The sequence below is a fragment of the Martinezella multihospitum genome, from assembly GCF_900094585.1.
Lineage (GTDB): Bacteria > Pseudomonadota > Alphaproteobacteria > Rhizobiales > Rhizobiaceae > Rhizobium > Rhizobium multihospitium.
In genome coordinates, this window is the sequence record NZ_FMAG01000002.1 from 421,746 (window position 1) to 476,232 (window position 54,487).

Below are 54,487 nucleotides of genomic sequence, written 5' to 3' on the forward strand. Positions count from 1 at the left end.
GCCCTCATAGTGAGGAGGCGCTCCTGAGCTTGTCGAAGGGGCCGTCTCGAACCACGAGGGCGTGTGGCTACGGCGGCATGCATGTATCAAGGGAATAATTCGTGGCTGTTTATACCGATATTACCGAAGACGATTTGAAGTGGTTCCTGACCGAATATGATGTCGGCGAACTGCTTTCCTACAAGGGCATTGCGGAGGGCGTCGAGAACTCGAACTTCCTGCTGCATACGAGCCGCGAACCGCTGATCCTGACGCTTTACGAGAAGCGCGTCGACAAGGGCGATCTGCCGTTCTTCCTGGGGTTGATGCAGCACTTGGCAAGCCGCGGCCTGTCCTGCCCGCTGCCGCTGCCGCGCCGCGACGGCGCCTTGCTCGGTCATCTCTCCGGCCGTCCCGCCGCCCTGATCTCCTTCCTGGAGGGCATGTGGCTGCGCAAGCCCGAGGCGCATCATTGCCGCGAAGTCGGCAAGGCGCTGGCCGCCATGCATATTGCCGGTGAGGGCTTTGCCATCCGCCGCCCGAATGCACTGTCGCTCGAGGGCTGGCAGACGCTTTGGGAGAAGTCCGAGGCGCGTGCCGATGAAGTCGAAGCCGGTCTGCAGGATGAGATCCGCGGCGAGCTCGAGTTCCTCGGAAAGCATTGGCCGAAGGATCTGCCCGAGGGCGTCATCCATGCCGATCTTTTCCCGGACAATGTCTTCTTTCTCGGCGACACGCTGTCCGGCTTGATCGATTTCTATTTCGCCTGCAACGACCAGCTCGCCTATGACGTCTCGATCTGCCTCAACGCCTGGTGTTTCGAGAAGGATCATGCCTACAACATCACCAAGGGCATGGCGCTGCTGGAAGGCTATCAGAGCGTGCGGCCGCTGAGTGCTACCGAAATTGCCGCCTTGCCGACGCTGGCCCGCGGTTCGGCGCTCCGCTTCTTTCTGACCCGGCTTTACGACTGGCTGACGACGCCGGCCGGCGCCATGGTCACCAAGAAAGATCCGATCGAATATCTGCGCAAGCTGCGCTTCCATCGCCAGATCGCTTCCGCTGCCGAATACGGGCTGAAGGCATGAAGCACGTCGATATTTTTACCGACGGTGCCTGCTCCGGCAATCCCGGTCCCGGCGGCTGGGGCGCCGTGCTTCGCTACGGCGAGGTGGAGAAGGAACTCTGCGGCGGCGAGGCGGAAACGACCAACAACCGCATGGAACTGATGGCGGCGATCTCGGCGTTATCAGCGCTCAAGAGCACTTGCGAGGTCGATCTTTACACCGACAGCGTCTACGTCAAGGACGGCATCACCAAGTGGATTTTCGGCTGGAAGAAGAACGGCTGGAAGACCGCGGACAAGAAGCCGGTGAAGAATGCCGAGCTCTGGCAGGCGCTGGACGAGGCTTATAACAGGCACAAGGTGACGCTGCACTGGGTCAAGGGCCATGCCGGGCATCCGGAGAACGAGCGGGCCGACGAGCTGGCGCGGAAGGGCATGGAGCCGTTTAAGCGGAAGTAGGAACGATGATCATTCGTTCCCGGCTCAGGCTTTTCACCAGGGGCTATTCCGGTTTCGGACTCTTCTCGAGGCTTGGCATCGCGCGATCATAGTGGATAGTTCGAGTAGATCATTTTGAGATTTGGATCGTTAGCAATGCTGACCGGAGTAACGAGGCTCTGGTTGAGGATGTATCGATAGCACTGATCGAAATCGTAACCGCTTTCCATGCATTCGCTGTCGCGCTTCCATCGTGACTGGACCAGCTTTCTGACAAGCATATTGTCGATGTTCAGCTCCGATATTTTCTGCACCTTGCCGATCTCCATACCCACTGTCTTGTAAGCGAGATAGGGCAATTCGCTGCAGTAGATCGCGTCGTTGTTGAAGGAGAAGAAAAGGTCATAGGGTTTGCCGTAAAGCGTGCGGGAATAGGATATGAGCCGCTGCGCCATCTCAGGCGTGAGGCGCTGATCGCGATAGATCGCAATCCGCTTTAGCAAGCCGCGACTGACCCATGCCTTTAGCGGCGTTTCCTTGACCTTCTCTGCGGCCTCTATGACGGTGATGGTGCCGTGGTCATTCTTGATGATGCCCATATGCGAAAAGGTCGAGCCGGTCGCGAATATGATGGCGCTTGATTGATTGCTGGTCGATGTCTGAAAAATCAGATCACCATCCTTAAGCGGCGGATAATCGCCACCGGCAGTGGCATAGAGTGTTCCCGCAACAAGACAGGCGCACAGGATCGCGGCGGCTATCAGCTTCTTCATGCCATCCCCGGAACCAATTGAAAGCTTTTGATCAATTTGTCTTCTTGAAAGGACATCTCCCGCTGAAAGATGGCATCTGGAAGGCCGGCAACGAAACAGATGACGATTTGGCCGCAATCCCAGCGGGAGTCATCGAGCGGATACTTCCTGGAGGCAGGGATATAAGGCGGGGCTTGCCGCGCAGTACAGGACTCGGTCACGTCAGGATATGATCCAGCGCATTTCTCACTCGCGGCTTTTCGGCTTCAGAGAGCGGCAGGATCGGGCGCGGCGGATCGGTCCTGCAAAGATCGAGCGCTTCCGCAATCGCATACATCACACGGAAGCTGCCGAATTCTTTGAACAGGCTCCATAGCGGTTGGAACTTTTGATCGAGTCGTTCGGCTTCGGCGGTGTCGCCGGCTTGGGCCGCCCTTGTGAGCGCCAGCGCTTCGACGGGCAGAAGGCCGGCGACGACGCTGTACCAGCAGTCGCAACCCGCCAGCAACCCGGCCGCTGCTCCCCAATCACCGCTATAACCGATAGAAAAATCCTTTGGCGTTTCCTGGCGCAGAAGTGCCATCTCTCCCTTGAAATCGCTCGCCGACGGCAATGGCATCTTCACTGCCGTGATATTCGCCACTTTCGCTAGCCGCGTAATCAGCGCATGACTGAATGTGAATTTCGTCGTGCCGGGATTGTTGTAGATGCAGAGCGGCAGGTCACCGGCCTCCGCGACGGCAACGAAGTGCTGGTAGACTTCTTCCTCCATCAGCGGCGTATAGGATATGGGCGCAAGCAGCAGCCCGTCGGCGCCGGCGGCCTTGGCGTCACGTGCCAATGCCTGTGCCTCGTCGGTTCGCAGCGCTCCAACTCCGACGATGACGGGAATCTTGCCACCGACACTTGTCATCGCCGCCTGGACGGCACGCCGACGCTCGTCGCGCGAAAGAAAAGCATAACCGCCGGTACTGCCGAGCAAGCCGATGGAATCAGCACCGGCAAGGCGGATGCGTTCAAGCAGGCGCGTGAGCGCTATAACGTCCACGTGTCCGGAAGCATCGGTCGGCGTAATCGGAAAGGCCGAAAGACCGGTAAAGAGTGTCATGATTGTCTTCCTCTTTCATCAGCTTCCCGACGACGGCGAGCGACAACCAGCCGTGCCGAAAGCAGCGTCCAAATTCGTCCACGTCTATCACCGTGCGCCGTCGCCGACAGCCGCAAATGTTTCATACGGCTCCCGGTCCAGGATCGAGCATCATCACGACGATGCATGCGAATGCCTGCCCGGGAATCCATCAGAAATCTCATACACCGCTCAGCAGCTTGGTGGCGATCATCCACATGGTAAAGGCGATGAGCGTTTCCAGAATGCGCCAGGAGGCGGGTTTTACGAAGATCGGCCTCAACCACCTCGCGCCAAAACCGAGCGAAAAGAAGAACAGGAAGGAGCCTGTCATGGCACCCGTCGCAAACGAAATCTCATTTCCTGGAAACCGGGTCGAGATCGTGCCGAGCAGCGCGACGGTATCGAGATAGACATGCGGGTTGAGCCAGGTGAGCGCTAGGCACATGGCAAGCGTCTGCCGGAAGCTCGATGATTTCGTCTCTCCGGCAGCCAGCACCGCGGACGAACGAAAGGCGGAGTAGAGGCTCCTGGCTCCATACCAGATGAGGAAGGCTGCCCCGGCATAGCGCATGACAGGATCGAGCCAGGGCAGCAGTGCGGAGATCTGGCGGAAACTCGTCACCCCGAGCACGATGAGCGCTGCATCGGAGAGCGCACATGCAAGGCAGACTGCGAACACATGCTCGTTGCGAAGGCCCTGACGCAGGACGAAGGCATTTTGCGCGCCGATCGCGACAATCAGGCTGAGCCCCATCATCAGGCCCGTCATATAGATCGAAAAATTCATGCCTGCCGAAATGCTCCAGAACCAATGAGCATTTCCGGTATCGGCATAAGAAGATTTAGGCTAGTTAATGCTGCTAATCCCGATTAAGAAAAACTAAGCCATGCTCGATTATTCCGCTCTCCGTGCCGTCTCCATGGTCGTCCAGACAGGCAGCTTCGAAAAGGCGGCGGCCATTCTCAACGTCACGCCTTCGGCCGTCTCGCAGCGGGTGAAGCAGCTCGAAGAGCGCCTCGGCATCGTCCTGATTGTCAGGGGTAATCCCTGCACCGCAACGGAGAAGGGCGAATGGCTTTGCCGCCATATGGAGAATGTCGGCATGCTCGAAGACGAGCTGTTCGGGCGTCTGCCGGCCCTCATCGATCCGGGGGAGCCCAAGCAAAGGGTCACGCTTCACATTGCAACGAATGCCGATAGTCTCGGGACATGGTTCGTGGAAGCCATATCCGGTTTTGCCAAACGCTCTCCCTATCTGCTGAATATCGCCATCGACGACCAGGATCATACCGCCGAATGGCTGCAGCGCGGGCGGGTCATTGCAGCCGTCACCGGCCTGGAAAAACCGATCCAGGGATGCCGGCGCATGTCCCTCGGCGCGCTTCGCTACCATGCAACGGCAAGCCCGGATTTCATTGCCCGGCATTTTGAACAGGGCGTTACCCCGGAAGCGATCATGAACGCGCCGGCCTTGACCTTCAACCAGAAGGACAGGCTTCAAAGCCGGTGGATACGCCAGACATTCGGAGAGGATTTTGCCTATCCGAGCCACTGGCTGCCTTCGACTCAAGGCTTCGTTGATGCCAGCCTTGCAGGTATGGGGTGGGGGATGAATCCCATTCAGCTCGTGCGGGAGCATTTGGAGGCCGGGCGCCTGGTCGAGCTGACCCCCGGCACGCCGCTGGACATTCCATTATATTGGCAAGTGAATCGTCTCGCGGCCGACCGGCTTGTCGAACTGACGCGCGAGATCACTGCGGCTGCCAAAGCTCATCTGTCAGCGTGAGCTGTGCTTCGAGCTAAACACGTTGCCATTTGCCTCGCGACTGGAACGCAATGTTCGCGAATTGGTGCCTTGCCCGGCTGCCCTTTCCCTCTATGCTCCCCCCGACTTCCAGGGAGATTGCCTTATGATCCTGCATTGCGTTTTTCTTAGACTCAAATCCGCCCTGACACAGGACGAGAAGAGGGCGCTCTTCGACTCTGTCGTCGCCTTGCAGAAGGTCATTCCCGGCATTGTCGATGTGAAACACGGGCCGAACGTCTCGCCGGAGGGGCTGCATGGCGGTTTCGCGGATGGATTTGTCGTCACCTTCGAGAGCGCCGAGGCGCGTGACGCCTATCTGGTGCATCCAGATCACGTCGCCGTTGGCGAGCGGATCGTTTCGTCCACGGACGGCGGTCTGGCTGGCCTGATGGTCTTCGATTTCAACATTTAAGCGGGGTGGTCGCAGGCAGCTATGTCTGCGACCGTGCTCGTTGAGTGATCAGCTCGACTTTGCCATCGCCGCGGCAAGCTGATCAACGTTATAACGGAACATTTTTTCGTAAGTCGAAGCCGGTCCGTTGGACTTGGAGAGGGCCTCGACATAGAGCTCGCCGCCGGGCTCGGCGCCAGTCGCCTTGGCGACCTGCTTGACGAGGCGCGGATCGTTCGAGTTTTCGAAGAAATAGGTCTTCACATGCTCGGTCTTGATCTGCTCGATCAGCTTGGCGACGTCGGCAGCCGATGCTTCCGTTTCCGTGGAGACGCCGAGCGGCGAGAGGAAGCTGACCTTGTATTCGCGGCCGAAATAGCCAAAGGCGTCATGGCTGGTCAGCACCTTGCGGCGATCGTCCGGAATCTTGTCGAACTTGCTGTGCGCATAGGTGTCGAGTTCGGTGAGAACCTTGGTATAGCGCTCGGCATTGGCCTTGAAGTCGGCGGCATCGGCCGGATCGGCAGCGGAAAGAGCCTTTTCGATATTGGCGACCCAGACCTTCACATTGACGGGGCTGTTCCAAACATGCGGATCGGTGACCGTCTTGCCGTCGTCGACCATGGTGCGGGTGTTGACGCCCTCGGAGGTGACAACAGGCGTTCCCTTGTAGCCGGATGCGGTAATCAGCCGGTCCATCCAGCCTTCCAGGCCTTCACCGCTGACGAAGACGACCTTGGCGGCGTTCAGCGTCTTGGCATCGGCCGGAGACGGCTCGAATTCATGGGGATCGCCGTTCGGGCCGACGAGGCTCGACACCTTCACATGGTCACCGCCGACATGCTTGACGACGTCGGCAAGCACGGTGAAGGACGCGACCACATTGAGGGTTTCGGCGGAAGCCGGTGCGGCAACGCCGAAGGCGACGAAGGCCGTTGCTGCCGCCGAGAGAAGCAGTCTTTGTTTGTTCATGCGAGTCTCCTTGTTCGAATTAGCCCCGGAGATGGGGACGGGGGAAGAACCGCCGGGCAAGGCCCGAGGGTGCGAAGAGAATGGAGAAGCCGTAGATCAGGCTGGCGGTGATGATGATGGTCGGGCCGGAGGCGAATTCGAGGTGATAGGAGGCAATCAGCCCGATATAGCCGGAGGCCGTCGCTGTGCCCGTCGCGATTATCATCATCGCAGGCAGGCTGCGCGACCAGAGCTGGGCGACGGCGGCCGGTAGCATCATCAGCCCGACGGCCATCAGCGTGCCGAGCGCCTGGAAGCTTGCGACGAGGTTGAGGACGACCAGCAGCAGGAACAGGAAGTGATAAAGCGGGCCGCGCCCGCCGACGGCGCGCAGGAAACCAGGATCGAAGCATTCCATCACCAACGGCCGATAGATGACGGCGAGTGCGAGAAGCGTCGCCGTCGTGATCGCGCCGATCTGGTAGAGAGCCGGCGCATCGATTGCGAGGATGGTGCCGAAGAGCACATGCAGCAGGTCGATGTTGGAGCCGCGCAACGACACGATGAGGACACCGAGCGCCAGCGAGGTCAGATAGAAGCTCGCAAAGCTCGCATCCTCCTGCAGCACGGTCGCGCGGCTGACGAGGCCGGATAGCAGCGCCACCGAAAGGCCGGCCACGAGCCCGCCAAGCCCCATTGCGGTCAGCGACAGCGAGCCGGCGATGAGATAGCCGATGGCAGCCCCAGGCAGAACGGCATGGCTCATGGCATCGCCCATCAGGCTCATGCGCCGGAGCATCAGGAAGACGCCGATTGGCCCGGAGCCGAGGCCGAGGCAGATACATGCGATCAGCGCGCGCCGCATGAAACCATAATCCGCGAAGGGCGCGAGAAAGATATCGTAGACGGTCATTCGGCGGGCTCCCGCTTCACGAGGCCGCCGTCGTCATGCTCTTCTTCGGGCAGGCATGTCGCGGCCTCCTCATCCCAACGCTCGGCCATGGCGCGCGCCTTGATGAGATTGGCGGGGCTCATAATATCCTGCGTCTTGCCCCAGCCCACGAGTTCGCGGGCAATCAGCAGCGTTTCGGGGAAATAGCTTCGCACCTGCTCGAAATCGTGCAGGACGGCGATGACAGTGCGTCCCTCCCGGTTCCACCGCAGCACGAGGTCGAGAAGATCGCGCGTCGTGCGCTGATCGATCGCGGTGAAGGGTTCATCCAGGAGAATGACGCGGGCATCCTGCAGCAGCAGCCGCGCAAACAGTACGCGCTGAAACTGCCCGGCCGAAAGCGAGCCGATATGCCTGTTTTCGAAGCCCGAGAGCCCGACGATGCCAAGCGCCTCGCGCGCCCGCTTGGCATCCTCTAGGGAAAACTGGCCGAAGGCACCTGCGTTCTTCCAGGCGCCAAGCATGACGGTATTGGCGACCGAGATCGGAAAGCGTCTGACGATATCAGCCGCCTGCGGCAGATAGCCAAAATCGTTGCGCGTCAGCGTGCCGCGATCGATCGATCCTTCCGCCGGCCGCAATTCTCCGACGATCGCTTTCAGCAGCGTCGACTTGCCGGCGCCGTTCGGCCCGGCAATCGCCGTGAGGCTGCCGGCAGCAAAGCCGCCCGAGATATGGTGTACGGCTGGATGACGCTCATAGGTAACGGTGAGATTGTTGAGGCGGATCAGATCGTTCATGCCAGAGCCACCGCCCAGCCGATAGCCGCCCACAACACTGCAATGCCAACCGCCACATAGGCAAGGCGCATCAACGCCGAGCGCCCCATGAGGGACGACGCGAAGGGATCACGATCAAAAGGCATTTCGGGGCTCTCAATTATGTAATAACATTACATGTTGTAGCCGATGAATTGCGGCGAAAAAGAGGCGGAGAGTAAATTGAGGGTTTTGGGCACCGGTAATTGGTGCTCTCCACCGTTGATGCTATATATAGTACATTATCTGTTATTCGGCGGTTCATCGAGCCAGCAGGAGGTGACACATATGAATGTTTCTATCGGTGAACGCTGGGAAAAATTCGTTGAGAAGACCGTGGAAGAGGGCCGTTACAGCTCCGCCAGCGAGGTTGTGCGCGAAGGTCTCCGGCTCGTAGAGGAGCGTGAGGCGAAAATAGCGGCGCTACGGCGTACTTTGGAGGCATCGATCGATCGCGGAGGCGATATATCTGACGAGCAGCTTGGCGCTGTTTTGGAAGCCAAGGCTGCCGAGCTGGCAAAAGAAAGCCATTGAGTGCCTCGGCTTCGTTATACAGCCGCAGCGCAGGATAACATCCTCGATATTCTTGTGTTTATAGCGCGCCAAAGCGGCAGCCCAAAGGTCGCTTTGAAATTTACTGAAGAGCTACGCCGCAAATGCGCAAGTCTTGCGGCCTTGCCCGGTCAAATGGGTCGCCTGCGACCGGAGTTGAAAGACGACATGCGCAGCTTTGCATTTCGTGGTTACGTGATCTTTTTCCGCTATGTCGACGATGTCTTCGAGGTTTTGAATGTGCTTGAAGGACATCGGGATTTCGACACTCATTTCAACGAGGAAGAATAAAGCAAGGCGCCTTTGAGGCGCCCTGTTTCTTCCATCTGAATAATCTTAAAGCTGCTCGATCATCGCAGCCGCACCCGAAACCGTCGCCTGGCCTGGGCTTTCCTCGATATTGAGCGTTTTCACCACGCCGTTTTCCACCAGCATGGAATAACGCTTGGAGCGAATGCCGAGGCCGCCTGCCGAGAGATCGACGTCGAGGCCGAGCGCCTTGGTGAAGACGCCGTCCCAATCGGCGAGGAAGTGGATTTTGCCGAGGCCGCCGGATGATTGCGCCCAGGCGCCCATGACGTGCCAGTCGTTGATGGAGACGACCGCGATGTCATCGACGCCCTTGGCGAGAATGGCGTCGCGGTTTTCGAGAAAGCCCGGCAGGTGATTGAGCGAGCAGGTGGGCGTAAACGCGCCGGGCACGGCGAAGAGCACGACGCGCTTGCCGGCAAAGAGCTGCTCGGTGCTGATCTCAACCGGGCCGTCGGCGGTCTTTTCCTTGAAGGTGGCGGCAGGCAGCGTGTCGCCGATGGCGATAGTCATGTCTCTCTCCTTGGGTCGTTGTCTCGGGGCGCTCGAACGGCCGCCGATGGCATGAAGACGGTTCTGAGGACTATAGATCCGGCCTATTCGAGCGCAAGGGTGGTTTCCATCGCCCGATCGCCATCGACGACCAGAATGCCCCAGCTTTTGCCCTTCGGATCATAGTCCTTCGGTAGTTTGCCGATCACTATATCGGCCGAGAAGGCAGTTCCCTCCCGCTTCGCATTCGCTTGCTGAAAGAACACGTAGCCCGACGGCCCGGTGACATAGATCTCTGGCATCTTTCCGCTCGCTTCCGGCAGTGTCAGATGCAGGGAAAGGCTCTTGCCGTCGGTGGAGATCTTATGGTTCTCGACGGCGAAATCCGGAGAGGGAGGCTGTGGTAGCACGGCCTTCGCCGCATCGAGCAAAGCCAGCTCATGCGAAGTCGGCTGCACATCTGCCGGCAAGGGCAGGGAATACTCGGCTTGGAAAGGAATGCAGATATCCTTGCAGAGGCCGATGAAAGCCGTCAGCTCAAGTTTTGCAGGCGCCTTGCCGGTGACGCGCAGAGCAAGCGGAAACGTGACCGGCGCGTCGTAGCCGATTTCCTGGATAGAGCCGAGTCGGATCGATTTTGGTATCGGGTAGTCTGCTCTTTCGAGTGTTACGCCGCTGCCGGCTGCCGGTGTTATTTGTGGCGGAATTCCGCCCTGGCCCGGCTCACGCCAATAGGTGATCCAGCCCGGCTCCGGTTCGATCTGCAAGGCGGCGCGGATATGCCCTTCTGCGTCCGGCGCCAGTGCGATCAGACGCATTCTGCCGCCCTGATTGTCTATCCACTCGCTCGTTGCGGCATGGGCCACCACGGTGCTGAAAAACAAAGTGGCGAGAAGTGCCGACAGGCGGGCAACGGTACTTATTTCGATCATGGAACAAGGATTTAGCGGATTGGGTCGCCGGGAGCCAGCACGACCGAAGAGGTAAATGATCATTTTCAGTTGATTGATTTATGACATTGCCCCATCTTGGTATGAGGCGGCGCAGTTGCGAACTGCGGTCAGGAGGCACGATGTCCCTATCGACGCTGAAGAATAGACGCGAAAGAGGTTTTCTCGACGGTCAGTTCCTGATCGCCATGCCTGGCATGGAGGATCGGAATTTCCATCGCACGGTTGTTTATATCTGCGCCCATTCTGATGCCGGTGCCATGGGCTTCGTCATCAACCGGGCTCAGAAGCTGACATTCACCGATGTCCTCTTGCATCTCGAAATGATCAAGGACGACGATGCCATCGTGCTTCCGCAGATGGCGCGCGATTTCCCGATCCAGACCGGCGGTCCCGTCGAAAGCGGTCGAGGTTTCGTTCTGCATTCCGACGATTACATCAGCGACAGCAGCATTCCGGTCAGCGACGATATCAGCCTGACGGCGACGCTCGATATCGTCAGGGCCATTTCGAAAGGAAGCGGCCCGAAGCGCGCGACGATGCTGCTTGGCTATGCCGGCTGGGGCGCTGGCCAGCTGGAAGCGGAAATCGGCAATAATGGCTGGCTGAATTGCCCTGCCAACGAAGAGTTGATCTTCGACCGCAGCCTCGACAACAAGTATGACCGGGCGCTTGCTCTTATGGGTATCAAGCCCGCGATGCTGTCGCCGCATGCCGGCCATAGCTGAGCCGATTGCGTTAATTTGGAACGAAACGAGGTCCCATGACGTTTTCCTGGCAGAGCAACGGCAATACCGCCGTGCCAGCCAAGGAGGCGTCAGATATGAGCAGCACGACCGACAAGGTATCCGGCAAAGTGAATGAAGTGGCCGGCAAGGCCAAGCAGATGGCCGGCAAGGCCACCAACGACAAGAATATGCGCGCCAAAGGTGCGGCCCAGGAAGCCAAGGGCAAGGTGCAAACAGCCGTTGGCAAGGCCAAGGATAAGGTCAAGGGCGCAGTCGACCGGATGTAACCGGTTGCTTGTATCCACGAATCCATGGTCGCTGCTCCGTTGAATTGACGTTGAAGCAGCGATGTTGGGAGGAAGAGCCTGTTACGGAAACGTGGCAGGCTCTTTAATGTTGAGTATCAGGCAATCATCCTTTGCGAGGGGGCATGCGGCTTTTCACCTGCGACCATTGCGGCCAGCCAGTGCATTTCGACAACAGGCAATGCGTTCGTTGCGGCCATCAGCTCGGCTTCGTCCCGGATCTTATGGCGATCCATGCGCTGGAGCCTGATGAGAGCCCGAATTGGCATCTGGTTTCCGAGCCCGCCAGGCACCTTCGCTTCTGCGCCAATGCCGATCTCGATATCTGCAACTGGCTCATCGATGCCGAGGATCAGCAGCCCTATTGCGTCGCCTGCCGGCACAATCGTCTCGTGCCGAACACCGACACGGAGCAGGGCATAGATCGCTGGCGGCGCATCGGCCAGGCGCAGCGGCATCTGTTCTATTCGCTCTTGCGCTGGAATCTGCCGCATCCCGATCGGGCGGAGGACCCGCAAGGTGGTTTGGTATTCGACTTCCTCGAGGATGAGGTGCAAGGCGGCACCGTGGTCCCGGCGATGACAGGCCATGAGGAGGGGCTGATCGCCATCCGAGCAGCCGAAGCCGACGACGTGACACGCGAGCAGGCGCGGACCTCCATGAACGAGCCCTATCGCACCTTGCTCGGCCACTTCCGCCACGAAACCGGCCATTTCATTTGGGACAAGCTTGTCCGCGACCGCGGGCAATTCGATGCCTTTCGCGCAGTCTTCGGCGACGAGCGCGCCGATTATGGCGCCGCACTTCAAGCTCACTACGACAACGGTCCGCCGGCGAATTGGCAGGAAAGTTTCATCAGCGCTTATGCCAGCTCCCATCCATGGGAAGATTTCGCCGAATGCTTCGCGCATTATCTGCACATCGTCGATACGCTGGAAACGGCGCGCTCCTTCGGCCTGGCGATCGATCCCCATCGCTATCACGATATGGCGGCCGAGGTGGATTTCAATCCTTACAAGGCAGAAAGCGCCGAGCAGATCGTCAGCGCCTGGATCCCTTTGAGCGTGGCGATCAATTCCATCCAGCGCAGCATGGGACAGCCGGATTCCTATCCCTTTATTCTCTCGCCGCCGGTGGTCACGAAGCTCGACTATATAAGAGAATTGATCGACGGCGCCTGATGGCGCGCGCCACACATTGTCGATGACGGTTCGCGAAAAGCCTTAGGCGCGCTTCGTCAGCGGAAAGCGTTCCTTCAACAGGCGTATCACCGAATCCGATCCCATCGGCGGACCGAAGATGAAACTCTGGCCGTAGCTGCAGCCGATCTTGGCGAGCTCCAGCGCATCCTCTTCCGACTCGATGCCCTCGGCGACGACACGCATATTGAGTTCGCGTGCCATGGAAATGACCGAGCGCAGCAGGACAGCCTTCTTGTCGCTATCGTCGCGGACCATCGCCTTGTCGAGCTTGATCGTATCGAAGGGGAAGCGGGTGAGGTAGGCGAGCGAGGAGTAGCCGGTGCCGAAATCGTCGAGCGCAAGGCCGATGCCGGCTTCGCGCAGCTTGTCGAGCACGAGCCGCGCCTGTTCCGGATTCTCCATCACCTGCGATTCCGTCAGCTCCAGCTTGATGCGGCTCGGGTCACAATGGGTCTTGGCGAGCAGGGCGCGGATATCGTCGTAAAGCTCGTTGTTGAGGAGCTGCACGCTGGAAAGGTTGATGGAGACGAACAGCGGCAGGTCGCCGGTCTGTCGTTGCCATGCTTTCAGGTCGTTGGTCGCTTGCTCCAGCGCGAACATGCCGAGCGGACCGATGATGTCGGAGGCTTCGGCGATCGGGATGAATTCCGAGGGCGGAATATTGCCGCGCTTCGGATGCTCCCAGCGCATCAGCGCCTCAAAGCCTGCAATCTCTGCATCCTCAAGCCGAACGATGGGCTGGTAGACGAGCGAGAGCTCCTTGCGCTCGACGGCGCGGCGCAGATCGGTTTCGAGCTGCAGCCGGTCGGTGCCGAAGCTGCGGAACGCCGGCTGGAAGGGCTCGACGCGATTGCCGCCGGCGCGCTTCGCGCGATACATGGCGAGTTCCGCATCGCTCAGCATACCCGCCGCATTTTCCTGCTGATCGACCCACGATGTCAGGCCGACCGAAGCCGTCAGAATGATCTCGCGATTGGCGAAATTGATCGGCACCATGATCGCCTTGCTGATCGCATCGGCAAAGTCCGCGACTTTGGCGGGATCGCGTTCGGAAACGAGGATGAGGCCGAATTGGTCGCCCGAAAGACGCGCCAGCGTATCCTGCGGCTTCATCAGGCGGCGAAGGCGTCGCGTCAGTGCGATGAGGATATTGTCGCCAGCGGCAAAGCCAAGCGTATCGTTGACGAGCTTGTAGCGGTCGATGTCGATGACCATCACGGTTGGCCGGAGCTGATTTCCATCGGACGCCAGCGTCAGAACGGCCTGCAGTCGATCGAGGAAGACCTGGCGGTTCGGCAATCCTGTTAGATTATCGTGCACGGCATCGTGCAGCAGCCGTTCGACAGAATTCTTCTGCTCGGTAATGTCGACGATCGTGCCGACGCAGCGGATGATCTCGCCATTGGAGCCGAGCACCGGCCGGGCGCGGATCGACAACCAGTGGAAATGTCCATCCTCGGCGCGAATGCGGAATTCGTGGTTCAGCCGGCCGCGCCGGTGTTCCAGCAGAACGTCGAGCGTCGCTCGGAAGCGGTCGCGATCGTCTGGATGCAGCCGCGGCAGCCAGTTGCGCGCCGCGCCATGCATGGTGCCGGGTGAAAGGCCGAGCTTCATCGAGATATCGGGCGTCGTCACCACGCGATCGCGCGCGACGTCCCAATCCCAGACGGTATCGCCGGAACCGGTGAGCGCCAGGGATTGCCGCTCCAGATCCGAGAACAGGCCCTGCTGGAAGGCGCCGCCGGCAAAGGCGTGCTGCATGACGGTGAAGCCGATCAAGAGCACGATCAGCACGAGGCCGCCGCCGAGTGCCGGCTGGATGATGTCGTTGTCGAGCTTGCCCATGACCGTCATCCAGGCCCCGAACAGCCAGACGAGGATCAATGCCCAGGCGGGCACGAGCAGGATGGCACGGTCATACCGGCTAAAGCCGAGATAGATGATGAGCAGCAGGCCGGCGGTCGCGGTCAGCGCCAGAGACAGCCGCGCAATACCGGCCGCGATCGACGGATCATAGATCGCCACGCCGAAGAGCAGCGCAAGGCCGAGTACCCAGGCGAGCGTCACATAGCCGAGATGGGCATGCCAGCGATTAAGATTGAGATAGGTGAACAGGAAGATCACCAGGCTCGACGCGAGCGCCACCTCCGCACAGGCGCGCCATATTCGCTGGTCGCTCGACGTGATGCTGATGAGCTTGCCGAGGAAGCCGAAATCGACGCAGATATAGCCAAGCACCGCCCAGGCGAGTGCTGCCGTCGCCGGCAGCATCGAGGTTCCCTTGACCACGAAAAGGATGGTCAGAAACACCGCCAGAAGGCCGGCAATGCCGAGCACGATGCCGCGATAGAGCGTGAAGGCGTTGACCGTGTCCTTGTAGGCGTTCGGTTCCCAAAGATAGAGCTGCGGCAGGTTTGGTGACGAAAGCTCGGCAACGAAGGTGACGACGGCGCCGGGGTTCAGCGTGATGCGGAAAACGTCAGCCTCGTCGCTCGGCTGACGGTCGAGCGCGAAACCTTCGCTCGGCGTGATCGCGACGATGCGCTGCGAGCCGAGATCGGGCCAGAAGACCTTCGAGTTCACCAGACGGAAATGCGGTGCCACGATGACGCGCTCCAGCTGCTCTTCCGAGACATTGGCGAGCGCGAAAACCGCCCAATCGCCCTGGTGGTTTGGGGAGGAGGATCGTACCTCAATTCGGCGTCGAATACCGTCGGCGCCAGCGGCAGTTGAAACCTGAAAGGCCTCGCCCTGATTGGTGTAGATTTCCGTCGTTGCCGTCAGATCGAGGGCGGTATCATCGCGGGAAATCTTCACGGGTTCGGCGGCTTCAGCCACGCTGGCGATCAGCAGCAGCATGGCGGCTGCAAGCGTCGCGATCACGGCGCATAGCCGGCGGGCCATTGGCCACGTCTGCATGGGTCCGGCGATCATCGCTGGTCGAAGCTTCGGTTCGGGTTGGTATCGGATGCCAACCTTGAAAACATCACATGGTCGCGCCACTGACCGTTGATTTTAAGATAACCGCGCAAATGACCTTCCCGCTGGAAACCGGCTTTTTCTAAAAGCCGCATGCTACGCTCGTTATCCGGAATACAGGCTGCTTCAATTCGGTGCAACTCAAGTCCGGAAAAGATATAGGGTATAACCAACTGAAGTGCGGCGAACATGTGGCCCTGACCGGAATAGCGTTCGCCCATCCAATATCCGATCATGCAGCTCTGCGCAGCACCGCGGCGAATATAGCCGATCGTGATGCCGCCAACCAGCGTTCTGTTTTCCCTGAGGAAAATGAAGAGCGGTATGGCCTGGCCGGAGCTGTATTCCTGCTTGCCGCGGATGATGCGTGCCCGATACGCGCCTTCCGTCAGCTCATCATGCCGCCAGGTCGGTTCCCATGGTTCGAGAAAACGGCGGCTTTCGGCTCGCAGCTTATGCCATTGATTGAAATCGGAATAGCGCGGCAGGCGCAGCAAATAATTGTCGTTTTCGAGTTCAACCGCGTCCGGATGACGTGAGAGAAACCGAAAGACAGATTTTTGCATGCCGCCAAGCACTCCCCCGAGAATTGAACCCATAGGCCCGCGGCGTGCCCTTAGCCGCTTGCGCTTCTGGAAGCAGGGGCCGGCGACGACAGCGAGGTAACGATGTCTTCCATCGGCGCAAGCTGCTCGAGCGGCCCGATTGCCGAAAGCGTCGGTACTGTATCGAAGAACAGCCGCCCGGCAAGATCCGTCAGGCGGTCGATCGTGATGCCTTCCAGCCGCTCCAGCATCTCCTGGTTCGGGATGGGGCGACCATAAAGCATCATCTGACGTGCGACTTGGCCGGCGCGGGCGGCCGGGCTTTCCTGGCCCATGAGCAGCTGTGCGCGGATCTGGGCGCGGGCGCGCTCGATTTCCTGCTGCTGGATGTCGTGTGACGACTTGCGCAGCTCGTCGACGATGACGGGCAGAAGTTCCGGCAGGTTCTCGCCGCCGGTTGCTGCGTGAATGCCGAAAATGCCGGTGTCGGAGAAGCCCCAATGGAAGGCGTAGACCGAATAACAGAGACCGCGGAATTCGCGCACTTCCTGGAACAGCCGTGAGGACATGCCGCCGCCGAGGATATTGGCGAGGATCTGCGAGCAGTAGAAATCGCGGGTATGATAGGCCCGGCCTTCGAAGCCGAGCAGGATTTGCGCATCCATCAGGTCGCGCGTTTCCCGGATGTTGCCGCCGATATAACGGGCCGGCTCGATAACGGGCGGAGCGGACGGTTTGGCCGGCAGGCTGGAGAAGCGCTCCTCGACCTGACGCACGAAGCTTTCATGATCGACCGCGCCGGCCGCGACGACGAACATCCGGTCGGTTGTATAGTTGCGGCCGAGGTAATGGCGGATCTGTTCCGGCGAGAAGGAGACGACGGTCTCCGGCGTGCCGAGAATGGCGCGCCCGAGCGTCTGGCCGCGATAGGCGACTTCGGAAAACTTGTCGAAGACGACATCGTCGGGCGTGTCGTTCGCGGCATTGATTTCCTGCAGGATGACCTGCTTTTCGCGCGCCAGCTCTTCCTCGTCGAAGGCGGATTCCGTCAGGATATCCGCAAGGATATCGACGGCGAGCGGCACATGGTCCTTCAGCACGCGGGCATAATAGGAGGTGGTTTCGGTCGAGGTGGCTGCGTTGACTTCGCCGCCGACATTCTCGATTTCCTCGGCGATCTGCCGGGCCGAACGCCGCGCCGTGCCCTTGAACGCCATATGCTCGAGCAGATGCGCGATACCGTGTTCTGCCTCGGTTTCGTTACGCGAACCCGACTTGATCCAAACGCCGAGTGCCACGCTTTCGAGGTGTGGCATCGATTGGGTCGCTACTGTCAGCCCGGACGCTAGCCGGGTGCACTCCACTGTCATCGCCTGTCTTTCCGCGTCTGTTATTCGCCGGTCCGGGTATGCTTGCCGATAAAGCTTTCAACGGCTTTAAGTTCCGGATCGAGAATGTCGAAACGCTCCTCCCTGGTCATCAGACCAGCAAGCCACGTCGGAAGCGCCGGGTCAATACCGGATGCGGATTTTACTGCGGCGGGGAATTTTGCCGGGTGCGCGGTGGCAAGCGTCACCATCGGGCTCGTCGGACGCTCGTTCTTTCCCGCAATGAAGACGCCGATCGCCGTATGCGGATCGAGCAGATAGCCCGTATCGGCAAGGGTTTTGCGGATCGTGTCGGCCACCTGCTTCTCGCTGGCGCGGCCGGCGCGGAAGTCCTTCTTGATGAGCTTCAGGGCCTCTTCGCTGATCGAAAATCCGTTCGACTGCTTCAGGCTTTCCATGGCGGCGCGCACCTTGGAGGCGTCTCGACCATTGGCCTCGAACAGCAGGCGCTCGAAATTGGAGGAGATCTGAATATCCATCGACGGCGACGTGGTGGCTTTGACCGAGCGCATTTCATAGCGGCCGGTCTTCAGCATGCGCGCGAGGATATCGTTCTCGTTGGTGGCGATGACCAGCCGTTCGATCGGCAGGCCCATCCGCTTGGCGACATAGCCGGCGAAAATATCGCCGAAATTGCCCGTTGGCACAGTGAAGGAAATCTTTCGGTCCGGGCCGCCAAGGGCGACAGCAGTGGTGAAGTAGTAGACCACCTGCGCCATGATTCGCGCCCAGTTGATGGAATTGACGCCGGAAAGCTTGACCCTGTCGCGGAAAGCGGCGTCGTTGAACATGGCTTTGACGAGGTTCTGGCAATCGTCGAAATTGCCCTTGATCGCCAGCGCATGGACGTTTGCCGCCGTCGAGGTGGTCATCTGCCGCTGCTGCACCGGCGAGACCTTCTCATGCGGGAACAGAATGAAGATATCGGTGCGCTCGCGGCCGGCAAAGGCGTCGATCGCCGCGCCGCCGGTATCGCCCGAGGTCGCGCCGACGATGGTCGCCCGTTGACCGCGCTTTTCCAGCGCATAATCCATCAGCCGCGCAAGCAGCTGCATGGCGACATCCTTGAAGGCGAGCGTCGTGCCGTGGAAGAGCTCCATGACGAAGCTGTTCGGTCCGGTCTGGACGAGCGGCGCCACCGCCGGATGCCGGAACGTGGCGTAGGCATCGTCGATCATGCCGCGGAAGACATCCGCCGGGATTTCGCCATTGGTGAAGGGCGAAAGCACGGCGAAGGCGACATCCTGATAGCTCTTGCCGCGAAAGCCGCGGATTTCCTTCTTCGTCAGGACAGGCCATTCACGGGGAACATAGAGCCCGCCATCACGAGCAAGGCCGGCCAGAAGAGCGTCACAGAAGCCAAGGGCAGGGGCTTCTCCCCGCGTTGAAATGTAGTCCACGGTCTAGAATTCCTTTGGTCGCAAAATTGCCTGAGTGATCGATTGAGAGGGTAGAGGAACGAAGCGGCGGCGGCCTGTCTTTTTGCGCCGGATCAGCCGCGTGGTTTTCGTGTTTGCGCAAGGCGCGTGGGATCAGCGCCCGGCGTTGTCTGTTTGTACCAATCTGTCGATCTCGAAAAGTGAGCCAAAACGGTGTCTACCCAATCGATTTTTCGCTGCGTCGCTGGTATAGACCATCGCCAAGTGTCATAAAAGGCCCGTTTGACAGGCTGCAGGCCGATTACATGAAATATATGGAGAGGGTGGAATTATAGTGTTTGGCAAGGTTTCGCGTCGTCTTTTCTCCGCTTCGCTTCTGGCATTGCTGACGGGTTGCAGCACCCTCGGTATTGGCGGCAACAGTGAAAAACAGCCGGCAACGGATGTAACCGTTGCGCCGCAAACCGGAACCACGACTGCCGCGCCCACGGGCGGTCAGACCTATGTCGCCGGTAAATGCCCACAGGCTGTCATCCGCGACGAGGATTCGGTCTATCGCACCTACGCCAAGGGCGCCAAGGATGATGCGAACCAGCTGATCTATCAGGCTTCGCTGGCTCAGGCGACGCGTCAGTGCACGTCCGACGGCACCAGCCTCGGCATCCATGTCGTGGCACAAGGGCGCCTTGTTGCAGGGCCGATGGGCAGCGCCGGCAAGGTGACCCTGCCGATCCATGTTGCCGTGATGGACAATGACAACGCGCTCTATAGCAAGACCATCATGTATACTGCGGAGATTCCGCCGGGCGAAACCACGGCGCAGTTCCTCTTCACCGACGACGATATTCAGGTTGCTGGCGGTTCGGGCGGCTTTACCATCGTCCAGATCGGCTTCGATCAAGGCCCGCAGAAGCCTGTGAAGGGTGCGAAGCCGGTACGCAAGAAGCGTCACTAAGCTTTTGATTGCGGTCTATGCCCAAGCGGCGCAGGCGTCTGCGATGAGCTGAAAAGAAAAGGCCCCGCCGATTGGCGGGGCCTTTTCTTTTGGTCTGTGTTTCAATCCGTCCTAGAAGACGCCATCCCATTCGGCGAGTGCCATGACGACGCCGGGCAGGTCGGCCATGCGGCTGATGACGGTCTCTGCACCCGCATCCGTCAGCCGGTCGGCGTGCGAAGGATAGCTGTGCGATGCGCCGGTGAAGCCGATGACGCGAATGCCGGCCGCCCGCGCCGCCTGAACGCCATGAACCGAATCTTCGACGACGATCGTATTGGCCGGGCTGACATTCATCTGCTTGGCGCCGTGCAGGAAGATATCCGGCTTGGGCTTTACCCGGTCGGCGCCGAGATCCTTGGCGGAAAAGATATTCGGAGCGAACAGCTTGAAGTAGCCGACCTTCGTCAGCATCATCTCGAGGCGAGCAGAGCTGGAGTTCGAACAGATGCAGCGTGGCATCGGCAGTCGCGACAGCGCCAGCGGAACACCAGGAATGGCCTGGACATCATTGGCAAGCTTCAGATCGAGCAGCTTCTCCGATTTGTCGAGCAGCGATGCGGAGAGCGGGATGCTCGCCTCGCGCTCGACTTCGAACAGGATGTTGTGCCAGGTCATGCCGGAAAAGCGCTCGCCCATTTCTTCGACGCTGATCGGATAACCCGCATCGGTCAGCAGCTTCGATTCCACCCGCGCCGCGATGATTTCCGAATCGACCAGAACGCCGTCGCAGTCGAAGATGATGAGGTCGAAGCCATTGCTCATGAAATGTCTGCCTTTGATGTGGCTGGGTGCGGCATGCTCCAGGAAACTTTCGGTGTTTCGGGACATGCTCTGAAAAATGACCGCCGGGCTTTACACGATATGTCGACAAAGCTCAACCAATTGGCGGGCATGGCTGCGCTGCAGTTGGCGAAAAGGTCGAAATGCGTAAAAGAGGTGATGACTGTTGCTTGTCGCTCGACATCGGGCCTCGACATCAGATAGGCCCGCCTTTAAGGATCGGCCATGGCCAAGGAGCGCGACGACACCATTGCCAGCCGCATCAGCCGGGTGCTTGCCGACCGCATCATCCGCGGCGAGATCGCACCCGATGCCCGCCTGCGGCAGGATCACATCGCCGAGGAGTTCGGCACCAGCCATGTGCCCGTACGCGAAGCGTTCCGGCGGCTGGAAGCGCAGGGACTGGCGATCAGCCTGCCGCGCCGTGGCGTCCGTGTCGCCTCCTTCGATCTCAAGGAAGTCCGCGAGGTCGCGGAAATGCGCGCAGCCCTCGAAGGCCTTGCACTCAAGCATGCGGCCCCGCATCTGACTTCAGCCATTCTGGACGAGGCCGAACAAGCGACGCGCGACGGCGATGCAGCCGGTGATGTCCACGCCTGGGAGGAGGCCAATCGCCGCTTCCACCGCCTGATCCTGGCGCCTTGCGGCATGGCGCGTCTTCTTGCCGCGATCGATGACCTGCATGCGGCGAGCGCCCGCTTCCTCTTCTCCGCCTGGCAATCCGGCTGGGAAAAGCGCACGGACCACGATCACCGCGCCATTCTGGCCGCGCTCCGCCAAGGGCGGCCCGACGAGGCGGCTGTAATCCTGCAAAAGCATGTGCAGTGGATCGGCCGCGCGCCGGTACGCACGCCTTCGGGATCGACACGCGACGCCTTCGCAATCGTCGGCTAAAAATTATAGATAATTTTGAGATGCATGGCGGAGCACTTCCCACAGATTGTGCTCCGCGAGGAGCTTCTTCGCTTTGTCGCCGCCGCATCTCAATCGGCGACGAGCCGCAGTTCGTCGCACTTTCTTGGATTTATTACCCTTATTTTTCAATATGATTTGGCGCTTGGTCGAAATATTGAGCGCTTGCCACTTGCCTGATTTCGCGATCTCTCTCATAAAATAGATGAGACTCAAAAATTATCTATAATTTGAAAGGAGAGCCTATGTCCCTGTTGCAGCATCATGATGAAGTCGCTTTCGATCCGCTTCGCCTCGGGCAGCGTTCGCTTGTTACCAAGGCTGTGTTCGTTCTCGCCGGAACGCTGATCCTGGCTTTGGCATCGCAAATCGCGGTACCGATGGTGCCGGTGCCGATCACCATGCAGACATTCGCGATCACCATGATCGGTGCGCTCTATGGCTGGCGTCTCGGTGCGGTCACTGTTCTCGCCTGGCTCGGCGAAGCTGCGATCGGGTTTCCGGTGCTCGCCGGCGGGGCAGGCGGCGTTGCGCCCTTCATGGGTCCGACGGCGGGTTATCTCGCATCCTTCCCGATTATCGCCGCCCTCGTCGGCTGGCTTGCCGAGCGGGGTTGGAGCGGCAACCGTGTCGTGCGTAGCTTCCTTGCGCATCTCTCGGCCAACATTCTTTGCCTTGCAATCGGCGGTGCATGGCTCGCGGCGCTGATCGGTGCGGAAAAAGGCTGGCTGCTTGGCGTGGCGCCTTTCATCCTCGGCGCTGTGCTCAAGTCGGCACTTGCAGCTGCGGTGCTGAAGACCATCCAGGTCTATAGCGGCAAGGCGCGTCTGAATTGACCGTCAGGCTTCGCGCCCACCATCTGCTCTGCATGCTGACCTTCGTCGGTGAAGGCTATACCTCAGCCTTCACTGACAATTATCGCCGCATCGCTGAGCGGCTGTCGGAAGGGGAGGAGATCAAACTGGTCTCCGGTCCCGACGACATCTGCGCGCCACTCCTCAGCGGGGAGGAGCCGCATTGCTTCAAGGCTTCGGTCATCGAGCGGGATGCGGCTGCCGTTGCCGATATCGCGGCCTTGCTGGGCGAGGAGATCGGCCCTGGAAGCACATTAGTGCCGGATGCCAGGCTGCTTTCCAAGCTCCGCCGGAATTTCGCTAGCGGTGAAATCCGTCACGCCTGCATCGGCTGCGAATGGGGTAAGCTCTGCAGCCGCATTGCTGCAAGCAATTTCAGCGATGTCCTGATCAAGGCAGCCTAAGGTTGATCATCTAGCTCTGGCTGCGACGCGCCATCGCTTAACTCAAGTGGAAAGAGCGTCAGAAAGCGGCGCTCGCCTTCGGGCGTGAAGAAGATCGAACGGCTGCTTTCGGTTCGCCGCGCCCAACCCTTGTCAAGGAAATTCGAAAGCAGCGCCTTGCCGAGGCTGCCGGCGAGATGCGCGCGCCGCTCGCTCCAGTCCAGGCAGGATCGGCAAAGCGGGCGGCGGCTCGAACGCAGCCCGGAAACATCGATACCGATCGATCCCAGATGCTTCTCGCCCTCGGTCGTCAGGCTCAGACCTTCGCCCACGGCGGAGATCGACCCGGCCTCGATCAGGCTGTCGAGCATGCGCACACCATAGTCGCCGGCCAGATGATCGTAGCAGATGCGCGCCTTGCGCAACGCCGGTTCCTTCGGGCCTGGGCGGTGACGCAGATGGCCGCGACTTGCGGCAAAACCCATGATGCCCTCAAGCAGCTTGCCGACGCGATCGTCTGCCAGCGTGAAATAGCGATGGCGGCCCTGCTTGCGCTGTGCCAGCAAGCCGCCTGCCTCGAGCTTGGAAAGATGGGCGCTTGCGGTCTGCAGCGTCACGCCGGCCGTAGCCGCCAGCTCGGTTGCCGTCAAGGCACGGCCGCCCATCAGCGCCGTCAATATGTTGGCTCGCGCCGGATCGCCGATCAGCGAGCCGATCTGTGCTATGTCTGGACCTTCTTTCATACTTCGATCGTAACCGAACCATCTCCGACCTGCAACGTGCGAAAACTGCGCCATCAGCAAAGGAGAAAGCCCATGATTACCTGTTTCATCCGCTATCAGATCGACCCGTTCAAGCAGGAAGCCTTCGCCGAATATGGCAAAGCCTGGGGCCAGGTCATCCCGCGCAACGGCGCCGATTTGATCGGCTATTTCGCCCCGCATGAGGGCTCCCTGACGACGGCCTACGGTATCTACAACATCGAGAACCTCGCCGCCTACGAAGACTATCGCAGAAGCCTCGCCTCCGATCCGGTGGCAAAGGCCAATCTCGATTTTGCTCGCCGCGAGCGCTTCATCTTGCAGGAAGACCGCATTTTCCTGAAAAATGTCTCCCTGCCGCATACTCCGAGGGTATCGCCGTGATCGCAGTTATTTTCGAAGTCATTCCCCATCCCGATGAACGCCAGCGCTATCTCGACATCGCCGCAAGGCTGCGCTCCGAGCTGGAGACGATCGACGGTTTCGTCTCCATTGAACGCTTCGAAAGCCTCAGCCAACCGGGCAAGATCCTGTCGCTGTCCTTCTGGCGCGACGAGGCGGCCGTTCGCGAATGGCGAAACCGCGAAGCCCACCGCGCCGCCCAGAAAGCGGGGCGCAAGACGGTCTTTGCCGACTATCGTTTGCGCGTCGCGCAAGTGCTTCGCGATTACGGCATGACGGAACGCGCAGAAGCGCCGGACGACAGCCACACAGTACACGACATCTAGGGCTTTCAATGCGATAGCGCCTATCGACGAGGCCTGCATTCCCGGCGGTTTCGTCGGGAATGCAGAAAATATGACGCCGCTTTAGCCTTTGGTAACCAAGTTAGGTAACCATAACACTCAGTTAAGAGCACCGAGTAAGTGTAACAGCGAGTATCAAATGGCGTCAGTTTTCCCGCTTGCCGACCTCAGGACTTCAGCCGTTCCGGGGTCCTGGATCGACACGATCATCAAGGGCGATTGCGTGGCCGCTCTTGAGGCACTGCCCAATCAATCCGTCGATGTCATCTTCGCCGACCCGCCGTACAATCTCCAGCTTGGCGGCACGCTGCATCGCCCGGATCAGTCGCTGGTCGACGCCGTCGATGACGAGTGGGACCAATTTGCCTCCTTCGAAGCCTATGATGCCTTCACCCGCGCCTGGCTGCTTGCCTGCCGCCGCGTGCTGAAGCCGACGGGTACGATCTGGGTCATCGGCTCCTATCACAACATCTTCCGCGTCGGTGCTACCTTGCAGGATCTGAACTTCTGGATCTTGAACGACATCGTCTGGCGCAAGACCAACCCGATGCCGAACTTCAAGGGCCGCCGCTTCCAGAACGCGCATGAGACGATGATCTGGGCGAGCCCGAACGCCAAGGCGAAGGGCTATACCTTCAACTACGACGCCATGAAGGCTGCCAATGACGACGTGCAGATGCGTTCCGACTGGCTGTTCCCGATCTGCAGCGGCAATGAGCGCCTGAAGGGCGACGACGGCAAGAAGGTGCATCCGACACAGAAGCCGGAAGCGCTGCTTGCCCGCGTCATCATGGCCTCGTCCAAGCCCGGCGACATCATTCTCGATCCCTTCTTCGGTTCGGGCACGACGGGCGCCGTTGCCAAGCGCCTCGGCCGCCACTTCGTCGGCATCGAGCGCGAGCAGGATTATATCGATGCGGCCAGCGCCCGCATCGCCGCCGTCGAACCTCTCGGTAAGGCTGAGCTGACCGTCATGACCGGCAAGAAGGCGGAAGTGCGCGTTGCGTTCAACGTTCTGATCGAGAGCGGCCTCATCAAGCCCGGCCAGGTGCTGACGGATGCGAAGCGCCGCTATAGCGCCATCGTGCGCGCCGACGGCACGGTCGCTTCCGGTGGCGAAGCGGGTTCCATTCATCGTCTTGGAGCGAAGGTCCAGGGCCTTGATGCGTGCAACGGATGGATGTTTTGGCATGTCGACGATGGGCGTTCCCTGCGTCCGATCGACGAACTCCGGGCCATCATCCGCAGCGATCTGGCGAAGGTTGAGTAGTCTCAACTGCTAAACGGGTCAGGTTTCAAAGCCGCCCCACGGCTGCCGGCCGCTTGTCAGATCGACATATCCGTCTTCTTCCGTCGTGTACCTCCAGTTGGGAAGAAGACGAGACACCCTGGGCCTTACCGGAATTATCTACGGTAAGGCCCAGGGTGTTTTCAGCTTCGGCTATCAGAAGTCCTGATAGTCCGTAACGTCGACCCGCACGACGCGGCCGTCTTCGTTAAATGTAATCGTCTCTTCACCCTCACGGATCAGCGGCTTGCCCGTCTTGCTGTTGGTGGCGCGCACCGACCAGACGGCGCGGCCAGACAGCGGCGTCAGCGTTTCCACCAGGGAATTCGACGCGGTCTGGTCCGGATAGGTGTCGAAATAGCCGCGGAAGGCTTCCATGATCGCCGCACGGCCGGCGAGGCTGCCGACGCCGTTGGAAACGTAGGTGGCATTCTCTGCGAAGAAGTTCTCGATCGCCTCGTAATCAAGGCGGTTGATCGCGTCGTGGAACAGATCGATGCGTTCTGCAGGGTCGAAGATCATCGGCTCAAACCTTTATGTCATAGGCGGCGAGATCGCTGCGCAGCTTCGCGGCGCCGGTGAAGTGAACTGCATGCCAGCCGGCAGCCCGCGCACCTTCGACGTTCGGATAGGAATCGTCGATGAAGATCGTCGAGGCTGGATCGAGACCAAAGCTCTTGGCGTGTGTGTCGTAGATTGCGACATCCGGCTTGATCAGCCCGATATCGCCGGAAACCGTCACACCGCGCGGCTTCTTGAGGAAGGGGTAGCGCTCCTGCGCTTCGCGAAACGTGTCGGAAGCGAAGTTGGTCAGCATGGTGACGTCGCGGCCTTCCGCGATCAGCTGTTCCAGAATGGCGACGCTGTCGTCATAGGCGTGCGGAACCATCTCATGCCAATATTGGCGGAAGGCGCGGATCTGCTCTTCACGCTCCGGATGTTCGGCGATCAACAGGGCCTCGGCATCGCCCCAGGTGCGGCCGCGATCCTGCTCGATGTTCCAGTCGCTGGTGCAGACGTTGGTGAAGAACCATTCGCGCTCGGCATCGTCGGGAATGATGCGGCTGTAAGGAAGGCTCGGATCGTAGTGAAGCAGAACCTTGCCGATATCGAAAACGATGTGCCGTATTTCCGTCGTCATGAATGAATTCCTGATTTTTGCTTTAAAGGCATTTTTGCGAACGCATTGGGAATAGCCTGAGCGATCGCTTTTTTCATGACTGTTGGCAGTGCCTGCTCTTCAAGATTTGTAACCGGCGCCCACCATCCGTCATGGTTGTTCTTCTCGAGAACCGACTTTGCGCGCCAGATCGACAGCCGCAGCTCGAAATGCGTAAAGACATGCGTCACCATGCCCGCCGGCTGCCAGTCGGCAGGGAAGGGGGCTGCCTCGATGCCGGTCTCGCCATCGATACGAGCCGTCCAGCCGGTCGTCGGTACTTCCGTCATCCCCCCAAGCAGGCCGCTTTCGATGCGACGGCGCAGAAAGATTTCGCCTTCGTCATTGACGGCGACGAAGGCCGCCCCTTGGCGCACCGGTTTCTCCTTCTTGGCGGCCTTGACCGGAAAACGCTCGGGGTCATGTCCGGCTAGCGCCTGACAGGCGCCGTTGAAGGGACAGAGCGAGCAGACCGGACGCTTCGGCGTACAGATCGTCGCGCCGAGATCCATCATCGCCTGGGCAAAATCGCCTGGCCGGTCGGCGGGCGTCAGCGCGGCCACCTTCTGTTTCATCTGCGGCTTGGCGCCGGGCAAAGGCGTCGAAATCGCATAGAGGCGGGAAATGACACGCTCCACATTGCCGTCCATCACGGCCGCCTGGCGATTGAAGGCGATGGCGGCAACGGTAGCGGATGTGTAATCGCCGATGCCGGGGAGTGCCCGCAGACCATCTTCGGTATCGGGAAAGCGGCCGCCATGATCTGCCGCAACCGCCTCGGCGCATTTCTTCAGGTTGCGGGCGCGGGCGTAGTAGCCGAGCCCCGCCCAGGCCGTCATGACGTCTTCACTCGTGGCTGCGGCGAGATCGTCGACCGTCGGCCAGCGCTCCAGGAATTTCGCGAAATAGGATTTGACCGCCGGCACGGTCGTCTGCTGCAGCATCACTTCCGACAGCCAGATGCGATAGGGGTCCGGCTTGACGCCGCGCGCGGCCATCGGTGGCGAGACGCGCCAGGGCAGGTCGCGATGGTGGCGGTCGTACCAGTCAAGCAGCGATGCGGCCGTGGGGGATTGTAAAGTCGTCGTCATGATTTGCCGCGCCGAGGGGAAGTGCTCTATACTTGGCCAAGCTGCGTCGGGCGATCAAGGTCCAGAACGTACAAAGCGTGTGCCGGAACCTTATTGCGATGAGTTATCCCCGAAAAGGCGAGAAGCAGATATCCGAGCTGACCAACGGTATCGTTGATCCGGTGCTGGCAAAGCGTGCCGGCATCAATACGACGCTGCTCGGCTGCTGGGACGAAATCGCCGGTGAGGACTTTGCCGATTGCACGCGGCCGGAAAAGATCGCCTGGGCCAAGCGGAGCGGCCCGGGCTTGGACGACCGCTATCAGCCGGGTGTCTTGACGATCGCCTGCGAGGGCGCCCGCGCACTCTTTCTCACTCATGCGCAGGGCGAACTCATCCAGCGCATCAACAGTTTCTTCGGCTTCTATGCCGTCAATCAGATCCGCATCGTGCAGAAGCCGGTTTCGATTGCATCCAAACGCTCCCGCACGCCGCCACCGCTGAAGGGTGAGGCGGCGCGCAAGCTGGCCGATATGATTGAAGGCATCGAGGATGAGAAGATCAGGGCCGCCGTTCAGCGTTTGGGAACGGCCATGGCCTGGAAGCGGCGCTAGGAGATAGCGGAGCTGAATTTCGAAATCCGATTGGATATCGTTCCCGAGTTGCTATATTTGTATAGCAAACGGAGTTGAATGTGATGTTGGCCCTGAGGCTTCCGCCGGAAATTGAAGCAAGGCTCGATGAGCTCGCCAAGCGTACGGGGCGCAGCAAGAGTTTCTATGCGCGCGAAGCAATTCTCGAGCATCTTGATGATCTTGAGGATATCTATTTGGCGGAAAAGCGTCTCGAAGAGCTTCGCCGTGGTGAGAGTGACACCGTTTCGCTGGCCGAACTGATGGCGCGTTATGGCGTGGCGGATTGAGTTTCAGCAAGCCGCCGAGCGCGAACTGGATAAACTCGGACATGAGGTTTCCCGCCGAATCTTGAAGTTTCTTTACGACCGCGTCGCCAAGTTGGATGATCCACGTGCCATCGGAGAGGCGCTGAAGGGCTCGGAGCTCGGTGATTTCTGGAAATATAGAGTAGGGGATTATCGCATTATCGCGCACATAGAAGATAGCGCCGTGCGGATACTGATCGTTCGAATTGGGAACAGGCGCGAAGTCTATCGAAAATAATCCCGACCATGCCGTATTCGATACAGTTGATTGTCTTGTTGCGGTTACGGCGACAATTTTGGCTCTTTGTCTTTGCCAGGTCACAATTCTTTGAAGAAAGTTGGTCAACCGTGCCTTGTTAGCGGCAAGCAGCCGTTATATCGCATGAAACATTCGAAGACCTTTTTTAACGACGGGTGACTCTATGCCGATGTCCGACATGCTCTTGACCAAACGCCATCTGCTGGGCGGCTCTGCCGTTGCGGCCCTTTCCGTGGCGTTCTCTACCTTTGCCGACACCGCATCCGCCGCGTCCGCCGAGGACGAAGTGCCGCCATCCGACGGCAATGTCGATATGAACGAGGTGCTGAAGCCCGGCCCACTGCCGGAAATCGCACTCGGCAAGCAGGACGCGCCGGTCAAGATTGTCGAATACATGTCGCTGACCTGCCCGCACTGCGCGAATTTCGCGGTCAAGACCTTCGACACGATCAAGCAGAAGTATGTCGACACCGGCAAGGTTCTCTTCATCATCCGTGAATTCCCGTTCGATCCGCGTGCCGCTGCAGCCTTCATGCTCGCGCGTTGCGCACCTCAGGAACAGTACATGCCGATGGTCGAAATGCTGTTCAAGCAGCAGATCGCCTGGGCTTCCCCTGACGTCGACGGCCGCGCCGCACTGCTCCAGATGTCGAAACTCGCTGGTTTTACTGAGGATAGCTTCACGAAGTGCTTGACGAACCAGAAGCTTCTGGATGATGTCAATTCCGTACGGGAACGCGCAGCCAAGGATTTCGGTGTCAACGCAACGCCGACCTTCCTGATCAATGGCAAGCGCTATGCAGGGGACATGTCTGTTGCTGCCATGTCGAAGCTTATCGACAGCCTGCTCTGATCCGCGCCTTTTTCGATCACAGGCGGGCGGCCAGGGCCGCACGCCTGTTTACCTCCCCCTTGAGGGGGGAAGTCGCGCGGAACGCGCGAGTGGGGGTGATTTCTGGGGTGAACGCATGATCACTCCACCCCGTACCGTCGCTCCGACCCTCCTCCTCAAGATGAGGGTGGAGATCAGCCTATGAAGTTCAACAAGCTTAGACTCGTCGGTTTCAAATCCTTCGTGGAACCGGGAGAATTTGTCATCGAGCGCGGCCTGACTGGTGTGGTCGGACCGAACGGCTGCGGCAAATCCAATCTTGTCGAAGCGCTGCGCTGGGTGATGGGCGAGAATTCCTACAAGAACATGCGCGCCTCCGGCATGGACGACGTGATCTTTTCCGGATCGGCGAATCGCCCGGCGCGAAATACAGCGGAAGTAGGCCTTTACCTCGATAATAGCGACCGCACAGCACCCGCCGCCTTCAACGACAGCGACGAAATCCAGGTCACGCGCCGTATTGAGCGTGAACAGGGCTCTGTCTATCGCATCAACGGCAAGGAAGCGCGCGCCAAGGATGTGCAACTGCTGTTTGCCGATGCCTCCACCGGGGCGCGTTCGCCTTCCATGGTCGGGCAGGGGCGCATCGGGGAGCTGATCCAGGCCAAGCCCCAGGCGCGGCGCCAGTTGCTGGAAGAGGCAGCCGGCATTTCCGGCCTGCACTCGCGCCGCCATGAAGCTGAGCTGCGCCTGCGCGCCGCCGAAGGCAATCTCGAGCGGCTTGACGATGTGACGTCGCAGCTCGAAAGCCAGATAGAGAGCTTGAAGCGTCAGGCGCGTCAGGCCAACCGCTTCAAGATGCTCTCTGCCGATATCCGCGCCCGTGAGGCCATGCTGCTGCATATTCGCTGGGTGCAGGCGAAAGAAGCCGAAGCCGAGGCCGATAGTGCGCTCAATCAGGCGACCGTGCTGGTTGCCGAAAAGGCGCAGATCCAGATGGAGGCGGCAAAGGCGCAGGGCATTGCAAGCTTCAAGCTGCCGGAACTGCGCGATGAAGAGGCGAAGGCCGCCGCCGCCCTGCAGCGGCTGCAATTTGCTCGCAATCAGCTGGAAGAGGATGTCAATCGTATCCTGCGGCGGCGGGACGAATTGGTCCGTCGCCTGGCACAGCTCGGAGAGGATATCAGCCGTGAGCAGCGCCTTGTTGCCGACAATGCGGCCATCCTTGCCAAATTGGATGCCGAAGAAGCTGATCTCGCCGATATTCTTGCCGATTCAGGTCGGCTTGCCGAGGAAACGCGCTTCGTTTTCGAAGAAGCGGCGACCAAACTCACTGATAGCGAGCGGATTTTTACTGCCCTGACTGCGGAACGCGCCGAAGCCGCAGCTGCCCGCAATCAGCTGGAGCGCGCCATTCGCGATCTGGCCGACCGCAAGATGCGGCTGGAACGCCAGGCCGACGAAGCGAACCGCGAGCTTGCCTCGATCGACGAGAAGATGGCCGATCTGCCCGACCCGAGCGAAAAGCGCGACATGGTCGAAGCGGCGGAAAACGTCGTTGCGGACGCGGAGGCCGAGATCCAGCGCGTTGAAGCTGTTATTGCCAAGGCGCGTGAAACCGAGGCGCTGTCGCGTGGCCCGGTCGAACAAGCGCGGGCGGGTCTGAATGCGCTGGAAACCGAGGCGCGGACGATTTCGAAGATGCTGGCGGCGGGCGATACCTCTGGTGCCTTTTCGCCCGTGGCCGAGGAGCTGCGTGTCGATCGCGGCTTCGAAACTGCGCTCGGCGCAGCACTTGGCGATGACCTGGAATCCTCGCTCAACTCCGAGGCGCCGGTCTACTGGTCGGACAATGGCAGCGGTGTCAACGATCCGGCCCTGCCGGAAGGCGCCGCGCCACTGATTACCCATGTCGGTGCGCCGGCTGCGCTGACGCGCCGTCTCCGCCAGATCGGCATTGTCTCGGTAGACGATGCTTTGCGGCTGATGCCGGAGCTAAAACCGGGACAGCGGCTTGTGACCAAAGACGGCGCCGTCTTTCGCTGGGACGGCCATGTGACCGGGGCGGACGCGCCAAGTGCAGCTGCCCTGCGATTGGCCCAGAAGAACCGGCTCTCCGAACTGGAAGCCGAAGCAGAGCTTGCCCGCGATGTGCTTGCCGAGGCTGAAGAGCGCCTTTCGGCTGCGGCCGAGGCGATCCGGGGCGAGGAGGGCCGTTTGGCCGGCGCCCGTGACGCGAGCCGCCTTGCCGCCCGACATCTGGCCGAAGCGCGCGAAGCGCTCGCTGCCGCGGAACGCGCTTCCGGCGATCTCATCCGCCGCCGCGACGTGATTGTCGAGGCCGTCAGCCGGCTGCAGGAGCAGCTGGAAGACGTTGTCATGCAGGACGAGAACGTCCGCATCGAACTGGAAGATGCGCCGAACCTCGATGCCATCGATCTGAAGCTGCGCGACCAGCAGGCCGAAGTCGCGACAGATCGTGGCGTGCTGGCCGAGGCCCGAGCCCGCCATGAGGGCCTGAACCGCGAAAACGAGGCGCGGCAGCGCCGTATTCTGGCGATCCGGCAGGAGCGCGACACCTGGCGCCAGCGCGCGGCCAGTGCCGAGGAGCATATTCAGACGCTGCGCGACCGTGAAGAGGAAGCGCGCGAAGAGGCGGCCGAACTCGATCTGGCACCCGATGAATTCGAGGACAAGCGCCGCGCCCTGATGAACGAGCTGCAGAAGGCCGAGGATGCCCGCCGCCAAGCGGCAGACCGCCTTGCCGAAGCTGAAGGCATCCAGCGCGAAGCCGATCGCCATGCGGCGACGGCGCTCTCCGAACTTGCTGAGAGCCGGGAAAAGCGCGGCCGCGTCGAGGAGCGGCTGGTCTCGGCTCGTGAACGCCGGCAGGAAAGCGAATTGCGCATCCGCCAGTCCCTCAATGTCGAACCGCATGAGGCCATGCGCCTGACCGGCCTTTCAGTATCGCAAAACGTACCTGACCTCCGCGAGGTCGAGCGCGAGCTGGAGCGGCTGAAGATCGAGCGCGAGCGTCTCGGTGCCGTCAACCTGCGCGCCGAGGAGGAAAGCAAGGAGCTGACGGAGCGGCTGCAGGCGCTGATCAAGGAGCGCGATGACGTCATCGACGCCATCCGGAAGCTGCGCGGCGCCATCCAGAGCCTCAACCGCGAGGGTCGCGAACGTCTGATCGTTGCCTTCGACATCGTCAACGCGCAGTTCCAGCGGCTGTTTACCCATCTTTTCGGCGGCGGCACTGCTGAGCTTCAGCTGATCGAGTCGGACGATCCGCTGGAAGCCGGCCTTGAAATTCTCGCCCGCCCGCCTGGCAAGAAGCCGCAGACCATGACGCTGCTTTCGGGCGGCGAGCAGGCGTTGACGGCCATGGCGCTGATCTTCGCGGTGTTCCTCACCAATCCCGCACCGATCTGCGTTCTGGACGAAGTGGACGCGCCGCTCGACGACCACAATGTCGAGCGCTACTGCAATCTCATGGACGAGATGGCGGCCTCCACCGAGACCCGCTTCGTGGTCATCACCCACAATCCCATCACCATGGCCCGCATGGATCGCCTTTTCGGCGTCACCATGGCGGAGCAGGGCGTCTCGCAACTCGTCTCCGTCGATCTGCAGACCGCCGAACGGCTGCGCGAAATCGCTTGAGCGCGATGATAAAACTGTTCCCGTTTCGACAAGAAATTGCTCCGTCGTCTGCCGCACAGCCCTAAAGCGTGCTAGCGTCGTCTTTAAATCAACAACATGGGCGCTGATCCGCCCGGAAGGGACGTATGTCTGACTCGACTGGCGGTATTTTCGATTTCCTCGGAATACTTGCCGTATTGCTGCTCGTCGCCGCCAACGGCTTTTTCGTTGCGGCGGAGTTTTCTCTGGTATCCGTCCGACGCAGCCGCGTGACAGAGCTTGTTGCCGAAGGGCGGATGAACGCCAAGGCGTTGCAGAAGGCGGTCGACAATCTCGACGCCAATCTGGCAGCCACACAGCTCGGCATCACCATTTCATCCCTGGCACTTGGCTGGGTCGGCGAGCCGGCCCTTGCCCATCTTCTGGAACCGCTGCTCGATTTCCTGCCCGGAGCATGGGCGGCGGCCGGTTCGCATGCGATTGCCGTCGCCATTTCCTTCATCATCATCACCGCGCTTCATATCGTCCTCGGCGAACTCGCGCCGAAGAGCCTGGCCCTGCAGCGCAGCGAAGGCACTGCGCTCGGCGTCGTCCGTCCGCTCGGACTGTTTCTTTTCCTTCTGCGCCCGGCGATCACTGTGCTCAATGGTCTTGGCAATCTGGTCCTACGTCTTGTCGGGCTGCGTCCCGGCACCGGTGAAGGCTCGTTGCACTCACCTTCCGAAATCAAGCTGTTGATCGCGGAAAGCCAGGAGGCGGGGCTGCTGGAGCAGGCGCAACAGGAACTCGTCGAGCGCGTTTTCAACATTGGCGACCGCGACGTTTCCGACATCATGACGCCGCGGCTCGAGGTCGAATGGATCGATGCCGAAGACCCGCCGGAGGAAATACAGAAGACCATTCGAGAAAGCCGCTTCGAACAGCTTCTTGTGGGTCGCGGCTCGATCGATGAGCCGATCGGCATGATCCTGAAGAAGGATTTGCTCGACCAGCTCTTGAACGGCGAGCCGCTGAACCCGATGGCCGTCATCCGCCAACCGCTTGTCGTCCATGAGTCCACGGCCGTGTTCAAGGTGCTTGAAAACTTCAAGCGCGCGCCCGTCCGCCTCGCCATGGTCATCGATGAGTATGGCAGCCTGGAAGGCATCGTCACGCAGACCGACCTCCTGGAAGCGATCGCCGGCGACCTGCCTGACATGGACAACGACACGCCCGATGTCGTCGAGCGCGCCGATGGTTCGCTGCTGATGGAAGGCATGATGCCGGTTTATGACGCCTTCGCGCGGCTGGGCCTGCGTTTCAGCGAGGAAGACGTCAATTTCCATACGCTGGCGGGCTTTGCACTTTACCAGCTCGGCCATCTGCCCGAAGTGGGCGAAAGCTTCTCCTTTGGCGGCTGGCATTTCGAGATCGTCGATCTCGACGGCATGCGCATCGACAAAATCCTGGCCCAGCGCGAGCCGCAGGCTTAGCCGTCAAGTCCGACCCGGAAGCGCCCGATTTCGATCAATTGATTGAAATCGGGAGCCGCCGGGTCATATTTATTGTGCAGTGCAACATTTTGCCATATTTGTCGATTTTCATTTGTGCTGCAGTGAATTAAGTTCAACCGGAGGAGTTGGACGGAGACGATGACGAATTGGGTCTACACATTCGGCGACGGTAAGGCCGAGGGGGGCGCCGGCGATTTTGAACGCCTCGGCGGCAAGGGCGCAAATCTTGCCGAAATGTGCAATCTCGGCCTGCCGGTTCCGCCGGGCCTGACGATCGTCAGCGATGTCTGCACCTTCTATTACAAGAATGGCCGGAAAATCCCCGAGGAGCTGAAGCCGCAGGTCATGCGAGGTCTGCAGCGGATGGAAGCCATCACCGGGCGCAAGTTCGGCGATACCGCTCGGCCGCTGCTGGTTTCCGTGCGTTCGGGCGGCCGCGCCTCGATGCCGGGCATGATGGACACTGTCCTCAATCTCGGCCTCAACGACGCAACTGTGCAGGCGCTCGGCCACGATGCCGGCGACGCACGATTTGCCTGGGACAGCTACCGCCGTTTCATCCAGATGTATGCCGATGTCGTCATGGGCCTCGACAACGAAGTCTTCGAAGAGATCCTGGAAGATGAGAAGGCCCGGTTCGGTCATGAGTTCGACACCGATCTGACTGCGGTCGAGTGGCAGCACGTCGTCTCGATCTACAAGACTGTCATCGAGGAGGAGTTGGGCGAAGCTTTCCCGCAGGAGCCGGAGGTTCAGCTCTGGGGTGCCGTCGGTGCCGTCTTTGCAAGCTGGATGAATGCGCGCGCCGTCACCTACCGCAATTTGCACAATATTCCCGAGGCCTGGGGCACTGCCGTCAATATTCAGGCGATGGTATTCGGCAATCTCGGCAATTCGTCCGCGACAGGCGTTGCTTTCACCCGCAATCCGTCGACCGGCGAGAAGGAGCTTTACGGCGAATTCCTCGTCAATGCGCAAGGCGAGGATGTCGTTGCCGGCATCCGCACGCCGCAAAGCATCACCGAAGTCGCTCGCATCGCCTCCGGCTATGACAAGCCGTCGATGGAAAAATTGATGCCGGAAGCCTTTGCCGAGTTTCGCGGCATCTGTGCGCAGCTCGAAGCGCATTACCGCGATGTGCAGGATCTGGAATTCACCATCGAGCGCGGCAAGCTCTGGATGCTGCAGACCCGCAACGCCAAGCGAACCACCAAGGCGGCAATGAAGATCGCCGTCGACATGGTCGACGAGGGCCTGATTACCGAGGACGAAGCTGTCTCCCGCATCGAACCGTCGACGCTGGACCAGCTGCTGCATCCGACGATCGACCCGCGCGCCCGCCGCGAACTTATCGGCTCCGGCCTGCCCGCATCGCCTGGTGCTGCAACCGGCGAGATTGTCTTCACCGCGGAAGAGGCGATCATTGCCGAGGAGGAAGGCCGTAAGGCGATCCTCGTGCGGATCGAGACGAGCCCGGAAGACATTCACGGCATGCACGCCGCCGAAGCGATCCTCACCACGCGCGGCGGGATGACCAGTCACGCGGCCGTGGTCGCTCGCGGCATGGGCATTCCCTGCGTCGTCGGCGCCGGCACCATGCGCATCGACATGCGCAACGAGAAGCTGATCGGTATCGGCGTCACCTTGAAGAAGGGCGACATCGTCACGATCGACGGTTCGGCCGGCCAGGTGCTGAAGGGCGAGGTGCCGATGATCCAGCCGGAGCTGTCAGGGGATTTCGGGCGCATCATGGCCTGGGCCGACCGTTCCCGGCGCATGACGGTACGCACCAACGCCGACACACCCGCCGATGCGCGTGCGGCCCGCTCCTTCGGCGCCGAGGGCATCGGCCTTTGCCGCACAGAGCATATGTTCTTCGAAGGCGACCGCATCCATGTGATGCGCGAGATGATCCTTGCCGAAGACGAGGAGGGGCGCCGTACCGCCCTTGCCAAGCTCATGCCGATGCAGCGGCTCGATTTCACCGGCCTCTTCACCATCATGCACGGCCTGCCGGTGACGATCCGCCTGCTCGATCCGCCGCTGCACGAATTCCTGCCGAAGACGGATGAGGAAATCGCCGAAGTTGCCGGGATCATGGGCATGGAACCTGCGGCACTCCGCCAGCGGGTCGATGCGCTGCACGAGTTCAACCCCATGCTTGGCCATCGCGGCTGTCGTCTGGCGATTTCCTATCCGGAAATCGTCGAGATGCAGGCCCGCGCGATCTTCGAGGCGGCTGTCCTTGCCGCACGCGAGACGGGAGCGGCGGTCGTGCCTGAAATCATGGTGCCGCTCGTCGGCCTGCGCTCGGAGCTGGATTACGTCAAGGCCCGCATCGACGAGGTGGCGCGCGCCGTGATGACCGAAGCGAAGATGAAGATCGACTATCTCGTTGGCACGATGATCGAGCTGCCGCGCGCCGCATTGCGTGCCCATATCATCGCGGAGGCCGCCGAATTCTTCTCCTTCGGCACGAACGATCTGACGCAGACGACGTTCGGCATGTCGCGCGATGACGCAGCCGCCTTCATCCCGACATACCAGCGCAAGGGCATCATCGAGCACGATCCTTTCATATCGCTCGATTTCGACGGGGTCGGCGAGCTCATCCGCATCGCGTCGGAGCGTGGCCGCCGCACGCGCAATGACATGAAGCTCGGGATCTGCGGCGAGCATGGCGGCGATCCCGCCTCGATCCATTTCTGCGAGGATATCGGGCTGGACTATGTGTCCTGTTCCCCCTTCCGCGTGCCGATTGCGCGGCTTGCCGCAGCGCAGGCGGCGATCAAGGGGCGAGCCTGATTCTCTAAAACTGAAATATGCCGGTCAGCGGCGCCAGTAGCCGCGATGATAGTAATATCCCGGGCCACCAACGACGACGGTCGGACCCCAGAAGAAATCATCGTTGCTTTCCATGAAAGCCCGCTGGTCCGCGCGCCGGCTAAGGTCCTGGTTCATGAGGCAATTGGCGAAGTTCTGGGTGCCTGGCCTAAAACCATAGCCGCTGCATCTGGCCTCGTCGGCCGCGCGTATTTCCTCGGCCGTCTGGCAGGAGGAGAGCACAAGCGTAATAGCGAGAAGAGATAGGGCGGAAGCAGCGATACGCATGACTTGGTGTCCTGATGCAGGTGTGCAGGCACGAATTATAGCGCCGCGCGTGATGGCGCGAAAGGCGTATTACCGCCGCAGGTCTGGTAGCTTACGCTGCTTCCTTGGGCTTGGCCGGCAGCCTCTGCAAGAGATCGACGAAGGCATCGGCGAACCGCAACAGGTGCTCGGTCTCTTCATCCGGCTGCAGCAAACGGATTTCCGCGCCGTCTTCGTCCAGTGCGGCAAAGAGCGTGCGCATCGTCGCATCGCTCTCGGGAATCCGGATGACGGCCAGTCTGCGGCAATCGGAGATCAGTCCCGCCGCAGGGAGATCGAAGAGGAAGTCGCCGTGCACCGCCGAAGCGGCATGCCGCACGGCCTCGCAAAAGCCCGGTTCCCCACCGGAAAAACCTTCGAGCGAAAGCTCCAGCTCCAGGAGCTCCAACGGCAGAATAGGGTCGACCGTGTCGGCTCCGGCAATCGCCGCGCCCGGCAGTGCCTTGGCAGCGACGTCTTGAGAAAGCATCGGTTCCATCTCATCAAGTCCTTTCAAAGCCTCGATAAAACGCTAAAGAATGGCCTTTTTTAGGAATTTAAGCAAGCGCTCACGTTTTTGGTCTAAAGCATGGCGCGCAAAAGTGCGTAGCGGTTTTGCGATAACGTCATGCGGAGAAACGAGGGCCTGAAGCGCGGGGAGCGAATCTCAGAGATCGCGACGCGCTTTAGGCGTTACTGGTTTGAGCGTTGAGAGAACATTGCGTGTTGGTGCCGTGACATTCGATTTATTTTCGTCGTTTCTTGATCTAAACATAAATCGTATTCTGGGATTCGGTGCATCCGGCTTCCGATCCGACGCGCCGACGAGCCCTTGATGACCATTCGCTTCGACCGTCCCGTTTCACATGCCGCCCGCGCCGCGCGTCTGATCGCTTCGTTTGCACTGGTGCTCTGCGGAGTGACGCTGATCGGCCACCGCTTTGCGCCGCTGGAAACGCCTTATTTTGTGCTGCTGCTCTTGATTTCCGCTGGCTGCGCCATCCTGGCGGTGCTGCTTGCGCTGGTCGGCCTTGCTCAGCTTTGGCAGAGTGCCGCGATCGGTGGCGTCTCCGCCGTCAAGGCGCTCGTCTATGCCGCCCTGCCACTTGCCATTTTCGGCTTCGGTGCAGAGCGCTACTGGACCCGGCCGCATATTTACGAGATTTCGACCGATCTCAACGATCCGCCGGAATGGCTGGCAACACCTGATGCGCGGCAGCTGTGGCTACCGCCGCGCCATCTGGTGACACAGCAGGAACGCGAGGCGCAGTTCGATGCCTATCCCGCTTTGATCAGCCGCCGCTACGAGGGCGCTGCCGACCGTGTTCTGGAGGCGGTGCGCAAGGTCGCGCATGATTATCACATCACCATCGTCAAGGCCGAAGGCGCCGATGTCGCCGATCCGAACGGCAATGTGAGGCCGAAGCGGCGTGGACGCCCGCAGACCGTCAATCCGGCCCAGGATGACGCTGCCGGCGATGTGCCGGCCATCGTTCCCGTGCCGACGCCACGTCCCTTCCGTGACGGAGTGGCAGAGCTCATCCGCCAGAATACCGACGTCATTCTCCAGGGCGAAGTGCGAACTCGCATTTTTGGCCTGCCATGCGACATACTGATCCGTATTCGCGAGGAGGCGGAAACGACCCTGGTCGATATCCGTGTTGCCTCTCGCTATGGCCAGGATGATCTCGGAGTGAGCGCTGATATGGCGGATGGCTATCTGAAGGCGTTGGATGCGGAATTGCTCGGCATCGCCGGAAGCTGAGTTTTGCCACTCCTTCTCCCGGGGGAGAAGGGGATCTGCCGCAACCGCTTCATTTTATAGGCAATCGCCCAGCGGGGAGACTGCGCCCACCATTCAAATACCGACAATCCGCCAGACGCTGCCCCTCTTGCTCAGACCGGGCGATAGGCGCCCAGAAGCGCCGGCGGCCCATCGGTTTCCACCTGACCCTTCTCGACCAGATCCTCCAGATGCGCCAGCACCGAAAGTGCCGCCGCGCCATGCAGACGCGGGTCCGTGTCGCGATAGATGGCCTTCACCATATCCGGGATCAGCCGGTCGCCGGCCTTGATCCGCTCCAGCACGGCGCGCTCGCGCATGCGGCGGTGGGTTCTAAGGCCGCGCATGAAGGAGGCCGGCTCTTTCACCGGGCCGCCATGACCGGGCAGGAACAGCCGGTCATCGCGGGCAAGCAGCCGCTCCAGCGAGGCCATGTAATCCGCCATGGATCCGTCCGGCGGCGCGACGATCGACGTTGCCCAGGCCATGACATGATCGGCGGAGAAGACGATGCCCGTGCCCTCGAGCGCGAAGCAGGCGTGATTGGCGGTATGCCCCGGCGTCAGCAGCGCCGTCATCGCCCAACCGTCTCCGGAGACGCTTTGACCATCGGCAAGCGCGATATCCGGCTGGAACTCCATGTCGGAGCTTTCGGCAAAGGGATTGATCTCGCCCTGATAGAGCGGACGGGCGGCGCGATGCGGCCCTTCGCCGACGGTCAGCGCGCCCGTCGCTTCTTTCAATCGCTTCGCCAGCGGCGAGTGATCGCGATGGGTGTGGCTGACGAAGATGTGCGTGACCTCGCGCCCTTTGAGCGCCGCCATCAGGGCGGCGAAATGCGCCTCATTCTCCGGGCCGGGATCGATGACCGCGACGGAGGAGGCGCCGACGATATAGCTGTTGGTGCCATGAAAGGTGAAGGCGCTGGGATTGTTGACCGTCATCCGCTCGATGACTGGGGCGACCGGAACGGCGCGGCCATAGGCAGGGTCGAAGGCAAGGTCGAAGTCAGGCGTGCTCATGATTGCTTGTATTCGATTTCGATAAAGGACATCGGCTCGGAGCCGGCATTGACGACATTGTGCTCGACGCCGGCCTCGCGCCGATAGGCAGCGCCCTTGGCGATATCGACACGGCGGCTGCCGCCCGGCTCCTCCAGCAGAAACTGGCAATCCGTCATCGGCACCACGACATAGCCCAGGCCATGGACATGATGCCCGGTATCGGCGCCCGGCTCGAAATCCCAGCGCGTGATGCGGCAGACGGCATCATCGAGAAGCACGGTGGGCACGGCCGGCGGGCGGGCGCGAAACTGGCTCATCGGACCTCCTGATTTCGAATGCGATGCAGCAAGATCTATCACAGCGGCCTCGGAAGCACACAGAAATATGCTTACGCGCATATTTAGTCATTGTAGCGCGATGCGACCTTTGCTAATCAGACGCCGATTTGGCTGATAATGCAGCCATTTCCTCAGTTGGGGCGTCGCCAAGCGGTAAGGCACCGGTTTTTGGTACCGGCATTCCCAGGTTCGAATCCTGGCGCCCCAGCCACAATTCCTGATCTTGCTATCTTCCGCTCCAGCACGTTGTCATCCCCCACACCAGAACGGAAAAGGCCCGCCGAAGCGGGCCTCGTTGTCTAGAGTATCTTCGCCAGAAAGCTCTTCGTTCGATCCATCTTTGGATTTGAGAAGAGCTCCTGGGGAGCGCCTTCTTCGAGGATCTGGCCGTGATCCATGAAGATCACGCGGTGGCCCACTTCGCGGGCGAAGCCCATTTCGTGGGTGACGACGACCATCGTCATGCCCTCATGCGCCAGATTGTTCATGACCTGCAGCACTTCGCCGACCATTTCCGGGTCGAGTGCCGAGGTCGGCTCGTCGAAGAGCATGACGTCAGGGTTCATCGCCAGCGCGCGCGCGATGGCGACACGCTGCTGCTGGCCACCGGAAAGCTCGTCCGGATAGTTCGCTTCCTTGCCGCTGAGCCCAACTTTCGCCAGCAATTCGCGCGCCACGCGGTCAGCCTCTTCCGGTGCGATCTTCTTGACCTTGCGCGGCCCGATCGTGATGTTCTCCAGGATCGTCAGATGCTTGAAGAGGTTGAACTGCTGGAAGACCATGCCGACATGCTGGCGCAGCTTGTGGATATTTGTCTTCGGATCGGTCAGCATCATCCCGGCGATCTCGATGTCGCCGCTGGTCGGCGTTTCCAGCCCGTTCAGGCAGCGCAGGAAGGTGCTCTTGCCGCTGCCGGAGGGGCCGATGACGACGACGACTTCATTATTTTCCACATGCGTGGAGATGCCTTTGAGGATCTCGTGATGCCCGAAGGACTTGTGAAGCTCTTTAACGCTTATCAACTTGAAGCCTCCTCTCAATGTAGGATGAGAACTTCGACAGGGAGAAAATCATCACGAAATAAAGTGCCGCGACGAAGCCCCATATCGTGAAGGACGCGAAGGTTTCGGAGATGACGATCTCGCCCTTGTAGACCAGCTCGGCAATGCCGACCGGCGCCAGCAGCGAGGTGTCCTTGATCGTCTGCGCCGCCTGGTTGACCAAGGGCGGGATCATCCGCTTGAAGGCCTGCGGCAGAACGATATAGCGCATCGTCTGGAAGCCGGTCATCGCGATGCTCGCCGCCGCTTCCTTCTGCCCCCGGTCGACACCGAGAATGCCGGCTCGGACGATCTCGGTGACGTAGGCGCCTTCGTTCAGGCTGAGGGTGAAGGCGGCTGCGAGAATGGGATAGGTGAGCTGTCCGAACCAGGCATTGACCGGCAGGATTGCCGGCAGGCCGAGCACGATGAAGAAGAGTTGGACCAGCAGCGGGGTCGAGCGGAAAATCTCGACATAGGCTGTGGCGATCCATCTCAGCGGTGCGACCTTCGAAAGACGCATGAGCGCCGCAACCAGGCCGATGATGACCATCAGGATGATAGCGACGATCGAGTATTCGATGGTCAGGAGCAAACCGCTTAAGATGACAGGTAGATTTTGCCAAATGGCGTCCATGAATCGCGCCCTGTTTCTTTGTTTTATGGAGGATGAGCAAGGCGCGCGGCACTCAACTTGTGTCGCGCGCGGCCCATGGATCAATCGTAGGACTTTCGGGAAGTCGAAATATCCTCGGCTCTATCTCGCCGACGGATATTACTCCGAAAGCGCGACTTTCGCCGGGTCAAGGGCCTCGTTGACCTCGCCGCTGGTATCACCGCCAAAATACTTGACGAAAAGCTGGTGGTACTCGCCGCTCTTGCGGATCTTGTCCAGGCCGTCATTGATCTTGGCGACGAGCTCAGGCTTCGTCTTGCTCAGCGCAATACCGTAATATTCGCCTGTGAGCAGCGGTCCGACGGTCTGCACGCCGTCGCTGTGCTTGGCCTTGAAGTCGATGTTGACGGGGTTGTCGAAGATGACCGCATCCGCACCGCCAGTCATAAGCGCCTGATAGGCTGCGTCGATGTTCTGGAACTGCTTGATGTAATCGGTCGAGAAGCCGTGGCCGGTGAGATAGTCGACCGAGGACGTCGCCTTCTTGGTCGCGACGACATGACCCTTGAGATCGTCGAAGCTTTTGATGTTCGAGTCTTTCTTCACCAGAACCGACAGGCCGGACTTATAGTAGGCATTGCTGAAATTGGCGTTCTGCAGACGGCTGGACTTGATCGTGATGCCCGCGACCGCGGCATCGATCGAGCCGGCCTGCAAGCTTGGAATGAGACCGTTGAACGGCAGGGTCTTCAACGTGACCGTCAGGTTCTCGGCCTTGGCGATCGCATTGATCATGTCAATGTCGAATCCCGTAACCGTGCCGTCCTTCTCGCTCTCAAAGGGCGGAAAAGTCGTATCGGCACCGACGACGATGCTGGTCGCGTCCTGGGCGGCGGCAGTCGAGGTTGTGCAAATGGTGGTTGTAAGGCCGGCGGCCAAGGCGGCGACCAAAGCGATGAATGTTTTATTTTTCAAGGGGGCTCTCCTTTTAGCGGGAGATCATGCGCCTGGGTTGCCGCAATGAGTTTCACGGCGTGTAAGCTTAGATTGCAAGCATCTCCCGCGGACCATATTCAACGACAATCTTTCCGGGTCAAGGGTCGAGCGGAAACATTTTTGAAGATCCTAAAGTGTTCATGTTTCGCCTGAATCGAGGGTTCGCTTGTGAGGCACAATGTTCATGCTGCAGGTTTGGCGACGCTCGACATGGATGATGGCGCCTTGCTCGAACGATTGGAAGAGAGCCCACTATCCGTGCCGTGATGATGGATGAGAGCAGCCCATCGACGGCGGCCATTTCAATTCTTCGTGAAACCGTTGCGCGAGATTGGCCGCGCCGCCATTCGCTCCACCCTTAAAGCTTGTTTGACCTTTTTCCTGCACTCTGGTCGCCATCTTCTCGATGCGGGCGATCATGAACCAGAAACCCCAGGAACTGCTGCTTTCCATCGTTGCCCCCTGCCATAATGAGGAGGAGGGACTTAGCGAATTTTGCCGGCGGGCGGAGGCAACGGCGAGGGGCATCGCTGGCGAAGCCTTCGAGATCGTCCTGGTGGATGATGGCTCCACCGACGGTACCTGGGAGGTCATAGCCGCGCTTGCGGCGGAAGTGCCACAGGTACTCGGCGTGCGCCTCATGCGCAATCATGGCCATCAGCTTGCCGCCACCGCCGGTCTTGCCGCCTCGCGCGGCGAGCGCGTGCTGTTGATCGATGCCGATCTTCAGGATCCGCCGGAACTGTTGCTCATGATGATGCCGATCATGGATCGCGGTGCGGATGTCGTCTACGGCCAGCGTGTGCGCCGGCAGGGGGAAAGCTGGTTCAAGCTCGCCTCCGCCTCTCTCTTCTATCGGCTGCTGTCGCGGCTCGCCTCGGTGGCGATCCCGCGCGATGTCGGCGATTTCAGGCTGATGCGCCGCCGCGTCGTCGATATCCTGCTGGCAATGCCCGAGCGCGATCGCTTCATTCGCGGCATGGTGAGCTGGATCGGCGGGAAGCAGGTGGCGTTGCCCTACGAGCGCGACGCACGCTTTGCCGGCGCCACCAAATATCCGCTGCGCAAGATGATCAATTTTGCGATCGACGCCATCACCAGCTTTTCAACCGTGCCGCTGCGCATCAGCACCTGGCTTGGCCTTGCCAGTGCCGGCTGTGCGGCCTTGCTGCTGCTCTATACGCTCGCTCGCTGGTTTGCGGGTGAAACGATCGTCGGCTGGTCCAGCATCATGGCCGCCATCACCGCTTTCAGCGCCATCCAGCTCATTTGCATCGGCATTATCGGCGAATATGTCGGCCGCCTGGTGCAGGAGAACAAGCGGCGGCCGATGTTCATGATCGAAAGCCTGTTGCAGGGTGGCCGGTCGCTCCATATTCCCAGCGGCTTTTCCGATATGGACGCAGAAGATAAGCGCCGCACGCTCGATGACGCCCTGCATGATCTCGGCGAAGGTGCTGATAGCGCGGGGCAGATGAGGGCGGCCTGCTGATGCCGCAAGGTTCCGCGACTTCACCGTCGACCGAGGGCGTCGTCGTTTCCGATATTGTTCCCGCGCACGATGCGGTTGAGGCGAATGCCGCCATCGTCAGGCAGAGGCCGGGCATCGCGATCGCTGCCTTTCTGATCCTGGTCGCCGTTTTCGTCACCGTCTTCAAGTTTCCGCCGATCCTCGACTATCCCAACCATTATGCGCGCATGTGGCTGCTCGCCGGCGGTATCAACACGCCGCCGTTTCATGAGATCTATGCGATCGACTGGAACAGGACGTTCACCAATGTCGGCATCGATCTCGCCGCATACTGGCTGGGGCCGCTGATCGGCGTTTCGCTGCTGGCGCGCAGCTTTCTTTTCCTGGCGATCGTTCTGCCGCCTCTCGGGGCGATCGCCCTGCACCGGCGCCTGCATGGCGGCGGCTATTACTGGCAGATCGGCATATTGTATTTCGCCTGGTGCGCGACGCTGATCGGCGGCTTCATCAATTTTCAGATCGGGCTCGGCTTGGCGCTGTTCTTCGCGACCGCTGACCACGCTCTGCAGTCCCGCAATCCGGCTGCTTTGTTCGGCTGGCGTCTGCTGTCGGGTCTGCTGCTCACGGTCATGCATCTCTTTTCGCTCGGCTTCTACATGGCACTCGTCTGCGGCCTCGAATTCTCGCCGACGACGGCGGCGTTGAAGTCACCTCGCGATTTCCTGCGCTTGTGCGGCAGGCTTCTGCTTGCGATGCTGGCCTGCGCCCTGCCGGCGATCTGCCTTTTCCTCTATCAGCCTGTCTTGCCCGATGGAGGCGGCAGTCTGGATGCATCCTGGAACGATTCCATCGTGCTGTTGCTGGCCAATCTGATATCGGCATTCTGGAGCTACGCGCTGCCGGTGGATATGCTGTTTCTGGTTCCGTTGATATTCGTCTGCATTTATGCGGTGTTTACGCGTCGTCTGAGCGCGCATGCCGGCATGGCGGTGACGGCGGCCGGGCTGCTGCTTCTGTCCTGCATCGTGCCGCGTCATATGCTTGGGACGGGCTGGATCAGCTGGCGCTTTCCGATCATGATGGCGCTGGCCGCCATGGTGATGATCTGTCCGTTGCCCCGCATGCCACGCCGCCAGGCTTTTCTGGTCATGCTCGCGCTCTCGGCGGCCGTCTTGGGCAGAACGGCATGGATCGGTGTCAATTGGTGGCAGGGGCAGGCGGATGCCGCTGACGTCAGCACGGTCCTGGCGACAGTGCCCGAAGGTGCTGCCGTCCTGCCGGTCATGCGGCAGCAGAACGAACGCGGCATCGCGGATCATCGCTACTTCGCCTGGAACCAGGACACGTTCCGGCATTTGCCCGCGCTTGCGGTCCCTTACGCCCATGCCTTCGTGCCGACGATCTTCACCGCCAGGGGTAAGCAGCCGCTGACCGTGTTGCCGCCCTGGAGCGATGTCGCCGTGCCGGAGGGCAATCTGTTCTCCATTAGCCTGCTGGATTGCCCTAACGAGATTTCGGCCTTCAGTGGCATTGCGCCTTATCTCAAGGATTGGCGGCATCGCTTCGACTTCGTCCTGCTCGTCAATGCCGATGTCGAGGACCGTTTCGGTGGCGTGGTTCCGCAAGGCGTGAAACTTGCCGCCGAAACGTCCTTTGCCAAGCTCTATGCCATCGACAAGGCCTTCGTACCCGCTGCCGGTATGTCGCCGCCGAAAAGCTGCGCCGAACTCGCCGCTGCAGCCGGCTAGAGCAATTCTAGGGGTGCGCAGCGGTTTTCCATACGGAATTACGTGAAAACAAAGAGCCGGAGCGGTTCGGAGATTCCATGAAAAGCTGAACCGCTCTGATGTCCGCAAACGCAACAGGCGGCCTTTGCCGACCGCCCGCTGGCATTGTTTCGTGATGAAGCTTTGCTATCAGCTCGCCTTTTCCGGCGGTGCCAGAAGCTCGGCGCAATAGGACGGGCCGTTGACACCAGGCTGGTCGCCAAGGATTTTAACCGAGCGGATCTCATAGCTCTGGTTGGTGACGATGTCGGCCTTGCAGCTGAGGGAGCGCTTGCCGCTCTTCTTGCCGTCCTTGGTGACGACGGTGACGTTCTTGTAGCCGCCGCGCCAAGTATAGACGCGATTGCCGCTTTCGTCGCGGTCGGAGATCGGCGGGCCGTAAGCCGCGAAGAAGCGGCCTGCAGACTGGCCCTGCCAGCGATCCTGAACGGGGTTCTTCGCAAGCAGCGGAAGAGCTGCCGTCGTTGTTGTCGTCGTGGTGCTGCAACCGGCCAGCGCCAGCAACAGTCCAGCCGCGGTGATCATGCGGATATTCATCGTGTCGTCCTTGAGCTTCTGTCACGCATAAGGTTGCGGAAAAGCCGCGCTGTCCCACGACGTTTCCACCTGTCCCGCATAGGGCTTTAGCGCCAAAGCCGGCAAAAGAAAATTCCCATCCGCGTGTACAAACGGGATTTTACTTGATCTGTTGCGTCTTTTGCACGCCGGCATTTTCGGCTGCGGTTTCCTGCCGATTTTCTAGGCAGATGCGGTTGTAATCTTTTCGTCAAAAATCAGATGCTTTTTTTGAATTTGGTGCTTGTGCATCAAAAATGGCTGGTCTATAGAAGCGCCGCTGGTCACGGAGTGTAGCGCAGTCTGGTAGCGCACCACGTTCGGGACGTGGGGGTCGAGTGTTCGAATCACTCCACTCCGACCAGCTTAAAATACTGATCTTGTTCCCGAAAAATCTCCCATTTAAGAATGCTGTCTGCTTGCCTTGCGCAAGGCCCGACGGTGTTACGCCAATGCCTGATGGCGGCTTTCGATCAGGCTGTCTCGCTCCGCCGAGGCCGGGCGTATGAGGCTTTGCCGCAATCCTTCTGGTGCCGGCTGCCTATTCCCCACTCCATCGGCTAACATCCAAACCGCGCCTTAGATATGCTTTTACAAAACCGGCTCTTTTTGTCGCCCGAAGCACCATATACAAGGAAGAGGGACGTGCATCCGACTCATGGAAGAGTTGGGCTGGCAGGCGCTGGAGCGGAGTAACGGAATGGATCTTGTTGACGGGGTGGCCAGATTGGCTGGGGAGACGATCATGAGGCGGCGGCGTAGCGGCGCTTTGCGCGGTCACGCCGTCGAGAAGAGATTGGGGATCGCGACCGGCTTTGGCATGCTGGCGTTGAGCGCCGCATTTCTTCTGGGTTCCAGCAGCAATGCCCTGCGTGCCGCCGATTGCGGCAATGTCGCCGGACCCGGGCTCGACTGGAGCGGCTGCAGCAAGACCAATATCATGCTGCAGAGCAGCGACCTCCACGGCGCCAATCTGGCCGGCGCGCATTTTGACAGCACCGATCTCAGCGACACCAATCTGACCTCCGCCAATTTCGAGAAAGCGACTCTGGTGCGTGCCTGGCTGAAGAATGCCAAGGCCGACGGCGCCAACTTCGCAAAGATCGAGGCATACCGCTCCGATTTCAGCAATGCCTCCGCCAATGGCGTATCCTTCGCCAATGCCGAATTGCAGCGCGCCGAATTTGCCGGCGCACAGCTGAAGAACGCCGATTTTCAGAAGGCGGAGCTCGGCCGCGCCGATTTCGACAAGGCCGTGCTGACGGGCGCGAATTTCTCCTTCGCCAATCTCTCGCGCGCCACGTTAAATGGTGCGGTGATGGACGGGTCGACTTCATTCAGCGGCGCATTCATGTATCTGACGCGCATCGAGGGCCTTGATCTGTCGAAGGCAAGCGGTCTGCAGCAGGCGCAGATCAACCTCGCCTGCGGGGATAACACCACCATATTGCCCTCCTGGTTGAAGGCGCCGTCCAGCTGGCCTTGTCCGCCCGACGACAAGGACTGACAGTCTCTTCGAGACAGGAACTTCGAAAGAGTAAGCCCATGTTCGTAGAAAAAGCGATCCGACACGACAGCAAGCCCGAATTCTATCGCGAGCTGGCGGGTCAGCTGAAGGCCCTGCTTGATGGCGAGCACGATCCGATTGCCAACGCCGCCAATACCTCGGCGCTGATCTTCCAGATGCTGCCGGATCTCAACTGGGCGGGCTTCTATTTCCTGCGGCAGGAAAATGAGCTCGTGCTCGGGCCGTTCCAGGGCAAGCCGGCCTGCGTGCGCATCGCCGTTGGCCGCGGCGTTTGTGGGACGGCGGTCGAAAGAGCGCAATCGGTCCTTGTCGAGGATGTGCATGCCTTTCCCGGACACATAGCCTGCGATGCCGCCTCGCGATCGGAGTTGGTGGTGCCGCTCTTTCGCGATGGAAAGGTCTTAGGCGTCATCGATCTCGACAGCCCGCTTCCGGGCCGTTTCGATTGTGACGATCAAGCTGGCATCGAGGCACTCGCCGCGATTTATGCCGCCTTGAGCGAGACGAATGTCTAAGGTGCGGGAAGGGCGGGGCGTCACGCAGTCGTGATCGATATGGCAAATCGATCGCGTGATACCTATATTGGCCCTGCAACCACTCCCTTAGCGCTGCTCGAGCTTCATTCGGCCTTCTCGAGTCCTCATCGAGGACGTGAGGCCCAGCTCGGAATGCATGCCGAGGGGCAAGGAGAACAACAATGGGCAAATACAGCAAGACGGCAGAGGCAGTAGCCAAGCTTACCCCTGAGCAGTATCGCGTGACGCAGCAGAGCGGCACGGAACGTCCTGGCTCCGGCGAATATCTCTATAACAAGCAGTCGGGCATTTACGTCGATATCGTCTCGGGCGAGCCGCTTTTTGCCTCCGCCGACAAATTCGATTCCGGCTGCGGCTGGCCGAGTTTTACCAAGCCGATCGAGCCCGCCAACGTCAGCGAATTGACCGACATGTCGCACGGCATGGTGCGCGTCGAAGTACGTTCGGCCAATGGCGACAGCCATCTCGGCCATGTGTTTCCAGATGGCCCGATCGATCGCGGCGGCCTGCGTTATTGCATCAATTCCGCCTCGCTTCGCTTCGTGCCGCGTGACCGCATGGAGGCAGAGGGCTATGGTGCCTATATCGATCAAGTGGAGGATGTAAGATGACAACGGAGCGTACAGTTCTCGCCGGTGGTTGCTTCTGGGGCATGCAGGATCTCATCCGCCGTTACAGCGGCGTCATCTCGACGCGCGTCGGCTACAGCGGCGGCGATGTCCCCAACGCCACCTACCGCAATCACGGCACCCATGCCGAGGCGATCGAGATCATCTTCGATCCGCAGAAGATCAGCTATCGCGATCTGCTGGAGTTTTTCTTCCAGATCCATGATCCGAGCACGCGCAATCGCCAGGGTAACGATGTCGGCATGAGCTACCGCTCGGCGATCTTTTACACCAGCGAAGAGCAGAAGCAGGTCGCCTTGGATACGATCGCCGATGTCGACGCTTCCGGCCTGTGGCCCGGCAAGGTCGTCACCGAGGTCGCGCCGGTCGGCGATTTCTGGCAAGCAGAGCCGGAGCACCAGGATTATCTGGAGCGCTACCCGAACGGCTATACCTGCCACTTCGTCCGGCCGGGCTGGAAGCTGCCGCGCCGGCAGGCCGACGCAGCGCAGCGCGCGGTCTCCTGATGGAAGGATCGGCCGGCACTGGCCGGCTGAACCGCTTCCTCGGCACATGGGAGGTGAAGCGGCGGATCATCGATCGTTTCAACCGGTCCCTGGTCACATTCGAAGGACAGGCGTTCGTGACGCCTGCCCAGTTCGAGGAGCATGGCGATACGCGCAGCGAATACGCCACGCTGAGAAGCAGCCGTACCTACCGGCTCGATGATGCGGACGACGATCTCGTCGTGCGTTTCCCCAATCTTTCGGAATTCATTCGCATCGGTAAGGGCGCCTCGCAGCATGTCACCCATCATTGCGGCCCCGATCTCTACCGGGGCCGTCTGTTCTTTCGCACGTCCGATGCCTGGGCCGAGATGTGGCATGTACGCGGACCCAGAAAAAACTATCTGAGCCTCGCGCACTACCGACGTCTTTGAATCGAATTAGCGCGCCCGTCGCCGTGCCTGCACGGCCTTTGCCAGATCTTCCAGCGTGCGTACCGAGGTCGGCCAGTCGATGCAGCCGTCCGTGATGCTTTGGCCGTAAACCAAAGGCTTGCCCGGCACGAGATCCTGGCGACCGGCGACGAGATTGCTCTCCATCATCATGCCCTTGATCCGCCGATCGCCGGCTGCGACCTGCTCCGCGACCGATGTGACGACGAGCGGCTGGTTTTCAGGATTCTTGCTGCTGTTGGCGTGGCTGGCATCGATGATGATGCGCGGTTCGAGCCCGACCTTGAGGGACTGTTCCGCCGTCGACTGCACGCTGGCAGCATCATAATTGGGCTCTTTGCCGCCGCGCAGGATGATGTGGCAATCCTCGTTGCCGCGGGTCGACGCGATCGCGGCAAGACCTTCCTTGGTCACGGCCGGGAAGTGATGCGGTTGCGATGCGGCGATGATGGCGTCGAGCGCGATGCGCACATCCCCATTCGTGCCGTTCTTGAAGCCGACGGGGCAGGAGAGGCCGGATGCCAGCTGACGATGCACCTGGCTTTCGGTCGTCCTCGCGCCGATTGCACCCCAGCTCACCAGATCCGAAATATATTGCGGCGTGATCGTATCGAGATATTCGCAGCCTGCCGGCAGGCCGATCTCGTTGACATCGAACAACAGCTTGCGGGCGATGCGCAGCCCTTCCTCGATGCGGTAGCTGCCGTCGAGATGCGGATCGTTGATCAGGCCCTTCCAGCCGACGGTCGTGCGCGGCTTCTCGAAATAGACCCGCATGATGATTTCGAGATCGCCGGCGAGGCGGTCCCGCTGCTTCCTAAGCAGCGCAGCATATTCGTGGGCGGCAGCTGGATCGTGGATGGAGCAGGGGCCGATCACGACGACCAGTCGGTCGTCTTCGTCATGCAGGATGTTGTGAACGGCATTGCGCGCCTGGGTGACGGTGGCCGTCACCGCCTCGTCGCGGGGGATTTCATCAATGATCCGAGAGGGCGGCGTCAGCGCCGTGATCTCGACAATGCGCAAGTCATCAGTGGAATTCAACACGGTATCAGTTCCTTTTGGGGTCATACCGTGGCGACAAAAAAGCCGCCAGGTAGAACTAGCGGCTGTTCGGGTCTTTGCTGTCGTGTCTCTTTTAACTACGCACAGGCCCGCCTCCGCTGAGAGCAGCGGTACGAATAAAATCGTGCGGAATATGCGTGAGCGAAAGACATGGGCTGTCTCTACGATAAAAAATGCGCGGTGTCGATGAGGAAGATTGGGATTTCGGACGGCAGGCTGCAGAAGCGTCATTTGCCAGCCAAACTGTCTGCCGGGCGCCTACGTCCGTTGTTCCTATGTCCTCCGAGTCGATTTTGAACCGGCCCTCAGAAAATGACTAACCCCTGTCTCGGAAGGACCGGCCCGACTTCGCTGGAAGTCAGGCCGATCCCCATCCGATCAGGGGTCAAGTCAGATCAGATCTCGTAAACGAGCTATTAGAAGCTGCGCTGGAAGCGGAGAATGCCAGCCCACTGGTCCTGATTGATGGAGTCCCAGTTGGTGTAGGAAACTTCCGGCGTGATCTGCAGGTTCTTGACCGGGTTCCACTTGACGTTCGCGGTAGCGGCGAAGATCTTCGAGTCGGTGTAGGCAACCTGAGCGTTAGCCTGCAGCTTTTCGTTGATCGGAACGGTGACGCCGCCCCAAACAGCCCAGTCGCCCCAGCCGATACCCTTGGCAGGGCCGGCGCCATTGGCGTTTGCGTACTTGTTCAGCTTGTCGCCATCGGTGTTCCAGCCGCCCATCAAGAAGGCCTTGAAGACGCCGAAGTCGGCATCGACGCGAGCCTTGATGGCGCCTTCTTCGACGATGGAGTCATAACCACCGACGATCTTGAAGCCGAAGTTGCCAGCCTTGTAGCCAGCACCAGCAACGACGTCGGGCAGGTAGTGGTTGGTGCTGTCTTCGCCGTTGGCACCCTTGGCGCCCGAACCGGAGTTGCTGTCTTCAACCGAGACCACAGCCGTGAAGCCGTTGCCGGCATCGTAGTTGTAGGTCAACTGGTTGAGTTCGTACGGGCCGTCATTGACCACGTCGTCGTTCATGACGCCGCCGGCGTAACCGATGTACGAGTTGTACTGGGAGTCAGCCTTACCGACGAGGAAGCCGCCGAGGCTGATGTTTGCGAACAGCAGCTTCGTGGTGGTCGCGCCGCCATCCTGCCAGTCGAAGCGGATGACCGTGTTGGTCTTCAGCGGACCGTATTCGGTGTCGGTCGCGGTGTCGACGCTCAGATGAGCACGCGTGTGCCAGAGAGTGCCATTGTGGCTGTCCGGGTTGTAGGCATCGTACCACTTGCCTTCGGTACGGACATAACCGCCGATCTTGAGGCAGGTTTCGCTGCCCGGAATGAAGAAGTAGCCAGCGCCATATGCGTCGCAAATGCGAACGTACTCAAGCGGTTCCGGCTCGGCAGCAACGATAGCGTCGGCTGCGTGAGCGCCAGAAACTGCTGCCAGGGCAGCAGCGGAGCCGAGAAGAAGGCTCTTGATGTTCATAAATACTCCAATCCAATATAGATTGGGCATAGGCAATCGCGCCGAAAAATCGACGTGCCTTACCCTATCCCTGTTTAAAACCCCGACTCGGGAGAAACGGGCCCCACCCGCTTCTGGTCCTTATTAGAGACGAATTCCTGCAAAGTTATATGATATATTTTTCTCGGGATGACTTTTTCGTGAAATTTAAGTTCAAGTTGCAAGAAAGCAACATTCACAAACAAAATGCTAAGTGCTGCATAATATTGGCTACGTAATAGTCATTTTGGAGTAGAATAGCAGGGTTTATTGTATTCGAATATTATTTGATAATATTGTTGCGGCGCTCTGCCAAAAGCAATTGCCCATTTGATGGTTACACCACGTCATCGCCCTCTCGCAGTAGCCGAGGGGTGTCTATGCAAGCCATCGCTGGCTCTTCCGGTA

60 protein-coding genes and 2 tRNA genes are annotated in these 54,487 nt (G+C 60.1%); 33 read left to right on the forward strand and 29 right to left on the reverse strand.

Annotation, left to right across the window (positions count from 1 at the left end; translation table 11 throughout):
* The first annotated feature begins 101 nt into the window (after positions 1-101).
* The gene (locus GA0061103_RS08845) at positions 102-1,067 is read left to right on the forward strand and encodes a homoserine kinase (RefSeq protein ID WP_092709754.1); all 966 of its coding nucleotides are present in this window, start codon (positions 102-104) and stop codon (positions 1,065-1,067) included.
* Positions 1,064-1,504: a ribonuclease HI gene (gene rnhA, locus GA0061103_RS08850; RefSeq protein ID WP_092709757.1), complete on the forward strand. Its 441-nt coding sequence runs from the start codon at positions 1,064-1,066 to the stop codon at positions 1,502-1,504. Before GA0061103_RS08845 ends, rnhA begins: the two co-directional genes overlap by 4 nt.
* Before the next feature lie 86 nt (positions 1,505-1,590).
* Here rnhA and GA0061103_RS08855 read toward each other — a convergent pair whose 3' ends face one another.
* From GA0061103_RS08855 to GA0061103_RS08870, 3 genes are all read right to left on the reverse strand, one after another.
* Positions 1,591-2,256 (reverse strand): YiiX/YebB-like N1pC/P60 family cysteine hydrolase, encoded by a 666-nt coding sequence (locus GA0061103_RS08855; protein WP_092709760.1) that lies wholly within the window; start codon positions 2,254-2,256, stop codon positions 1,591-1,593.
* Positions 2,257-2,452: 196 nt separating this feature from the next.
* On the reverse strand, positions 2,453-3,343 hold the full coding sequence (locus GA0061103_RS08865; protein WP_092709764.1) for a dihydrodipicolinate synthase family protein: 891 nt from the start codon (positions 3,341-3,343) through the stop codon (positions 2,453-2,455).
* 199 nt (positions 3,344-3,542) lie between these two features.
* Complete coding sequence (locus tag GA0061103_RS08870; RefSeq protein ID WP_092709767.1) at positions 3,543-4,151, reverse strand: LysE/ArgO family amino acid transporter; 609 nt, start codon at positions 4,149-4,151, stop codon at positions 3,543-3,545.
* A 100-nt stretch (positions 4,152-4,251) separates the two neighbouring features.
* On the opposite strand from GA0061103_RS08870, the gene GA0061103_RS08875 reads away from it, so the two are divergent.
* Both GA0061103_RS08875 and GA0061103_RS08880 read left to right on the forward strand, forming a co-directional pair.
* Positions 4,252-5,151, forward strand: coding sequence for a LysR family transcriptional regulator ArgP (locus GA0061103_RS08875; RefSeq protein ID WP_092709770.1), 900 nt, complete (start codon positions 4,252-4,254; stop codon positions 5,149-5,151).
* A 124-nt stretch (positions 5,152-5,275) separates the two neighbouring features.
* On the forward strand, positions 5,276-5,584 hold the full coding sequence (locus GA0061103_RS08880) for a Dabb family protein (protein ID WP_092709773.1): 309 nt from the start codon (positions 5,276-5,278) through the stop codon (positions 5,582-5,584).
* A 48-nt stretch (positions 5,585-5,632) separates the two neighbouring features.
* Here the strand turns inward: GA0061103_RS08880 and GA0061103_RS08885 are convergent, their stop codons facing one another.
* From GA0061103_RS08885 to GA0061103_RS35555, 4 genes are read right to left on the reverse strand one after another with little or no spacing between them, the layout of a single operon-like run.
* On the reverse strand, positions 5,633-6,535 hold the full coding sequence (locus GA0061103_RS08885) for a metal ABC transporter solute-binding protein, Zn/Mn family (RefSeq protein WP_092709776.1): 903 nt from the start codon (positions 6,533-6,535) through the stop codon (positions 5,633-5,635).
* A gap of 19 nt (positions 6,536-6,554) precedes the next feature.
* Positions 6,555-7,427 (reverse strand): metal ABC transporter permease, encoded by an 873-nt coding sequence (locus GA0061103_RS08890; RefSeq protein ID WP_092709779.1) that lies wholly within the window; start codon positions 7,425-7,427, stop codon positions 6,555-6,557.
* On the reverse strand, positions 7,424-8,206 hold the full coding sequence (locus GA0061103_RS08895; protein ID WP_092711196.1) for a metal ABC transporter ATP-binding protein: 783 nt from the start codon (positions 8,204-8,206) through the stop codon (positions 7,424-7,426). The genes GA0061103_RS08890 and GA0061103_RS08895 overlap by 4 nt, the downstream gene beginning before the upstream one ends.
* Complete coding sequence (locus GA0061103_RS35555) at positions 8,203-8,331, reverse strand: hypothetical protein (protein ID WP_280949796.1); 129 nt, start codon at positions 8,329-8,331, stop codon at positions 8,203-8,205. Before GA0061103_RS35555 ends, GA0061103_RS08895 begins: the two co-directional genes overlap by 4 nt.
* 181 nt (positions 8,332-8,512) lie before the next feature.
* On the opposite strand from GA0061103_RS35555, the gene GA0061103_RS08900 reads away from it, so the two are divergent.
* Positions 8,513-8,758: a type II toxin-antitoxin system ParD family antitoxin gene (locus tag GA0061103_RS08900; protein ID WP_092709782.1), complete on the forward strand. Its 246-nt coding sequence runs from the start codon at positions 8,513-8,515 to the stop codon at positions 8,756-8,758.
* Entirely contained in the window at positions 8,759-9,067 is a 309-nt protein-coding gene (locus GA0061103_RS08905) for a type II toxin-antitoxin system RelE/ParE family toxin (protein ID WP_092709785.1), read from the forward strand.
* Positions 9,068-9,112: 45 nt separating this feature from the next.
* Here the strand turns inward: GA0061103_RS08905 and GA0061103_RS08910 are convergent, their stop codons facing one another.
* A complete protein-coding gene (locus GA0061103_RS08910) occupies positions 9,113-9,598 on the reverse strand; it encodes a peroxiredoxin (protein WP_092709788.1) in 486 nt (161 codons plus the stop codon).
* An 83-nt stretch (positions 9,599-9,681) separates the two neighbouring features.
* Positions 9,682-10,509: a protein-disulfide reductase DsbD domain-containing protein gene (locus GA0061103_RS08915; RefSeq protein WP_092711198.1), complete on the reverse strand. Its 828-nt coding sequence runs from the start codon at positions 10,507-10,509 to the stop codon at positions 9,682-9,684.
* Positions 10,510-10,649: 140 nt separating this feature from the next.
* Between GA0061103_RS08915 and GA0061103_RS08920 the strand changes: the two genes are divergently transcribed.
* The 3 genes from GA0061103_RS08920 (at position 10,650) to GA0061103_RS08930 (ending at position 12,741) form a co-directional block, all read left to right on the forward strand.
* Complete coding sequence (locus GA0061103_RS08920; protein ID WP_092709790.1) at positions 10,650-11,255, forward strand: YqgE/AlgH family protein; 606 nt, start codon at positions 10,650-10,652, stop codon at positions 11,253-11,255.
* Positions 11,256-11,350: 95 nt separating this feature from the next.
* Positions 11,351-11,542, forward strand: coding sequence for a CsbD family protein (locus GA0061103_RS08925; RefSeq protein ID WP_092711200.1), 192 nt, complete (start codon positions 11,351-11,353; stop codon positions 11,540-11,542).
* A 143-nt stretch (positions 11,543-11,685) separates the two neighbouring features.
* Entirely contained in the window at positions 11,686-12,741 is a 1,056-nt protein-coding gene (locus tag GA0061103_RS08930) for a zinc-binding metallopeptidase family protein (RefSeq protein ID WP_092709793.1), read from the forward strand.
* A 42-nt stretch (positions 12,742-12,783) separates the two neighbouring features.
* Here the strand turns inward: GA0061103_RS08930 and GA0061103_RS08935 are convergent, their stop codons facing one another.
* Genes GA0061103_RS08935 through thrC form a run of 4 tightly spaced genes read right to left on the reverse strand, consistent with a single transcriptional unit; the run spans position 12,784 to position 19,074 of the window.
* A complete protein-coding gene (locus GA0061103_RS08935) occupies positions 12,784-15,696 on the reverse strand; it encodes an EAL domain-containing protein (RefSeq protein WP_092709796.1) in 2,913 nt (970 codons plus the stop codon).
* Positions 15,693-16,307, reverse strand: a complete 615-nt coding sequence (locus GA0061103_RS08940; RefSeq protein ID WP_092709799.1) for a GNAT family N-acetyltransferase — start codon at positions 16,305-16,307, stop codon at positions 15,693-15,695. The genes GA0061103_RS08935 and GA0061103_RS08940 overlap by 4 nt, the downstream gene beginning before the upstream one ends.
* Positions 16,308-16,357: 50 nt before the next feature.
* Positions 16,358-17,656, reverse strand: a complete 1,299-nt coding sequence (locus tag GA0061103_RS08945; protein ID WP_092709802.1) for a M16 family metallopeptidase — start codon at positions 17,654-17,656, stop codon at positions 16,358-16,360.
* 20 nt (positions 17,657-17,676) lie between these two features.
* Positions 17,677-19,074: a threonine synthase gene (gene thrC, locus GA0061103_RS08950; protein ID WP_092709805.1), complete on the reverse strand. Its 1,398-nt coding sequence runs from the start codon at positions 19,072-19,074 to the stop codon at positions 17,677-17,679.
* Between the two features lie 313 nt (positions 19,075-19,387).
* Between thrC and GA0061103_RS08955 the strand changes: the two genes are divergently transcribed.
* Entirely contained in the window at positions 19,388-20,008 is a 621-nt protein-coding gene (locus tag GA0061103_RS08955; protein ID WP_092709808.1) for a hypothetical protein, read from the forward strand.
* 111 nt (positions 20,009-20,119) lie between these two features.
* Here the strand turns inward: GA0061103_RS08955 and GA0061103_RS08960 are convergent, their stop codons facing one another.
* Positions 20,120-20,812: an HAD family hydrolase gene (locus GA0061103_RS08960; protein WP_092709811.1), complete on the reverse strand. Its 693-nt coding sequence runs from the start codon at positions 20,810-20,812 to the stop codon at positions 20,120-20,122.
* A 243-nt stretch (positions 20,813-21,055) separates the two neighbouring features.
* On the opposite strand from GA0061103_RS08960, the gene GA0061103_RS08970 reads away from it, so the two are divergent.
* The 3 genes from GA0061103_RS08970 to GA0061103_RS08980 all read left to right on the forward strand — a co-directional run bounded on the left by GA0061103_RS08970 (position 21,056) and on the right by GA0061103_RS08980 (position 23,000).
* Positions 21,056-21,724 (forward strand): GntR family transcriptional regulator, encoded by a 669-nt coding sequence (locus GA0061103_RS08970; protein ID WP_092709817.1) that lies wholly within the window; start codon positions 21,056-21,058, stop codon positions 21,722-21,724.
* A gap of 263 nt (positions 21,725-21,987) precedes the next feature.
* A complete protein-coding gene (locus GA0061103_RS08975; RefSeq protein ID WP_075855509.1) occupies positions 21,988-22,578 on the forward strand; it encodes a biotin transporter BioY in 591 nt (196 codons plus the stop codon).
* Positions 22,575-23,000 carry a DUF1284 domain-containing protein gene (locus GA0061103_RS08980; protein ID WP_092709819.1) on the forward strand — a complete coding sequence of 142 codons (426 nt, stop codon included), beginning with the start codon at positions 22,575-22,577 and terminating at the stop codon, positions 22,998-23,000. The genes GA0061103_RS08975 and GA0061103_RS08980 overlap by 4 nt, the downstream gene beginning before the upstream one ends.
* On the opposite strand, the gene GA0061103_RS08985 is transcribed toward GA0061103_RS08980, so the two are convergent.
* Positions 22,997-23,722, reverse strand: coding sequence for an ArsR/SmtB family transcription factor (locus GA0061103_RS08985; protein ID WP_092709822.1), 726 nt, complete (start codon positions 23,720-23,722; stop codon positions 22,997-22,999). The genes GA0061103_RS08980 and GA0061103_RS08985 overlap by 4 nt on opposite strands.
* A 72-nt stretch (positions 23,723-23,794) precedes the next feature.
* Here GA0061103_RS08985 and GA0061103_RS08990 point away from each other — a divergent pair, with 72 nt between their 5' ends.
* From GA0061103_RS08990 to GA0061103_RS09000, 3 genes are all read left to right on the forward strand, one after another.
* Positions 23,795-24,124, forward strand: coding sequence for an NIPSNAP family protein (locus tag GA0061103_RS08990; protein WP_092709825.1), 330 nt, complete (start codon positions 23,795-23,797; stop codon positions 24,122-24,124).
* On the forward strand, positions 24,121-24,468 hold the full coding sequence (locus tag GA0061103_RS08995; protein ID WP_092709828.1) for an antibiotic biosynthesis monooxygenase family protein: 348 nt from the start codon (positions 24,121-24,123) through the stop codon (positions 24,466-24,468). The genes GA0061103_RS08990 and GA0061103_RS08995 overlap by 4 nt, the downstream gene beginning before the upstream one ends.
* Positions 24,469-24,625: 157 nt before the next feature.
* On the forward strand, positions 24,626-25,756 hold the full coding sequence (locus tag GA0061103_RS09000; RefSeq protein WP_092709831.1) for a site-specific DNA-methyltransferase: 1,131 nt from the start codon (positions 24,626-24,628) through the stop codon (positions 25,754-25,756).
* Between the two features lie 174 nt (positions 25,757-25,930).
* Here GA0061103_RS09000 and GA0061103_RS09005 read toward each other — a convergent pair whose 3' ends face one another.
* Genes GA0061103_RS09005 through mutY form a run of 3 tightly spaced genes read right to left on the reverse strand, consistent with a single transcriptional unit; the run spans position 25,931 to position 28,027 of the window.
* Entirely contained in the window at positions 25,931-26,296 is a 366-nt protein-coding gene (locus GA0061103_RS09005) for a nuclear transport factor 2 family protein (protein WP_092709834.1), read from the reverse strand.
* Positions 26,297-26,300: 4 nt separating this feature from the next.
* Positions 26,301-26,915 carry an HAD family hydrolase gene (locus GA0061103_RS09010; RefSeq protein ID WP_092709837.1) on the reverse strand — a complete coding sequence of 205 codons (615 nt, stop codon included), beginning with the start codon at positions 26,913-26,915 and terminating at the stop codon, positions 26,301-26,303.
* Positions 26,912-28,027, reverse strand: coding sequence for an A/G-specific adenine glycosylase (mutY, locus tag GA0061103_RS09015; RefSeq protein WP_092709840.1), 1,116 nt, complete (start codon positions 28,025-28,027; stop codon positions 26,912-26,914). The genes GA0061103_RS09010 and mutY overlap by 4 nt, the downstream gene beginning before the upstream one ends.
* A 95-nt stretch (positions 28,028-28,122) precedes the next feature.
* On the opposite strand from mutY, the gene GA0061103_RS09020 reads away from it, so the two are divergent.
* From GA0061103_RS09020 to ppdK, 7 genes are all read left to right on the forward strand, one after another.
* Complete coding sequence (locus GA0061103_RS09020; RefSeq protein WP_092711202.1) at positions 28,123-28,617, forward strand: DUF721 domain-containing protein; 495 nt, start codon at positions 28,123-28,125, stop codon at positions 28,615-28,617.
* 83 nt (positions 28,618-28,700) lie between these two features.
* Entirely contained in the window at positions 28,701-28,925 is a 225-nt protein-coding gene (gene relB / locus GA0061103_RS09025) for a type II toxin-antitoxin system RelB family antitoxin (RefSeq protein ID WP_069613789.1), read from the forward strand.
* Positions 28,909-29,181, forward strand: a complete 273-nt coding sequence (locus tag GA0061103_RS09030; RefSeq protein ID WP_092709841.1) for a type II toxin-antitoxin system RelE family toxin — start codon at positions 28,909-28,911, stop codon at positions 29,179-29,181. Before relB ends, GA0061103_RS09030 begins: the two co-directional genes overlap by 17 nt.
* 184 nt (positions 29,182-29,365) lie before the next feature.
* Positions 29,366-30,055 carry a DsbA family protein gene (locus tag GA0061103_RS09035; protein ID WP_092709844.1) on the forward strand — a complete coding sequence of 230 codons (690 nt, stop codon included), beginning with the start codon at positions 29,366-29,368 and terminating at the stop codon, positions 30,053-30,055.
* A 180-nt stretch (positions 30,056-30,235) separates the two neighbouring features.
* On the forward strand, positions 30,236-33,697 hold the full coding sequence (locus GA0061103_RS09040) for a chromosome segregation SMC family protein (RefSeq protein ID WP_092709847.1): 3,462 nt from the start codon (positions 30,236-30,238) through the stop codon (positions 33,695-33,697).
* 125 nt (positions 33,698-33,822) lie between these two features.
* Positions 33,823-35,148, forward strand: coding sequence for a hemolysin family protein (locus GA0061103_RS09045; RefSeq protein WP_092709850.1), 1,326 nt, complete (start codon positions 33,823-33,825; stop codon positions 35,146-35,148).
* A gap of 159 nt (positions 35,149-35,307) precedes the next feature.
* A complete protein-coding gene (gene ppdK / locus GA0061103_RS09050) occupies positions 35,308-37,974 on the forward strand; it encodes a pyruvate, phosphate dikinase (RefSeq protein ID WP_092709853.1) in 2,667 nt (888 codons plus the stop codon).
* Between the two features lie 24 nt (positions 37,975-37,998).
* Here the strand turns inward: ppdK and GA0061103_RS09055 are convergent, their stop codons facing one another.
* Positions 37,999-38,280: a hypothetical protein gene (locus tag GA0061103_RS09055; RefSeq protein WP_092709856.1), complete on the reverse strand. Its 282-nt coding sequence runs from the start codon at positions 38,278-38,280 to the stop codon at positions 37,999-38,001.
* Positions 38,281-38,371: 91 nt separating this feature from the next.
* Positions 38,372-38,788, reverse strand: coding sequence for a hypothetical protein (locus GA0061103_RS09060; protein WP_092711204.1), 417 nt, complete (start codon positions 38,786-38,788; stop codon positions 38,372-38,374).
* Positions 38,789-39,133: 345 nt separating this feature from the next.
* Between GA0061103_RS09060 and GA0061103_RS09065 the strand changes: the two genes are divergently transcribed.
* Positions 39,134-40,063: a DUF1499 domain-containing protein gene (locus GA0061103_RS09065; protein ID WP_092709859.1), complete on the forward strand. Its 930-nt coding sequence runs from the start codon at positions 39,134-39,136 to the stop codon at positions 40,061-40,063.
* A gap of 131 nt (positions 40,064-40,194) precedes the next feature.
* On the opposite strand, the gene GA0061103_RS09070 is transcribed toward GA0061103_RS09065, so the two are convergent.
* Together GA0061103_RS09070 and GA0061103_RS09075 are read right to left on the reverse strand one after the other, a co-directional pair.
* Positions 40,195-41,103 (reverse strand): MBL fold metallo-hydrolase, encoded by a 909-nt coding sequence (locus tag GA0061103_RS09070; protein ID WP_092709862.1) that lies wholly within the window; start codon positions 41,101-41,103, stop codon positions 40,195-40,197.
* Positions 41,100-41,402 carry a cupin domain-containing protein gene (locus GA0061103_RS09075; RefSeq protein ID WP_092709865.1) on the reverse strand — a complete coding sequence of 101 codons (303 nt, stop codon included), beginning with the start codon at positions 41,400-41,402 and terminating at the stop codon, positions 41,100-41,102. The genes GA0061103_RS09070 and GA0061103_RS09075 overlap by 4 nt, the downstream gene beginning before the upstream one ends.
* A gap of 157 nt (positions 41,403-41,559) precedes the next feature.
* On the opposite strand from GA0061103_RS09075, the gene GA0061103_RS09080 reads away from it, so the two are divergent.
* Positions 41,560-41,634 (forward strand) — tRNA-Gln (locus tag GA0061103_RS09080).
* A gap of 88 nt (positions 41,635-41,722) precedes the next feature.
* Here the strand turns inward: GA0061103_RS09080 and GA0061103_RS09085 are convergent.
* The 4 genes from GA0061103_RS09085 to GA0061103_RS35000 form a co-directional block, all read right to left on the reverse strand.
* Complete coding sequence (locus GA0061103_RS09085; RefSeq protein WP_092709868.1) at positions 41,723-42,445, reverse strand: amino acid ABC transporter ATP-binding protein; 723 nt, start codon at positions 42,443-42,445, stop codon at positions 41,723-41,725.
* Positions 42,432-43,100 carry an amino acid ABC transporter permease gene (locus tag GA0061103_RS09090; protein WP_092709871.1) on the reverse strand — a complete coding sequence of 223 codons (669 nt, stop codon included), beginning with the start codon at positions 43,098-43,100 and terminating at the stop codon, positions 42,432-42,434. The genes GA0061103_RS09085 and GA0061103_RS09090 overlap by 14 nt, the downstream gene beginning before the upstream one ends.
* Before the next feature lie 138 nt (positions 43,101-43,238).
* The gene (locus tag GA0061103_RS09095; protein WP_092709873.1) at positions 43,239-44,054 is read right to left on the reverse strand and encodes a transporter substrate-binding domain-containing protein; all 816 of its coding nucleotides are present in this window, start codon (positions 44,052-44,054) and stop codon (positions 43,239-43,241) included.
* A 273-nt stretch (positions 44,055-44,327) separates the two neighbouring features.
* Complete coding sequence (locus GA0061103_RS35000) at positions 44,328-44,495, reverse strand: hypothetical protein (protein ID WP_167376557.1); 168 nt, start codon at positions 44,493-44,495, stop codon at positions 44,328-44,330.
* On the opposite strand from GA0061103_RS35000, the gene GA0061103_RS09100 reads away from it, so the two are divergent.
* Entirely contained in the window at positions 44,494-45,567 is a 1,074-nt protein-coding gene (locus GA0061103_RS09100) for a glycosyltransferase family 2 protein (RefSeq protein ID WP_092709876.1), read from the forward strand. The two genes, GA0061103_RS35000 and GA0061103_RS09100, sit on opposite strands and share 2 nt — an antisense overlap.
* A complete protein-coding gene (locus GA0061103_RS09105) occupies positions 45,567-47,294 on the forward strand; it encodes a hypothetical protein (RefSeq protein ID WP_245304712.1) in 1,728 nt (575 codons plus the stop codon). The genes GA0061103_RS09100 and GA0061103_RS09105 overlap by 1 nt, the downstream gene beginning before the upstream one ends.
* Positions 47,295-47,462: 168 nt before the next feature.
* Here the strand turns inward: GA0061103_RS09105 and GA0061103_RS09110 are convergent, their stop codons facing one another.
* Positions 47,463-47,870 carry a hypothetical protein gene (locus GA0061103_RS09110; protein ID WP_092709879.1) on the reverse strand — a complete coding sequence of 136 codons (408 nt, stop codon included), beginning with the start codon at positions 47,868-47,870 and terminating at the stop codon, positions 47,463-47,465.
* Between the two features lie 305 nt (positions 47,871-48,175).
* Here GA0061103_RS09110 and GA0061103_RS09115 point away from each other — a divergent pair.
* From GA0061103_RS09115 to GA0061103_RS09140, 6 genes are all read left to right on the forward strand, one after another.
* Positions 48,176-48,252 (forward strand) — tRNA-Pro (locus GA0061103_RS09115).
* A 456-nt stretch (positions 48,253-48,708) separates the two neighbouring features.
* Positions 48,709-49,395, forward strand: coding sequence for a pentapeptide repeat-containing protein (locus tag GA0061103_RS09120; protein WP_245304733.1), 687 nt, complete (start codon positions 48,709-48,711; stop codon positions 49,393-49,395).
* Between the two features lie 38 nt (positions 49,396-49,433).
* Positions 49,434-49,931: a GAF domain-containing protein gene (locus tag GA0061103_RS09125; protein ID WP_092709882.1), complete on the forward strand. Its 498-nt coding sequence runs from the start codon at positions 49,434-49,436 to the stop codon at positions 49,929-49,931.
* A gap of 182 nt (positions 49,932-50,113) precedes the next feature.
* Positions 50,114-50,563 carry a peptide-methionine (R)-S-oxide reductase MsrB gene (msrB, locus tag GA0061103_RS09130; RefSeq protein WP_092709885.1) on the forward strand — a complete coding sequence of 150 codons (450 nt, stop codon included), beginning with the start codon at positions 50,114-50,116 and terminating at the stop codon, positions 50,561-50,563.
* Positions 50,560-51,087, forward strand: coding sequence for a peptide-methionine (S)-S-oxide reductase MsrA (gene msrA, locus GA0061103_RS09135; protein ID WP_092709888.1), 528 nt, complete (start codon positions 50,560-50,562; stop codon positions 51,085-51,087). The genes msrB and msrA overlap by 4 nt, the downstream gene beginning before the upstream one ends.
* On the forward strand, positions 51,087-51,500 hold the full coding sequence (locus GA0061103_RS09140; RefSeq protein WP_092709891.1) for a DUF6314 family protein: 414 nt from the start codon (positions 51,087-51,089) through the stop codon (positions 51,498-51,500). Before msrA ends, GA0061103_RS09140 begins: the two co-directional genes overlap by 1 nt.
* 6 nt (positions 51,501-51,506) lie before the next feature.
* Here GA0061103_RS09140 and GA0061103_RS09145 read toward each other — a convergent pair whose 3' ends face one another.
* Positions 51,507-52,565 carry a 3-deoxy-7-phosphoheptulonate synthase gene (locus tag GA0061103_RS09145; protein ID WP_092709894.1) on the reverse strand — a complete coding sequence of 353 codons (1,059 nt, stop codon included), beginning with the start codon at positions 52,563-52,565 and terminating at the stop codon, positions 51,507-51,509.
* 434 nt (positions 52,566-52,999) lie between these two features.
* Entirely contained in the window at positions 53,000-54,061 is a 1,062-nt protein-coding gene (locus GA0061103_RS09150) for a porin (protein ID WP_092709896.1), read from the reverse strand.
* Between the last annotated feature and the right edge of the window lie 426 nt (positions 54,062-54,487).

Excerpts from the sequence above, each read along its gene's own strand:
- GA0061103_RS08900 (WP_092709782.1), top strand. The coding sequence starts at position 8,513 with ATGAATGTTTCTATCGGTGAACGCTGGGAAAAATTCGTTGAGAAGACC.
- GA0061103_RS09140 (WP_092709891.1), top strand. The coding sequence starts at position 51,087 with ATGGAAGGATCGGCCGGCACTGGCCGGCTGAACCGCTTCCTCGGCACA.
- GA0061103_RS09065 (WP_092709859.1), top strand. The coding sequence starts at position 39,134 with ATGACCATTCGCTTCGACCGTCCCGTTTCACATGCCGCCCGCGCCGCG.
- msrB (WP_092709885.1), top strand. The coding sequence starts at position 50,114 with ATGGGCAAATACAGCAAGACGGCAGAGGCAGTAGCCAAGCTTACCCCT.
- GA0061103_RS08855 (WP_092709760.1), bottom strand. The coding sequence starts at position 2,256 with ATGAAGAAGCTGATAGCCGCCGCGATCCTGTGCGCCTGTCTTGTTGCG.
- msrA (WP_092709888.1), top strand. The coding sequence starts at position 50,560 with ATGACAACGGAGCGTACAGTTCTCGCCGGTGGTTGCTTCTGGGGCATG.
- GA0061103_RS09020 (WP_092711202.1), top strand. The coding sequence starts at position 28,123 with ATGAGTTATCCCCGAAAAGGCGAGAAGCAGATATCCGAGCTGACCAAC.
- GA0061103_RS08945 (WP_092709802.1), bottom strand. The coding sequence starts at position 17,656 with ATGACAGTGGAGTGCACCCGGCTAGCGTCCGGGCTGACAGTAGCGACC.
- GA0061103_RS09030 (WP_092709841.1), top strand. The coding sequence starts at position 28,909 with ATGGCGTGGCGGATTGAGTTTCAGCAAGCCGCCGAGCGCGAACTGGAT.
- GA0061103_RS08975 (WP_075855509.1), top strand. The coding sequence starts at position 21,988 with ATGTCCCTGTTGCAGCATCATGATGAAGTCGCTTTCGATCCGCTTCGC.
- GA0061103_RS09035 (WP_092709844.1), top strand. The coding sequence starts at position 29,366 with ATGCCGATGTCCGACATGCTCTTGACCAAACGCCATCTGCTGGGCGGC.
- GA0061103_RS08865 (WP_092709764.1), bottom strand. The coding sequence starts at position 3,343 with ATGACACTCTTTACCGGTCTTTCGGCCTTTCCGATTACGCCGACCGAT.
- rnhA (WP_092709757.1), top strand. The coding sequence starts at position 1,064 with ATGAAGCACGTCGATATTTTTACCGACGGTGCCTGCTCCGGCAATCCC.
- GA0061103_RS08870 (WP_092709767.1), bottom strand. The coding sequence starts at position 4,151 with ATGAATTTTTCGATCTATATGACGGGCCTGATGATGGGGCTCAGCCTG.
- GA0061103_RS08985 (WP_092709822.1), bottom strand. The coding sequence starts at position 23,722 with ATGAAAGAAGGTCCAGACATAGCACAGATCGGCTCGCTGATCGGCGAT.
- ppdK (WP_092709853.1), top strand. The coding sequence starts at position 35,308 with ATGACGAATTGGGTCTACACATTCGGCGACGGTAAGGCCGAGGGGGGC.
- GA0061103_RS08885 (WP_092709776.1), bottom strand. The coding sequence starts at position 6,535 with ATGAACAAACAAAGACTGCTTCTCTCGGCGGCAGCAACGGCCTTCGTC.
- GA0061103_RS09040 (WP_092709847.1), top strand. The coding sequence starts at position 30,236 with ATGAAGTTCAACAAGCTTAGACTCGTCGGTTTCAAATCCTTCGTGGAA.
- GA0061103_RS08990 (WP_092709825.1), top strand. The coding sequence starts at position 23,795 with ATGATTACCTGTTTCATCCGCTATCAGATCGACCCGTTCAAGCAGGAA.
- GA0061103_RS08915 (WP_092711198.1), bottom strand. The coding sequence starts at position 10,509 with ATGATCGAAATAAGTACCGTTGCCCGCCTGTCGGCACTTCTCGCCACT.
- GA0061103_RS08880 (WP_092709773.1), top strand. The coding sequence starts at position 5,276 with ATGATCCTGCATTGCGTTTTTCTTAGACTCAAATCCGCCCTGACACAG.
- GA0061103_RS08895 (WP_092711196.1), bottom strand. The coding sequence starts at position 8,206 with ATGAACGATCTGATCCGCCTCAACAATCTCACCGTTACCTATGAGCGT.
- GA0061103_RS09100 (WP_092709876.1), top strand. The coding sequence starts at position 44,494 with ATGAACCAGAAACCCCAGGAACTGCTGCTTTCCATCGTTGCCCCCTGC.
- relB (WP_069613789.1), top strand. The coding sequence starts at position 28,701 with ATGTTGGCCCTGAGGCTTCCGCCGGAAATTGAAGCAAGGCTCGATGAG.
- GA0061103_RS09060 (WP_092711204.1), bottom strand. The coding sequence starts at position 38,788 with ATGCTTTCTCAAGACGTCGCTGCCAAGGCACTGCCGGGCGCGGCGATT.
- GA0061103_RS08935 (WP_092709796.1), bottom strand. The coding sequence starts at position 15,696 with ATGATCGCCGGACCCATGCAGACGTGGCCAATGGCCCGCCGGCTATGC.
- GA0061103_RS09120 (WP_245304733.1), top strand. The coding sequence starts at position 48,709 with ATGCTGGCGTTGAGCGCCGCATTTCTTCTGGGTTCCAGCAGCAATGCC.
- GA0061103_RS08930 (WP_092709793.1), top strand. The coding sequence starts at position 11,686 with ATGCGGCTTTTCACCTGCGACCATTGCGGCCAGCCAGTGCATTTCGAC.
- GA0061103_RS35000 (WP_167376557.1), bottom strand. The coding sequence starts at position 44,495 with ATGATCGCCCGCATCGAGAAGATGGCGACCAGAGTGCAGGAAAAAGGT.
- GA0061103_RS09105 (WP_245304712.1), top strand. The coding sequence starts at position 45,567 with ATGCCGCAAGGTTCCGCGACTTCACCGTCGACCGAGGGCGTCGTCGTT.
- GA0061103_RS09070 (WP_092709862.1), bottom strand. The coding sequence starts at position 41,103 with ATGAGCACGCCTGACTTCGACCTTGCCTTCGACCCTGCCTATGGCCGC.
- GA0061103_RS09045 (WP_092709850.1), top strand. The coding sequence starts at position 33,823 with ATGTCTGACTCGACTGGCGGTATTTTCGATTTCCTCGGAATACTTGCC.
- GA0061103_RS08960 (WP_092709811.1), bottom strand. The coding sequence starts at position 20,812 with ATGAGCAATGGCTTCGACCTCATCATCTTCGACTGCGACGGCGTTCTG.
- GA0061103_RS08970 (WP_092709817.1), top strand. The coding sequence starts at position 21,056 with ATGGCCAAGGAGCGCGACGACACCATTGCCAGCCGCATCAGCCGGGTG.
- GA0061103_RS08910 (WP_092709788.1), bottom strand. The coding sequence starts at position 9,598 with ATGACTATCGCCATCGGCGACACGCTGCCTGCCGCCACCTTCAAGGAA.
- GA0061103_RS09005 (WP_092709834.1), bottom strand. The coding sequence starts at position 26,296 with ATGATCTTCGACCCTGCAGAACGCATCGATCTGTTCCACGACGCGATC.
- GA0061103_RS09010 (WP_092709837.1), bottom strand. The coding sequence starts at position 26,915 with ATGACGACGGAAATACGGCACATCGTTTTCGATATCGGCAAGGTTCTG.
- GA0061103_RS08890 (WP_092709779.1), bottom strand. The coding sequence starts at position 7,427 with ATGACCGTCTACGATATCTTTCTCGCGCCCTTCGCGGATTATGGTTTC.
- GA0061103_RS09090 (WP_092709871.1), bottom strand. The coding sequence starts at position 43,100 with ATGGACGCCATTTGGCAAAATCTACCTGTCATCTTAAGCGGTTTGCTC.
- GA0061103_RS09075 (WP_092709865.1), bottom strand. The coding sequence starts at position 41,402 with ATGAGCCAGTTTCGCGCCCGCCCGCCGGCCGTGCCCACCGTGCTTCTC.
- GA0061103_RS09055 (WP_092709856.1), bottom strand. The coding sequence starts at position 38,280 with ATGCGTATCGCTGCTTCCGCCCTATCTCTTCTCGCTATTACGCTTGTG.
- GA0061103_RS09110 (WP_092709879.1), bottom strand. The coding sequence starts at position 47,870 with ATGAATATCCGCATGATCACCGCGGCTGGACTGTTGCTGGCGCTGGCC.
- GA0061103_RS08920 (WP_092709790.1), top strand. The coding sequence starts at position 10,650 with ATGTCCCTATCGACGCTGAAGAATAGACGCGAAAGAGGTTTTCTCGAC.
- GA0061103_RS08875 (WP_092709770.1), top strand. The coding sequence starts at position 4,252 with ATGCTCGATTATTCCGCTCTCCGTGCCGTCTCCATGGTCGTCCAGACA.
- GA0061103_RS09000 (WP_092709831.1), top strand. The coding sequence starts at position 24,626 with ATGGCGTCAGTTTTCCCGCTTGCCGACCTCAGGACTTCAGCCGTTCCG.
- GA0061103_RS09125 (WP_092709882.1), top strand. The coding sequence starts at position 49,434 with ATGTTCGTAGAAAAAGCGATCCGACACGACAGCAAGCCCGAATTCTAT.
- GA0061103_RS35555 (WP_280949796.1), bottom strand. The coding sequence starts at position 8,331 with ATGCCTTTTGATCGTGATCCCTTCGCGTCGTCCCTCATGGGGCGCTCG.
- GA0061103_RS08940 (WP_092709799.1), bottom strand. The coding sequence starts at position 16,307 with ATGCAAAAATCTGTCTTTCGGTTTCTCTCACGTCATCCGGACGCGGTT.
- GA0061103_RS09150 (WP_092709896.1), bottom strand. The coding sequence starts at position 54,061 with ATGAACATCAAGAGCCTTCTTCTCGGCTCCGCTGCTGCCCTGGCAGCA.
- GA0061103_RS08925 (WP_092711200.1), top strand. The coding sequence starts at position 11,351 with ATGAGCAGCACGACCGACAAGGTATCCGGCAAAGTGAATGAAGTGGCC.